Here is a 54,792-nt window from a genome sequence, read left to right on the forward strand (position 1 = left end):
AACGCCCGGTTACATTCCGAACCCGGAAGCTAAGCCTCATAGCGCCGATGGTACTGCAGGGGGGACCCTGTGGGAGAGTAGGACGCCGCCGAACTTCTTTTAATAGCCGTGGCTCCTGGATTAAATTCCAGGAGCCACGGCTTTTTTGTTTTCCGGGGGGCCGGAGCGGTCGGCACCCCTCCGCACCGACGTGCCACAACTGAGGGTAAGGTCAGGGGGCATCATTGGCTCTTTCCCACAGGAGGCCCCCGGGTGGAGGTCCAGGAGACCCGGGTCCAGACGGACCGGGTCCTCACCATCCCGAACATCCTCAGCATGGCGCGCCTCGCCGGCGTACCTCTCTTCCTGTGGTTGATCCTCAGGCCCGAGTTCGGCGGGCCCAACAGCGACGGCTGGGCGCTGCTGGTCCTGGCGCTCAGCGGCGTCAGCGACTACCTCGACGGCAAGCTCGCACGCCGCTGGAACCAGATCAGCAAGCTCGGCCGGCTGCTCGACCCCGCGGCCGATCGGCTCTATATCCTCTCGACGCTGGTCGGCCTGACCTGGCGGGAGATTCTCCCGCTCTGGCTGACCGCGGCGCTGCTGCTGCGCGAGCTGGTCCTGCTGGTGATGGTCGGGATCCTCAGGCGCCACGGCTATCCGCCGCCCCAGGTGAACTTCCTGGGCAAGGCCGCCACCTTCAACCTGATGTACGCCTTTCCACTACTGCTGCTGAGCGACGCAAGTGGCTGGATCGCCACACCCGCTGCTATTTTCGGATGGGCGTTCGCCGGATGGGGTACAACGCTCTACTGGTGGGCAGGGATCCTATATGTGGTTCAGGTCCGCCGACTTGTCAAGGCGGACAACCCGGCCGATTGAGCTCGCCGATTCGGTGGCTGTAGAGGCTCCATGGGCCCGCATCCGACATGTGCGGGTCCATTCAGGTGGGCTGGTCGGCTAAATCGTCGTCTATTGAGGAGGACGCTTCCGACATGAAGGCCGTCGTGATGGCCGGCGGTGAGGGCACACGCCTTCGCCCCATGACCTCGAGCATGCCCAAGCCGCTCCTTCCCGTGGCCAACCGGCCGATCATGGAGCACGTGCTTCGGCTGCTGAAGAGGCATGGGCTCACCGAGACCGTAGTAACAGTGCAGTTCCTGGCGTCTCTCGTCAAGAACTACTTCGGCGACGGCGAAGAGCTTGGGATGGAGCTCACCTATGCCAACGAAGAGAAACCACTCGGTACAGCAGGCAGCGTGAAGAACGCCGAGGAAGCGCTGAAGGACGACGCCTTCCTCGTCATCTCAGGTGATGCTCTGACGGACTTCGACCTCACCGATCTGATTGCCTTCCACAAGGAAAAGGGCGCGCTTGTCACCGTCTGTCTGACGCGCGTACCCAATCCGCTGGAATTCGGCATCACCATCGTCGACGAAGAAGGAAAGGTCGAGCGCTTCCTCGAGAAGCCGACCTGGGGGCAGGTCTTCTCCGACACGGTGAACACGGGCATCTACGTCATGGAGCCCGAAGTCTTCGACTACGTCGAGGCCGATGTGCCGGTCGACTGGTCCGGTGATGTCTTCCCGCAGCTCATGAAGGAAGGCAAGCCCGTCTACGGCTACGTCGCCGAGGGCTACTGGGAGGACGTCGGCACGCACGAGAGCTACGTCAAGGCGCAGGCCGACGTTCTCGAGGGCAAGGTGGACGTCGAACTCGACGGCTTCGAGATCTCTCCCGGGGTCTGGGTGGCGGAAGGGGCCGAGGTACACCCCGACGCCGTACTGCGCGGGCCGCTGTATGTCGGTGACTACGCCAAGATCGAAGCGGACGTCGAGATCCGCGAGCACACCGTCGTGGGCTCCAACGTCGTGGTGAAGAGCGGCGCGTTCCTGCACAAGGCCGTCGTGCACGACAACGTCTACATCGGACAGCACAGCAACCTGCGGGGCTGCGTCGTCGGAAAGAACACCGACATCATGCGCGCGGCCCGTATCGAGGACGGCGCGGTCATCGGCGACGAGTGCCTCGTCGGTGAAGAATCGATCATTCAGGGCAACGTCCGGGTCTACCCCTTCAAGACCATCGAGGCCGGCGCCTTCGTCAACACCTCGGTCATCTGGGAGTCCCGTGGTCAGGCGCACCTCTTCGGGGCGCGTGGGGTCTCCGGAATCCTGAACGTGGAGATCACGCCCGAGCTTGCCGTGCGCCTCGCCGGCGCGTACGCGACGACCCTGAAGAAGGGTTCCACCGTCACCACCGCGCGTGACCACTCCCGAGGCGCGCGAGCGCTGAAACGGGCGGTCATTTCGGCGTTGCAGGCCAGCGCCATGGACGTACGAGATCTGGAGAATGTGCCGCTGCCCGTCGCGCGGCAGCAGACGGCCAGAGGAAGCGCCGGCGGAATCATGATCCGGACGACGCCCGGGGTGCCGGACTCCGTCGACATCATGTTCTTCGACGGGCAGGGTGCGGACCTCTCGCAGGGCAGCCAGCGGAAGCTGGACCGGGTCTACGCGCGCCAGGAGTACCGGCGGGCCTTCCCCGGGGAGATCGGTGACCTGCACTTCCCCTCCAGCGTCTACGACTCGTACACGGGGTCGTTGCTGCGGAACGTCGACACCACCGGCGTCGCCGAGTCGGGGCTCAAGGTCGTCGTCGACGCGTCCAACGGTAGTGCCGGGCTGGTGCTGCCGAGCCTCCTCGGCAAGCTCGGGGTGGACGCGCTGACCATCAACCCGGGGCTCGACGAGTCGCGGCCCACGGAGACCGCCGACACTCGCAGGGCCGGGCTCGTCCGGCTCGGGGAGATCGTCGCGTCCGCCAGGGCCGCCTTCGGCGTCCGGTTCGACCCGGTCGGTGAGCGGCTGTCGCTCGTCGACGAGAAGGGACGGATCGTCGAGGACGACCGGGCGCTGCTGGTCATGCTCGACCTGGTGGCCGCCGAGCGGCGCAGCGGGCGGGTGGCGCTGCCGGTGACGACGACGCGTATCGCCGAGCAGGTCGCCGCGTACCACGGGACGCAGGTGGACTGGACGACCACGTCGCCCGACGACCTGACGAGGGTGGGCCGGGCCGACTCGACCATCTTCGGCGGTGACGGGCGGGGCGGCTTCATCGTCCCCGAGTTCAGCGGCGTCTTCGACGGCACCGCCGCGTTCGTGCGGCTCATCGGGCTTGTCGCGCGTACGCAGCTCACCCTGAGCCAGATCGACGCGCGTATCCCGCGGGCGCATGTGCTGCGGCGCGACCTCGCCACTCCGTGGGCGGTCAAGGGTCTCGTCATGCGGCGCGTGGTGGAGGCGGCCGGCGAGCGGTCCGTGGACACCACCGACGGTGTGCGGGTCGTGGAGACCGACGGGCGGTGGGTGCTCGTGCTGCCCGATCCGGCCGAGGCCGTCACCCATCTGTGGGCCGAGGGCCCCGACGACGCGTCCGCCCAGGCGCTGCTCGACGAGTGGTCCACGGTGGTGGACAGCGCGGGTCGCTGACCTTTCCGAGCGCCGGGGGGGGGGCCCCCCCCGGGGGGGGGGGGCCGCCGGGGGGGGGGGGGCGGCGGCGGGGGGGCGCGCGGGGGGGCGGGGGGGGGCGGCCCCCCCGCGCCCCCCCCCCCCCCCCCCCCCCCCCCCCCCCCCCCCCCCCCCCCCCCCCCCCCGCGCCGGTGGGGCCATTCGGAGGTAGCGCCCCCGACGTGCGACGATGTGCGGCATGCCGCAGCAGCCCCCCATTCGGAGCACCCCCTCGCGCCCCCGGCGCCCGGACGCCTCCATGTCGCTGCTCACCACGGTCATGGACCACAGCCTGGACGAGGGGTACGCGGAGGCGGCCGCCCGTAAGAAGGCCAGCGGGGACAGCGGTGTCCCGCGTCCGCTGCGGGCCAAGCTCGGGCTCGCGGCCGGGCTCGTGCTCGCCGCGCTGGTGGTGACCGTGGGGGCCGCGCAGGCGCGCATAGAGGCGCCGGTGCTTGCGAAGGAGCGCGAGGAGCTCATCGACCGCGTCGAAGAGGCGACGGCGGGAGCCGACCGGCTCGAGGACGACGTGGACGAGCTCCGCGACGACGTCGGCGAGCGGCAGCGGGCCGCGCTGAAGCAGCACGGCGGCAGCCAGGGCGAGTTGCTGGGACTTCTCTCCGGAGCGACGGAAGCCCAGGGGCCCGGCGTGAAGCTCGTCGTGGACGACAAGAAGCAGGCCGACCAGGGCGGCGGCGGGCCGCGCGAGAGCTCCGGTTTCTCCGACACCGGACGGGTGCGCGACCGCGACATGCAGCGGGTCGTCAACGGCCTGTGGCAGTCGGGCGCCGAGGCGATCTCGATCAACGACCAGCGGCTCACCGCGCTGTCGGCGATCAGGGCCGCGGGTGACGCGATACTGGTCGACAACAGACCGCTGGTGCCGCCGTATACGGTGCTCGCGGTGGGCGACGGGAAACGCATGAGCACCCGTTTCCAGAACAGCCGCGACGGTCAGTACCTGCATGCTCTGCAGGAGAACTTCGGCATCCGGACCAGCATCTCCGTGTCGGAGGAGCTCCGGTTGCCGGCTGCGCCGAGCACGACCGTACGTACAGCAGAGCCGAAAGCAGGAAAGGGCACATCGTGATCGCCGTACTGGGCCTCGTCGTGGGAGTCGTGGCCGGATTGTTGGTTCGGCCCGAGGTTCCGGCGGTGGTCGAGCCGTACCTCCCGATCGCCGTGGTCGCGGCTCTCGACGCCGTGTTCGGAGGGCTGCGGGCGATGCTCGACGGCATCTTCGACGACAAGGTGTTCGTGGTGTCGTTCCTGTCGAACGTGGTGGTGGCCGCGCTCATCGTCTTCCTGGGCGACAAGTTGGGCGTCGGTGCCCAGCTGTCCACCGGCGTCGTCGTGGTCCTCGGCATCCGGATCTTCTCCAACGCCGCGGCGATCCGCCGGCACGTCTTCAGGGCGTGACGCCGATGAGTGCCGACGAGAGGCCCGAGTACAACCGGCGCGAGGAACTCCCCGCCGAGGTCCCCAGCGTGCCCGAGAAGCCCGCGCCCGCCGAGCCCGAGGGGAAGCCGCAGCTCACCGGCCGTCAGCGGCTGGCACAGGGCCTGTGGCCGCCGCGGGTGACGCGGCCCCAACTCATCGTCGCCCTGCTGCTGTTCGTGCTGGGGCTCGGTCTGGCCATCCAGGTGCGGTCCAACAACGACAGCAGCGCGCTGCGCGGCGCGAGGCAAGAAGATCTCGTACGCATCCTCGATGAACTGGATGACCGTACCGAGCGTCTGGAAGAAGAGAAGCGACGCCTCGAGGAACAGCGGACCGGACTGGAGAACAGTTCGGACCAAGCCGAGGAGGCGCGCAAGCAGACGGTCGAGCGGGAGCGGCAACTCGGCATCCTGGCAGGCACGGTGGCGGCCCAGGGGCCCGGCATCACGCTGACCATCGAGGACAGGAAAGGGGCGATCGAGGCGGACATGCTGCTCGACGCCATTCAGGAGCTGCGCGCCGCGGGCGCCGAGGCGATCCAGATCAATGACGTACGTGTCGTGGCGAGCACCTATCTGTCGGACGCCGGCAGCGGTGGCGTACGGGTGGACGGCCGCAAGGTCGGCGAACCGTACCTCTTCAAGGTGATCGGCAAACCGCAGGATCTCGAACCTGCGCTGAACATCCCGGGAGGCGTGGTGCAGACTCTGGAGAAGGAGCAGGCCACGGTCACCGTGGAACGCTCGGAGAAGATCATCGTTAACGCCTTGCGACCTGCGAAGCGGCCTGACTACGCTCGGTCGTCCCCCCAGTGAGGGGCGGACGCATGAGGGCCGTCGGGCGAGGGCATGAGGTTGCGGGGGGTCGGCGCACCGGAAGCGTGGTGCGTGGTGGAAACTGTTTGGTGGCCACGGACGTTGTGAGGATGTCTGGCTCACCGATGAATGCCGGTGTGTGCAATCAGGGTTCGTCCTGCCCCACGGGCGGGTCTGTTTCGGTCAAGGGGAATCGCCCGTGAAGTTGTTTGCGAAGTTGTTCGGCAAGAGCGCACGTGAGGACAGCGGCAATCCGGCCACTGCCCGGCACCGTGCCCCGCGCCATGGAGACGCCGAGGAGCAGGGCGCAGGGCGCCCGATGTTCCGCGACCAGGTCGCTGGTCCAGGCGGTGACATTTCGGGCGGACAGGGCGCGTCATCTGTTGACCCTGCCGGTCCCGGCCGCATAGGTTTCGGAGAACCTTCAACCTCAGGTGCGGGTGGAGGGTACACCTCCGACCCGTACGCATCGAATGCCCCTGCGGGGCAGCCACGGCAGGAGGACCCGTCCATGGCGCTGGTGTGTACGAGGTGCGGTAACCGAAACGCCGAGGCGAGCCGGTTCTGCTCCAACTGCGGTGCGCCGCTGCGGGCCGGGGCCGCTCCGGAGCGTGCTTCGGAGACGACCTCGACGATCTCCATCTCGGGCCTCGAGGCCTACGACGCCGAGGCGACGGGCACCAACCCGTCTCCCGCGCTCTCCCCGGAGGCGCAGGCGGCCGTCGACGCGCTGCCGCTCGGCTCGGCGCTCCTCGTGGTGCGCCGGGGTCCGAACTCGGGCAGCCGTTTCCTGCTCGACGGCGAGCTGACCACGGCGGGGCGTCACCCGCAGAGCGACATCTTCCTGGACGACGTGACGGTGTCGCGTCGCCACGTGGAGTTCCGTCGTCTCGGGGACGGTTCCTTCACCGTCGCCGACGTGGGCAGCCTCAACGGCACGTACGTCAATCGGGAGCGGATCGACTCGGTCTCGCTGTCGAACGGCGACGAGGTGCAGATCGGCAAGTACCGACTGGTCTTCTACGCGAGCCAGCGGGCCGTCGGCATCTGACTGTCCCCCAGACGCCGTCTGGGGGTATTCCCCAGGGAAGGTCCATGCTTCAAACACCGAGGGGCGGTGCCGGCAGCGGCACCGCCGCCGCGGACCGCCGGCTGATGAGCATCGGTACCGTGCTGAACGAACTGCGTGCCGAATTCCCCGAGGTCACGATCTCCAAGATCCGGTTCCTGGAGTCCGAGGGGCTCATCGAGCCGCAGCGGACCCCTTCCGGCTACCGGAAGTTCAGCCCGGCGGACGTCGAGCGGCTCGGTCACGTCCTGCGGATGCAGCGGGACCACTACCTGCCGCTCAAGGTCATCCGTGAGCACCTCGACGCGCTGGAGCGCGGCGAGCGGCCCCCGCTGCCGTCCCTGGGACGTCAGGGGGACGCCGGCGACGCCCAGGGCCTCGGCGAGGCCGAGGGGCCGACGGCGGCCCGTGTGGGCCGTGACGAGCTGCTGGCCGCCGCCGAGATCGACGAGGGACAGCTCGCCGAGTGGGAGACGTACGGCCTGGTCGCCCCGTTGCCGGACGGCGGGTACGACGCGGAGGCCGTCACGGTCGCCTCGCTCGTGGTCGAACTCGGCAGGTTCGGAATCGAGCCACGGCACCTGCGGGCCATGAAGGCCGCCGCGGAGCGCGAGGCCGGCCTCGTCGACCAGGTGGTCGCACCGCTGCGGCGGCACCGCAATCCGCAGACCAGGGCCCATGCCGAGGCCCGTACGAAAGAGCTGGCGGGCCTGACGGGGCGGCTGCATTCGGCGCTCGTGCAGACGGCGCTCGGCATCAGATTGCCCTGACTCGCCCGGTCCCGTCCGGTACTCGGCGGGTGCCCGACTACCCAAACCTGCCAGCCACGTCCTAGGGTTGCTGTGTGAACGAGCTCGACGTCGTAGGTGTCCGGGTCGAAATGCCCTCCAACCAGCCGATCGTGCTCCTGCGTGAAGTGGGAGGCGACCGGTACCTCCCCATCTGGATCGGACCAGGTGAGGCGACCGCCATCGCCTTCGCGCAGCAGGGCATGGCACCCGCACGGCCGCTGACCCACGACCTGTTCAAGGACGTGCTGGAAGCGGTGGGCCAGGAGCTCTCCGAAGTGCGCATCACGGACCTGCGGGAAGGGGTCTTCTACGCCGAGCTGGTCTTCGCCAGCGGCGTCGAGGTGAGCGCGCGCCCGTCCGACGCCATAGCGCTTGCGCTGCGCACCGGCACGCCGATCTTCGGGAGCGACGGCGTCCTGGACGACGCCGGCATCGCCATCCCGGACGAGCAGGAGGACGAGGTGGAGAAGTTCCGCGAGTTCCTCGACCAGATCTCGCCCGAGGACTTCGGCACCAACAGCCAGTGAGCCGCTTCCGGCGGCCCGCGTCGGACCATTCGGCTAGCCTTTCCCCGCGGTGAGGTACGGGAAACCACTCTCAGGGTGATTATCACTCGGCGTGCCGAGTGTGGCGATCGTTGACGAGCCCCTGGCGACTGCCTACCGTCGAGAAGGCAGGTCAAGGAGGGAGGTCGGCGTGAGAAGCAGCGGCGACGGTACGGCGATGGGCGGTCCGTACCCGCTCCACGGCGGCGCGGCCGGTCACTCTCCGACTCGACCGATGGCGGTCCAGGGGAGCGGGGACGCGACGTCCGAGCATTCCGAACAGGTCGGCTACCGCGGTCCCACCGCGTGCGCGGCCGCGGGCATCACCTACCGGCAGCTCGACTACTGGGCCCGTACGGGCCTGGTCGAGCCCAGTGTGCGGGCCGCGGGCGGCTCCGGGACGCAGCGGCTCTACAGCTTCCGTGACGTCGTCGTCCTCAAGATCGTGAAGCGGTTCCTCGACACCGGGGTCTCGCTGCAGAACATCCGTACGACGGTCCAGCACCTGCGGGAGCGCGGGTTCCGCGACCTCGAGCGGATGACGCTGATGAGCGACGGCGCCACGGTCTACGAGTGCACGACGTCCAGCGAGGTCCACGAGCTGCTCCAGGGCGGCCAGGGCGTCTTCGGGATCGCCGTGGGGGTCGTCTGGCGCGACGTCGAGGCCGCGCTGTCCCAGCTGCACGGCGAGCGTGTCGACACCGGCGAGACGCTCATCGGGCACAACCCGGCCGACGAGCTGGCCAGAAGGCGCAACAAGGCGGTCTGAGGCCGCGTTGTCAGTGGCGTAGGGCAGCATCAGAGGTGTGAGAAGCGCCCCGACCATCCTGCATCTGGACATGGATGCCTTCTACGCGTCCGCGGAGCAGGCCGCGAAGCCCAGTCTGCGTGGAAAAGCCGTGGTCGTGGGCGGGCTCGGGCCGCGGGGTGTGGTGGCCACCGCTTCCTATGAAGCGCGGCGGTTCGGTGTGCACTCGGCGATGCCCATGGGGCAGGCGCGCAGGCTCGCGCCGAACGCCGCGTATCTCGTGCCGCGCTTCGGGTTGTACCGGGAGATCAGCGAGCAGGTGATGGGGCTCCTGCGGGAGCTGTCGCCGCTGGTGGAGCCGCTCAGCCTGGACGAGGCCTTCGTGGACCTGGAGGCCGGCGGGGTCGCCGACGACGAGGCGTCGGCCAGGGCCGTCGGAGAGCGGTTGCGGGCGGACATCAAGGCCGTGACGGGGCTCGCCGGGTCGGTGGGGCTCGCCGTCTCCAAGATGCTGGCGAAGATCGCCTCGGAGGAGGCCAAGCCGAACGGACTCGTGCTGATCACCCCGGGCACGGAGCGCGCCCTTCTGGGGCCGATGTCCGTGCGGACGTTGCCCGGAGTGGGGCCTGCTACCGGTGATCATTTGCGGCGGGCCGGGATCACGACGGTCGAGGAGCTCGCGGAGGCGGGTGAGGACGAGCTCGTACGGCTGCTGGGGAAGGCCCATGGGGGCTCGCTGTACGCGATGGCGCTCGCGCACGACGAGCGGCCCGTGGTGGCCGAGCGGGAGTCGAAGTCGGTCAGTGTCGAGGACACGTACGACGTGGACATCCACGACCGGGTGCGGGTCAGGACGGAGGTCGGGCGGCTCGCCGAGCGGTGTGTGCAGCGGCTGCGGGCGGCCGGGCACTCGGGGCGGACCATCGTGCTCAAGGTGCGGCGGTTCGACTTCTCGACGCTGACGCGGTCGGAGACGCTGCGCGGGCCCACGGACGACCCCGGAGTGGTGCGGGAGGCCGCGGCGCGGTTGCTGGAGTCCGTGGACACCACGGGGGGCGTGCGGCTCCTCGGAGTGGGCGTCACGGGCCTCGCGGACTATACGCAGGAGGATCTCTTCGCGCAGGCGCAGGCGGCCGAGGCGGCCCTGGCCGGTGACGAAGGGGCGAGGGAGGAGGGCGGTGTGGTCGCGGCAGGGGAGGTCGCCTCAGGTGATCCGGAGGGGGAGCGGGGCGAGGAGCCGGAGGTGCCGGTCGAGCGGAGGTGGGCGGCCGGGCACGATGTGCGGCACGCCGAGTACGGGCACGGCTGGGTGCAGGGGAGCGGCCTGGGCCGGGTGACGGTGCGCTTCGAGACGCCGGATTCGCCGCCGGGGCGGGTGCGGACGTTCCGGACGGACGACCCGGATCTGGTGTCCGCTGAACCGTTGCCGCTGGTTTCGGGTCCGATGGGTCAGGGGGCTTCCGTGCCGGCGATCCGGCCGAAGTCCTGGTCGGGAGGGGGTGGGGACGGCGGGGACTTCGGTGGTGTCGTGTCCAGGCCGTAGTGGTGGTACAGCTGGAGTTCCTGCTCGGGGGAGAGGTGGCGGCCCACTCCGAAGTCCGGGGCGTCCTTGATCAGGGCGCGTTCGAACGGGATGCGGAGGGTTCCGTCCTCGGCCAGTTCGCTCGGCTCCAGCGGGACGAAGGCGTCGCGGCTGAACAGGCCGGTGCGTATGGCGGCCCACTCCGGGGCGCCGGTGGCGTCGTCGAGGTAGACCTCGTCGATCGTGCCGATCTTGGTTCCGTTCCGGTCGAACGCCTTGCGGCCGATCAGGTTGCGCGGATCGATATCGGTCTGCACGGGCCCTCCAGCTGGTCGCGGCTCGTCGGAAACGGGCGTAACTCATCTTTAATCATTCGTAGTCACTACGAAAGAGCACTTCGGGGCAGGTGGCCACTCGAGGGAACGGCCGGGGTCCTCGCTGGTAGGCTGGCGCTTGGCTGCTGACCCCGTGCGGGAGAGCTCTCCGGAAGGCACTTCCCGGAGGCGCCGAAGGAGCAAATCCTCCCCGGAATCTCTCAGGCACCCGTACCGCACGGACGAGGTCACTCTGGAAAGCAGGGCGGGCGTCGGGCGGGCACGTTCGGAACCCTTCCTCACCGACGGTGAAAGCAGATCTGTCGACAGGCGGGCCTGTGAAGCTCTCAGGTTGAGATGACAGAGGGGGAGGCCGTCCGGGTACCCGCGCCGTGGTACCCCTCGCAGGTCGTGCAGACCAGGAGGCCTCCGCAATGACTGCCACCCATCGCATCCCGCTCTCGGAGCTTGAGCAGGGCATCCTCTTCGAGCAGCGGCACATCGGGCCCGATGCGGAAGCGTGCGCCAAGATGCTCGCCCAGGTCGGGTACGGCTCGCTCGACGAGCTGACGGCCGCCGCGGTGCCGGATGTGATCAAGAACGCCGAGGCGCTGGACCTGCCCGGCGCGCGCTCGGAGGCCGAGGTGCTCGCCGAGCTGCGCTCCCTCGCCGACCGGAACCGGGTTCTCGACTCCATGATCGGACTCGGGTACTACGGCACCTTCACGCCGCCGGTGATCCTGCGGAACGTGATGGAGAACCCGGCCTGGTACACGGCCTACACGCCGTACCAGCCGGAGATCTCGCAGGGCCGGCTCGAGGCGCTGCTCAACTTCCAGACCATGGTCGCCGAGCTGACCGGCCTGCCCACCTCCGGGGCCTCGCTCCTCGACGAGGGCACGGCGGCCGCCGAGGCCATGGCCCTGTCGCGCCGCATGGGCAAGGTCAAGAACGGCGTGTTCGTCGTCGACGCCGACGCCCTGCCGCAGACCATCGCCGTCATACAGACCCGCGCCGAGCCCACCGGCGTCGAGGTCGTCGTCGCCGACCTGAGCGAGGGCCTGCCGGCCGAGGTCGCCGAGCGCGGCGTCGTCGGCGTACTCATCCAGTACCCGGGCGCCTCCGGTGCCGTACGCGACATCAAGCCGCTCGTCGACCAGGCGCACGAGCTCGGTGCCGTCGTCACCGTCGCCGCCGACCTGCTCGCCCTGACGCTGCTCACCTCGCCCGGCGAGCTCGGCGCCGACATCGCCGTCGGCACGACGCAGCGCTTCGGTGTGCCGATGGGCTTCGGCGGGCCGCACGCCGGTTACATGGCGGTCCGCGAGAAGTTCGCGCGCAGCCTGCCGGGGCGGCTCGTCGGTGTCTCCGTCGACGCCGACGGCAACAAGGCCTACCGGCTCGCGCTGCAGACCCGTGAGCAGCACATCCGCCGCGAGAAGGCCACCAGCAACATCTGTACCGCTCAGGTGCTGCTCGCCGTCATGGCCGGAATGTACGCCGTTTACCACGGGCCCGACGGCCTGAAGGCCATCGCGCGGCGCACCCACCGGTACGCGACGCTGCTCGCCGCCGGTCTCACCGGGGGCGGTTACGAGGTCGTCCACGGCGCCTACTTCGACACGCTCACGGTGCGGGCGCCCGGCAAGGCCGAGCAGCTGGTGGTCACCGCCCGCGAGGCCGGCGTCAACATCCACCTCGTCGACGCCGACCACGTCTCCCTGTCCTGTGACGAGACGACCACGCGCCGGCAGCTCAGCGCGGTCTGGGGCGCCTTCGGTGTCGACGCCGACGTCGAGGCGCTCGACGCCACCGTCACGGACACGCTGCCCCAGGGCCTGCTGCGCGGCGACGACTACCTGACACACCCGGTCTTCCACCAGTACCGCTCCGAGACGTCGATGCTGCGCTACCTGCGCAAGCTCGCCGACCGGGACTACGCGCTCGACCGCGGCATGATCCCGCTGGGCTCCTGCACCATGAAGCTCAACGCGACCACCGAGATGGAGCCTGTCACCTGGCCCGAGTTCGGCCAGCTGCACCCCTTCGCGCCCGCCCAGCAGGCGCAGGGCTACCTCACGCTCATCCGTGAGCTGGAGGAGCGGCTCGCCGAGGTCACCGGGTACGACAAGGTCTCCCTCCAGCCCAACGCCGGTTCGCAGGGTGAGCTGGCCGGACTGCTCGCGGTCCGCGGTTATCACCGGGCCAACGGCGACGAGCAGCGCACCGTCTGCCTCATCCCGTCCTCCGCGCACGGCACGAACGCCGCGAGCGCCGTCATGGCGGGCATGAAGGTCGTCGTCGTGAAGACCGCCGACGACGGCGAGGTCGACATCGCGGACCTGCGCGCCAAGATCGAGAAGCACCGCGACGAGCTCTCCGTGCTGATGATCACGTACCCCTCGACGCACGGCGTCTTCGAGGAGCACGTCGCCGACATCTGCGCGGAGGTGCACGAGGCCGGCGGCCAGGTGTACGTCGACGGGGCCAACCTCAACGCGCTGGTGGGCCTCGCCAAGCCGGGCCACTTCGGCGGCGACGTCTCGCACCTGAACCTGCACAAGACCTTCTGCATCCCGCACGGCGGCGGCGGTCCCGGCGTCGGCCCGGTCGGTGTGCGCGAGCACCTCGCGCCGTACCTGCCCAACCACCCGCTCCAGCCCGCGGCCGGTCCCGAGACCGGTGTCGGTCCGATCTCCGCGGCGCCGTGGGGCTCCGCCGGCATCCTGCCGATCTCCTGGTCGTACGTGCGCCTCATGGGCGGCGAGGGCCTCAAGCGCGCCACCCAGGTCGCGGTGCTCTCCGCCAACTACATCGCCAAGCGCCTCGAGCCGCACTACCCGGTGCTCTACACCGGTCCTGCGGGCCTCGTCGCGCACGAGTGCATCGTCGATCTGCGGCCGCTGAGCAAGGCGACCGGTGTCAGCGTCGACGACATCGCGAAGCGGCTCATCGACTACGGCTTCCACGCGCCGACCATGTCGTTCCCGGTCGCCGGAACGCTGATGATCGAGCCGACGGAGAGCGAGGACCTGGCCGAGATCGACCGGTTCTGCGAGGCGATGATCGCCATCCGCCGGGAGATCGAGAAGGTCGGCTCCGGCGAGTGGGCCGCCGAGGACAACCCGCTGCGGAACGCGCCGCACACCGCCGCCGCGCTGAGCGGTGACTGGGAGCACGGCTACAGCCGCGAGGAGGCCGTCTTCCCGGCCGGCGTGGTCGCCGCGGACAAGTACTGGCCGCCGGTGCGCCGCATCGACCAGGCGTACGGCGACCGGAACCTGGTCTGCTCGTGCCCGCCGCTGGATGCGTACGAGGACTGATGCCCGCGCCCGTGTGAGGCGGGCATGTGGCGGGGCCGGTTCGGAGATTTCTCTCCGGGCCGGCCCCTCGTCTGTTCGGATGTGCGGTGGTGCGCTGCTGCGGATGTGCGTGCGGTGCGGTCGCGCGGATGTGCCGTCGGTGCTCAGGCGGCTGTCATGACCTGGTCGGTGCCCAGCGGTCGGTGCGGGGCGATGATCTGGCCGTCCGGCAGCAGCTCACCGGTGTCCTCGAAGAGCAGGACACCGTTGCACAGCAGGCTCCAGCCCTGCTCCGGGTGGCTCGCCATGAGGAGCGCGGCTTCCCGGTCGGCGGAGTCGGCTGTCGGGCACGCGGGTTGGTGCTGGCACATGGAAGGGTTCTTTCGCTGCGATGAGATGGGTGTGACGTCGGTCCTGTGGCTCGATGCGGTGTTCATGACCGCCCCCCGTTTGTAGTCGGTCCGATCCCAGTGTTGCCCTCCGGGCGTCAATCCGCAGGGATTTTGCCGCAGCGGCTCCTACTGCTTAATGACGTATCACCCGCCCGGACGGTTCAGCCCAACTTCCCTGTCTCTTCGGGTGGTTCGGGGTGGCCTGACCGGGCTAGTCCACCTGGGTGGGCAGCACTGTGCCCCGCGGCCGGGGGCGGCGGGGCACAGGGGGCGGCGGCGGTCCTTTCAGGCGGGTGAGCTCAGCAGCGGTGCCGGTGTCAGGCGGTGGTTGAGCATCGGCAGCAGCTCGGCGACGCGGTGCGGGCGGTGGGCCGCGATGCCGGGCGGGGCGGGTGCCAGCGGCACGAGCAGGTCGGTGGCGGCGAGGGGGCCCTCGGCGCCGTCGTCCGTGCAGTCCCGGTGCAGCCAGAGCGTGAGCATATAGAGCTCCGGCACGGAGAGCAGCCGCGGCTGGCAGGGCATCGGCATGGCTTCGGCCTGTCGCAGGGCGCGCTCCGTGGAAACTATGTAAGGCCCTTCGAAGAAGTGGGAGAACGCCCAGCCGTCCGGAGTGAGCATCGTGTCGGCCGCGGCGACGGCGCGCTCGCCGCAGCGGATGAGGAAGCGCCAGCCGGCGAGGCGGGTGGGCGAGGTGCCCTCGGGGGTGAGGCGGTCCAACACGTGGACCGGCAGCGGGAGTTCGGGGGTCGCGGGTCCCTGTGCGGTACGCAGGGACGGCGTGCGGGCCTCGCGTACGGCGGTGGGGGAACCGAGTGCCGTGAGGACGCTGCGCAGGGCGGGCGCGGGAGCCGGGGGGACATGCAGCGGCATGGTGGGTCGCCTCTCTCATTCGACAGGCACAGTGGAGCGGGGGCAGGTGCGTGACGGCGCTGTCAGCTCTGGGTCAGAGGGGCGGGGGCCGTTGCCGCGAGCGCCAACTCTCTGCCTAGATTGCGCAGTTTATACGAGACGTGTTCGAGCAGTGTTTCATCTAGGCGCTGCGCATATTACGAGCAAGGACTTAATGAGTCGTCCTTTTGAGGCCTTTCTCCCGATTTCGCAGGGGCTCGGCCACCATGACCTCGGATTTCTCCGTCAACGCGGTCGGCCGATTTCTGCCGGTGCTTTTGACCAGGCGCATCGGAAGGGAATCTTCACCCTGCCGCATGCCTGGTGAATGTGCCGGACCCCAACTGTGCCGAGCATACCGGCAGGTGGACCCGCAGGGGGCGTTACCGATCACATTGCCTGGGCATCATCACCCGTACACAGCGGCCGGATCCCGTGGCTGCCCGACCGAGGAGGGACCCTTCGATGGGGGAGAAGGTCGCGGCGGGCACGTTCGACCTGGCTGATCGGCACCACTTCCGCGGCAAGCTCCGCGAGTGTCTCGCGGGGCTGGAGCGTTTGCTGGAGGAGCAGCGATTCGATCGGCCCAAGAATCTGATGGGCATGGAGATCGAGCTGAATCTCGCCGGGCCCGACGGGCTGCCGAGGATGTTGAATGCGCAGGTTCTGGAGCGCATCGCGAGCCGGGATTTCCAGACGGAACTCGGAATGTTCAATCTGGAAGTGAACATTGCCCCGCACCGGCTCGGCGGACGCGTTCTCGACCGGCTCGCCGAAGAGCTGCGCACGGGTCTCAACTATGCCCACAGAAAAGCCAAGGAGCTCGACGCCGGCATTGTCATGATCGGTATTCTGCCGACGCTCGACCGCGCCGACATGGTCTCCGCGAACCTCTCCGACGTCGACCGCTACGCCCTTCTGAACGAGCAGATCGTGGCGGCGCGCGGCGAGCGCTTCGCCCTCGACATCCAGGGCGTGGAGCGGCTGACCTGCACCTCCGCCTCCATCGCGCCCGAAGCGGCGTGCACCTCCGTGCAGTTGCACTTGCAGGTCACACCGGGCCGCTTCGCCGATGTGTGGAACGCGGCGCAGGCGATCGCCGCCGCGCAGATCGCCGTGGGGGCCAACGCGCCGTTCCTGTTCGGCCGTGAGCTCTGGCGCGAGTCGCGCCCGCCGCTGTTCCTGCAGTCCACCGACACCCGGCCGCCCGAACTGCAGGTCCAGGGCGTGCGGCCGCGCACCTGGTTCGGGGAGCGGTGGATCACCGAGCCGCTGGAGCTCTTCGAGGAGAACCTGCGCTACTTCCCCGCGCTGCTGCCCCTGATGGAGGAGGAGGACCCACTGGGCGTCCTCGACGCGGGCGGGGTGCCGCGGCTCGGCGAACTCGTCCTGCACAACGGCACCGTGTACCGCTGGAACCGCCCGGTGTACGGCATCGCGGACGGCGTCCCGCACCTGCGGGTGGAGAACCGCGTACTGCCCGCGGGCCCCACCATCACCGATGTCATCGCCAACGCCGCCTTCTACTACGGGCTCGTGCGGGCGCTCGCCGAGGAGGCACGGCCCGTCTGGTCCCGGCTGCCGTTCGAGGCCGCCGCCGAGAACTTCGACGTCGCGTGCCGGCACGGCATCGACGCGACGCTGCGGTGGCCGCGGCGCGGCAGGCTCGGCGGACTCGTCGAGGTGCCGGCCGTCCGGCTCGTACGCGACGAGTTGCTGCCGCTCGCGGCCGCGGGGCTCGACGCGTGGGGCGTGGAGGCTGCCGACCGGGATCTGTACCTCGGCGTGATCGAGGAGCGGTGCAGGCGGCGGGTCAACGGGGCGTCGTGGCAGACGGCGACGTACCACCGGGCCCTGGAGGCCGGGATGACCAGGGAGAAGGCGCTGGCCGCGACCACCAGGCGGTACTGCGTACTGATGCACGAGGGCGAGCCGGTGCACACGTGGCCCGTGGGTCTCCGGGAGCCGGCGGTGCCGCTGCGGTGACGGGACGGATGGGGCTGGCAGAGCTGACGGGACGGGCAGGGCTGATGGGACTGGAGGGACTCAGCCCTGGCTGCTGCCCGCCTCCATGATCGCCTTGAGGATGACCGCGTGGATCTGCGCCGGGTCGTCCACCTGGTGGCCGGAGCCGCCGGTCGCCGCGGCGATCTGCTGGACCTCGTCCTTGTCCGCCTCGGGACCGACGGCGATGGCGATGATCGGCACCGGCTCCTTGGGCTCGGCGAGGTCTTCGAGCTGCGCGATGAGGGAGCTGCGCGAGATGCTGCCGGGGTCCTGGTTGGCGCCGTCGGTCAGGATGACGAGGGCGTTGAACTTGCCGCTCGCGTACGTCGACCGGGCTTTCTTGTAGGCGGCGAGCGTCGTGTCGTACAGGCCGGTGGCACCGCCCGGCACGGGCTGCAGAGCGCCGAAGGCCGCGGACAGCTTGTCGCGGTGGGTGGCGCTGCCCTTGTGGTCGCCGAGGCGCCGGGTCGGCTGCAGCTCGCGGTAGTCGCGGGTGCCGTCGAGGCGGGTGGCGAACTCCCACAGGCCGATCTCGTCCTCGTCGGTGAAGCCCGCGAGGGCTTGCAGCAGTGAGGCCTTGGTGACCTCCATACGGGACTGGTCGCGGCCGGGGACGAGCTGCCGCATGGACTCCGAGGCGTCGACGACGGTGCTGAGACGGGCGCTCTGCACCGTGATCGTCCACATGCCCAGGGTCTCCTGGAGCTGCTTGTCCGAGGGCGGATCCGTGGCCTCGCCCGCGTAGGGCTGCGGGGTGCGGCCGCCGGCGGCGGCGACCAGCTTCTCCGACGGCCGGTCGGGGTCGGTCCTGAAGCCGTGCTCCGTCAGGATCCGGCGGCCGTCGTCGTCGCTGAACATCGTCATGAAGCGCAGGGCGGCGCGGCTGGTGTCGGTGGACATCCGGTCGTCCTCGACGAGCGTGTACGGATAGTCGAGCCGGGGCGAACCGTCCTCGGGGTAGAACAGATCGAGGCTGGCCTCCGCACCCGCCGAGGCGTTGTGCGCGTACGCGGCCTGTTCGGAGAGGATCACGGCCTGGTTGCGGCGCGGATTGCCCTGTTCGGCGCCGGAGCCGTCGCGGGCCAGGGTGTCCAGGAGCCGGCCGTCGCTGTCGGTCGTGCGGGTGGCCAGGGCTTTCGCCAGGGCGGCCGCCCGGGTGTCGCCGTCCTCGCCGCCCTGCTTCTTCGCGGAGGCGCCCAGCTTGGCCAGGGCGAGCAGGCCGGTCGCGCTGCGTGCGGGGTCGGCGGCGCCCAGGCGCAGGTCGTCGCCCTTCATGGCGGCCGCGGTCAACTGCGGCCAGTCGTACGTCTTCTTGGGCCAGCCCAGCGACTCGCGGCGGACGGGACCATGCCGATGCCGACGGGTGAGGAGGCTATGTTGCCCGCAGGGGAGATCTTGGCCTGTCTGGCGCCGAGACCGACGCGCTGCACCCACAGGTCGGAGTCCGGCACCCACACGTCGTACGCCGACTTGTTCCTGCCCGCGCGGAGTTCGGCCGCGACCTTGTACGAGTCGCGGGCGGTGACCCGCACGTCGATGCAGTGCCCGTCCGAGGTGATCTCCTTCTCCCGGGCGTCGTCGGCCGCCTCGCGCAGGGCGGGGGCCACATCGGGGGCGGCGACGACATCGAGGCGTACCGCGTCGTCGCCGCAGGTGCCGCCGAAGGAGAGCAGTCCGCCGCTGACCGCGGCCGCCGCGCCGCCCGCGACCACGAGGACGAGCGCCGTGGTGATGGCGATCGTGCGGCCGCGCGCCCGCGGCCGGGGGTCGGCCGCTGCCGTTCCGCGCTCATCGGGCAAGCTGTGACGTCCCATGGCGGTGGTGCCCCTCCTTGAACGGTGAAGCAAGGAAAGAGGGGGCTGTACGCCCACAACCGGCGTCCGTCCCCCTCGGCCTGTCGCGCACGATCTTCGTAAGTCTTTTCGAGACCCTAGCGGGACGAGGATGGGGATGAGGCGGGATTACTCAACTGGAGGCGTAAGTGCAAGCGGAGCCGGGGCCGATGGCCAGTTCTTTTCCGGCGGACGGACCTTCGCGGCGGACCCTGCGGGACGAGACGCTGCTCGTTCTGGCCGTCTCGCTCGGGGCCAGCGGTGTGTCCGCGCTGATCAGCTTTGTGGGGTCGGTCACCAGACCGGGCGGCCTCAAGGACCAGGCGGCCACGCTGAACGCGTCGGAGGCACCGGGCCGGCCGTGGCTTGATCTCGCGTGGCAGCTGTTCGGAATCACGACCGCGTTGGTGCCGGTCGCCCTGGTCGCGCACTTCCTGCTGCGGGAGAGGGCGGGGCTGCGGACGCTCGGGTTCGACCGGACGCGGCCGTGGCCGGACCTGGGGCGCGGCACCGCGATCGCCGCGGTGATCGGCAGCACGGGGATCGCCTTTTATCTGGCGGCCCGTGGGCTCGGCTTCAATCTGACCGTGGTGCCCGAGGCGCTGCCCGACGTGTGGTGGAAGTATCCCGTCCTCGTGCTGTCCGCGGTGCAGAACGCGGTACTCGAGGAAGTCATCGTCGTCGGGTACCTGCTGCGCAGAATGGGGCAGTTGGGGTGGACGCCGATGGCCGCGTTGGTCGGCAGTTCGGTGCTGCGCGGCTCGTACCACCTGTATCAGGGCATCGGCGGGTTCATCGGGAACATGGTGATGGGAGTGGTCTTCGTGCTGCTCTATCGCAGGTGGGGCCGGGTCGGGCCGCTGGTCGTTGCGCACTCCCTGCTCGACATCGGGGCGTTCGTGGGGTACGCGCTGCTCGCGGGGAAGGTGGGGTGGCTGCCTACGGCTTCGTAGGCAGCGCCCGGGTCGGTGGTGGGGGGGGGTGCTGGTGCGGTGGCCTGCCTCAGGGCCTCAGGCGAAGAGCTCGCCCTCGATGACCGTGACCGCGTGGCCGGTCAGGAGGGTGCGGTCGCCGCGGAGCCGGGTGCGGACCAGGCCGGTGCGGGCCGAGGCCTGCAGGCCGGTCAGGTCGATGCGGCCGAGCCGCTCGGACCAGAAGGGGGCGAGAGCGGTGTGGGCGCTGCCCGTCACCGGGTCCTCGTCGATGCCGACGCGCGGGAAGAATCCGCGCGAGACGAAGTCGTAGCCGCCGGAGGGGTCCTCGGCCCGGGCGGTGGCGATGATGCCGCGCTCGGAGTGACGGATGAGGGCCTTGTGGTCCGGGGTGAGCGACCTGACCGTCTTCTCGTCGGCGAGCTCGACCAGCAGGTCGCCGGTGTTCCGGCCCGTGTCGTACGCGGCGAGCGGCTCGGCGCCCAGGGCCTCGGCGACCCCGTCGGGGACGTCGGTCGCGGTGAGCGGGGCGGTCGGGAAGTCGAGGGTGAGCGTGCCGTCCTCGTGCGCGGTCGAGGTGAGGACGCCGCTGCGGGTGGCGAAGCGGACGGTGCCCGAGGCGGTGCCGGTGGTGTGCAGGACGTGGGCCGTGGCCAAAGTGGCATGGCCGCAGAGGTCGACCTCGGTGGCGGGCGTGAACCAGCGGAGCGCCCAGTCGGCGTCGCCGCCCGCCGGGAGCGGGTGGGCGAAGGCGGTCTCGGCGTGGTTGACCTCCCTGGCCACGTGCTGCAGCCAGGTGTCGTCGGGGAAGGCGTCCAGGAGCAGGACCCCGGCCGGGTTGCCGGCGAAGGGGCGGTCGGTGAAGGCGTCGACGATGCGGATGCGGTGAGGAGTCGGCATGGGGACAACGGTAGAGGGCCGCTGAGTAGCTTTGGTAAGGCCAATCCGGGGCGGGTGGACTGGTTTTGTGGACTGGTCCACTTCCGGGTGGGGCGCCGTGCCGTTTGACCTTGACACGGTGACAAGGTCTTCACTGCGGTCGAGGAGGTGGTCCCGATGACCATGCCGAAAGAGAACACGGATGCGGGTACGAATACGGGTGCGGGTGCGGATACGCACACGGACGCGGCGCGAGCTCTCCGGGGGCTGGAGAACAGCAGCCCGTCGGTGCGGCTGCAGGCGGCGCTGGCGGTCGGCACGAGCCCGGACCCGCGGTTCGTCGACCGGCTCATCGAACGGTGTGCGGTAGAGCCCGAGTTCTACGTACGGGAAATGCTGACGTGGGCGCTCACGCGGCACCCGTCGGACCTGACGGTCCCCGGGCTGATCGACGAACTCCGTTCGGTGGGCACGCAGGCCCGGAGCCAGGCGCTGCACACGTTGTCCAAGGTCGCGGACCGGCGCGCGTGGCCGGCGATCACCCGGGCGCTGCTGACCGACGCCGACGACGAGGTGGCCCGGAGCGCCTGGCGAGCGGCGGTCGTCCTCGTGCCCGAAGGGGAAGCGGCGGAGCTGGCCGAGGTGCTGGCGACGCAGTTCGGGCGCGGTGGCCGTGAGACGCGGTTGAGCCTCAGCCGGGCGCTGATCGCGCTCGGTGAGGTCATCGTGCCGACGCTGCGCGCCGCGGCGAAGGACCCCGACCCTCGCGTACGCCAGCACGCGATCGCGACGGAGCGGTTGTTGCGCGACCCGGATGCCGGGTTCGAGTTCGCGGTCGAGGAGGCGAAGCGCGTCGTGGCCCTCGGCGTGAGCGGTCAGGAGGAGTCTTAATCCGTGCTGACAGGAGGAGTCTCCCATGTTGATCGGTGATGTGGCGCGACGGTCCGGGGTCAGTGCCCGCATGCTCAGGCACTACGACACGCTCGGTCTGGTGCGGCCGACGGGGCGTACCGGTGCCGGCTATCGGGAGTACTCCGAGGACGACATCCGGCGGATCTTCCATATCGAGAGCCTGCGGTCGCTGGGGCTGTCGCTGCGTGAGGTCGGGCGCGCGCTCGACGATCCCGGCTTCACGCCCGCGGAACTCGTCGACGACCTCGTCCGCCAGACGCGGGAACGCATCGCCGCCGAGATGGAGTTGCTGACGCGGCTGCGGCGGATCGGGGCCGCGGAACCCGACGACTGGGAGGACGTCCTCCAAGTCACCGCCCTGCTTCAGGGGTTGGGTTCGAAAAGCGCGGGGGCTCGCCAGCGCGCGGCCTTGTCCTCGGTCGAGGAGGCGCCGGTGCCGGTGGAAGCGCTGGTCGAGGCGGTGCTGAACGAGACGGATCCGTATGTCGCCGGGGCTCTTCGGTGGGCTCTGGCGCAGTCGGCCGGGGACGGAGGCGGGGACGGAGGTGGGGGCGGAGGCCGGGGTGAAGGTGATGGGGAGGAGAGCGGTGGTGGACTGGCTCTGCTGGCGGAGGGGCTCGGCTCGCCGGCGGCCGAGGTGCGCAGGCGCGCCGTCCAGACCGTTGCCGCGCTGGGTGACGGCGAGGCGGTGACCGCGCTGCTGCGGGACGCCCTCGGCCACCCGGACCTCGCGGTCCGCGGGCGTGCGGCGCTCGCGCTCGGGGCTCGCGGAGAGGCCGACGCGATCCCGACGCTCATCGACATGATCGTCGGTGAGGTGAGAGGCGTTGGCGGGGTGAAGGGCAGCGGTGAGGCGGAGGGTGTTGGCGGGGTGAAGGGCGGCGGTGAGGTGAACGGCGTCGGTGAGGTGGAGGGCGTTGGCGGGACGAAGGGCGTTGGCGAAATGAATGGCGTCGGCGAAATGAATGGCGTCGGTGAGGTGAACGGCGTCGGTGAGGTGGAGGGCCTTGGCGGGGCGAAGGGCGTTGGCGAGATGAACGGCGGCGGTGAGATGGAGGGCGTTGGCGAGGTGAACGGCGTCGGCGAGGTGAGCGGCGTTGGCGCGGTGAACGACGTCGACGCGGCCGACGCGTTGGCCGCGCTGGCGAGCGACCCCGCGCTGGCGGACCGCATCGCCGCCGGGCTCGTCGCGCGCGTAACCCATGGCGCCGTGGATCCGGCCGCCCGTCGACGGCTGACACAGGCGCTCGCGGACATCCCGGGCGCCACGACGTCGCGTGCTCTGGAGCACCTGTCCGGTGACGAGGACCGTGCGGTCGCGTTCACTGCCCGGTACCTCCTCACACGGCGGGGGGAGCGGTGAGCTGCCCGTCCATGCGGTTGATGAGGCTGTACCGGATCACTCGCTGACCGTTCGGGACCAGCTGGGCGTCACGACTTGTCGGTGGGGGCACCGATCCAGCGGTGATACGCGCCCATGTCGACGTTGCTGCCACACACGATGGTGGCTACGTGCCGGCCGGCGAAGCGGTCACGGTCTTCGAGGATCGCCGCGACGCCGAGCGCGGCCGACGGCTCGACGACGAGGCCGGCGTGGTCGAGGAGCATCCGCATACCGGCGATGATCGACGCCTCCCGGACCAGGACGGCATCGTCGGCGACCAGAAGAAGGTCGTCCAGGACGGCCGGGATGGGAAACCGGCCGGCGACGCCGTCAGCGATGGTGTCGGCCGAGTCGGTGGTGACGACGCGCCGTTGGTGCCACGAGCGTGTCATCGCCGGTGCGCCCGACGGCTGGACACAGATCACCTCGACACCGGGCGCCAGGGCCTTCACCACATGCCCCACACCGGTGGCCAGCGCCCCGCCGCCGAGAGCGATCAGGACGGCGTCGAACGACGGCACGGCATCCACCAATTCCAAGCCGATGGTTGCCGCGCCCTCGCAGGTCTCGATGTCCAGACTGTCCTCGACCAGCCGGATGCCCTCGTGGCGCGCGATGGCCGCGGCCCGCTCGCGCGCCAGCTCGTGGTCGCCGTCCACCAGTTCGAGCCTGGCGTCCAGTGCGCGGATGCGGTCGAGCTTGGCCCGCGTGGCGAAGCGGGATGCTACGACGGTGACGTCGAGTTCCCGGCCACGCCCGGACCAGGCGAGCGCCTGTCCGAGGTTGCCCGCGCTCGCGCACACCACGGCTCGCGAGCCGTCGTCGGCGAGCCGGCCCGCGACCACCTCGGTGCCGCGGGCCTTGAAGCTGCGGACCGGATTCGCCGTTTCGAGCTTGATGCTCACCGTGCATCCGAGGTGGGGCTCCAGCGCCTCGCAGCGATACAGCGGAGTGTCGAGAAACATCGGGTCGATCACCCGGCGAGCGGCTCGGATCCGGGCGGTGTCGAGGCGCGTCTCCTGCACGGCACAGCAGCGTAGCGCCGCCGGCTGACGAAGGCGGCGCAAATGAGGAGGGTTGCCAGGCGATCGCTCCCGATATATCGTTGAGGCATCGCGACAGGTTCGCGACTGATCAAAGGCAAGTGATGTATCGAGAAGTGACGAGAAGTGACAAGGAGTGATCGCCATGCGTTCCCATGGTTTTGAACACGAGCACGGGCGCGGACACGGACACAGCCACGGGCATGGCCGCCGCGGCGGTCCCGAGGGCCGCGAGGGCCGCGAAGGGTTCGGCGGCTTCGGGGGCTTCGAAGGGCGGCGCGGCGCGTTCGGCCCGTTCGGTCCCGGCTTCGGTGGGCCCGGTGGCCCTTGGGGCGGTGGCCGTGGCGGGCGTGGCGGTCCGCGTGGCAGGGCCCGGCGCGGTGACGTACGCGCGTCGATCCTGGCCCTCCTGAAGGACCGGCCCATGCACGGCTACGAGATGATCCAGGAGATCGCCGAGCGCAGCGGCGGGGCGTGGAAGCCGAGCCCCGGTTCGGTCTACCCGACCCTGCAGCTGCTGGAGGACGAGGGCCTGATCAGCAGTGCGAGCGAGGGCGGCAAGAAGCTCTTCTCGCTCACCGACGACGGCCGCGAGGCCGCCGGTGAGGGCCCCGAGGCGCCTTGGGAAGAGGCCGGACGCGGGGTCGACTGGGAGACGCTGAACGAGATCCGGCAGGCCGGGTTCGGTCTGATGGAGGCGTTCGGCCAGGTCTGGAAGACCGGCAGCAAGGAGCAGCGCGACAAGGCGCTCACGGTCATCAACGACGCCCGCAAGAAGATGTACCTGATCCTCGCCGATGAGGACTGAGGTGATGGGGGCCGCCGGCCCCCGTCACAGATGAGGCGCCCCGCACGCATGGTGTGGGGCGCCTCGTTCGTTGTGCGGCGTGCCTCGTTCGTCGTGCGGCGTGCGCATGGGCTGGCCGGTCGGTTGTCGCGTCAGGTCACCAGGCCGTCCAGCTTGCGCAGCGACTCGTTGAGAGCGGCGGTCGCCGAGTCCTTCAGCTTCCCCGCCATCAGGGACACCGCGGCGCCGGTGAACTCCCCTTCTATGCGGACCACCGTCGCGGACCCCTCGGGAGCGAGGGAGTAACGGGTGCCCACGTGGACGCCCATCGGGCCCTTGCCCGCGATGGCCAGGGTGCGGGCGGTCTCCAGCTCCTCGATGGTCCAGTTGACCTCGGCGGGGAAGCCCATCAGCTTCATGTTCTCCAGGAAGGTGCCGCCCACTTCCAGGGTGGTGGGGCCGCCCTGCGGGAAGCTCGTGTGCGTGGTGTTCCATTCGCCGTACGAGGAGAAGTCGGTGAGCCGGGCCCAGACCTTCTCGACGGGCGCCTCCATCCGTGCCTCCGCGCTGACTTCGGCCATGCGGCCACCTCTTCCCGTCGGGCGCTGCGACGGCCGCAGCTGCGGTGTCGCGGAACGTAGCCGCCGGGGTCGGAACATTCAATACTGATGAACCGTCAGGTACGGTCGGGCTGTGCCCCTTATGGGGGAGTGGGGTACTGTTCCCGTGCCCTGTGACAGACGCAGGCAGCGCGCTTTGGAGGTGAGACCCATTACCGCAGTGGCAGGTCGGGTGCTCCCCCTTCGCGACCGCGCGGTTCACCCGGCATAGGTGACCCGAGGGAGCCCCATCGGGATCCCGAAAGGTTTTCAGCAGTATGTCGATCTCAAGTGTGTCGATCTCAACTTTCTCCGCATCACACCGTTCCTCCGTCGTCGACGCCTTGCGCGTCGCGGGCTGCGTCTTCGCCGAGGACGAGGCGGAGTTGATTCTTTCCACCGCGCGCACCCCCGCCGAAGTGGCCGATATGGTCGAGCGTCGCGTCGGCGGGCTGCCGCTCGAACACGTGCTGGGCTGGGCCGAGTTCCGCGGTCTGCGCGTCGCCGTGGACCCGGGTGTCTTCGTGCCGCGCCGCCGCACCGAGTTCCTCGTCGGGCAGGCCGCCGCGCTCGCCGGGCGCGAAGCCGTCGTCGTCGATCTGTGCTGCGGGTCGGGGGCGCTCGGGGCCGCGCTCGCCGCGGACCTCGACCGGGTGGAACTGCACGCCGCCGACATCGACCCGGCGGCGGTCCGCTGCGCCCGCCGCAACGTCACTGCCGTCGGAGGCGAGGTCTACGAAGGCGACCTCTACGACGCGCTGCCCGGCACGCTCCGCGGCCGCGTCGGCCTCCTCCTCGCCAACGTCCCCTATGTACCTACCGAAGAGGTCGGCCTGCTGCCCGCCGAGGCCCGCGTCCACGAGGCGCGGGTGGCGCTCGACGGCGGCGCCGACGGGCTCGACGTGCTGCGCCGGGTGACCGAGGCCGCGCCCGGGTGGCTGGCGCCGGGCGGTCACCTGCTCTTCGAGACGAGCGAGAGGCAGGTGACCTCGGCTGTCGCCGCCGTCGAGCGGGCGGGCCTGGCGGCGCGGGTGGTCAGCGACGAGACGATGTACGCCACGGTCGTGATCGGGACGTGGGAGGGGCGGGAAGGTGGGAGGGCAGGGGGCGTCGGGGTGGTGTGACGGCTGAGGGGTGAGCCGGACCTCTGGCCGGCCTCACCCCACCTGTCGTATCTCCGCCGCGTCAAACAGGTCCGACGCCCTGGGGAAGGGACCCTCGTCGTGGCAGTGCCACGCCTCCCAGAACAGGTCGGCGGGCAGCGCGTCGTCAGGTGCGTACACCCGGTACACGTACTGCCTGCCGTCGACGGCCGGCAGGGCGACCATCCAACTCCTGCTCTCCATATCTGTGGGACTGCTCAAGCCCTCTCATGGTTGCGCGCCCGGCAGTGAGCAAGGCGGCGCGCGCGTCTCCGCGCGGGCCGGGCGGATCTCATCCGTAAGGAGGACAACCAACGCATGCTTCCCCAACCTGTGTCGGACGCCAAGATGCTTCCCGCCGCCGATGCATATGCCCCTGGGGGTTGATGTGGTGGGAGATGTGCAAAGCCGTACCCCGCCGGGCGCCGAGCCCGGCCCGACCCGAGCAGAACTCGACTCCGGACTCAGCGCGGAACTGGCGTCGGTGATCGCCGGTGCGCGCCGCCGGGCCGTCCGCGACGGGGATCGGCAGATAGACACCGCGCACCTGCTGCACTCCCTCCTGGAGACCGACCCCGAGGTGCGATCCGTCTTCGAGAGCGGTGCGCAGGCCGTGCGGGTGCTCGGCTACCTCGTGCAGCGCAGCATCGGCTACGGCTTGCAGTGGCAGGGCACCGTCGAGGACTCCGGAGCCGTGCCGGTGGTGACGCCGGTGAAGGAGACCGGCTGGTCGCCGGCCGCCACCACCGCGATGGACGTGGCCCTGGAACGCGCCGCGCGGCGCGGGGACGCGCGGGCCCTCGGCATCGACCTGCTCGCGGGCCTGGTCACCGACGCGGACTGCCGGGCGGTCGAGGTTCTCGGGCGGGCGCATGTCGACGTCCCGGCGCTGCTGCGACGCATCGAGGCGGGGTGCAGGCAGCACGCGGGCGGTGGTCACGGGTATGTCGCGGGGCACGGAGACGCCGCAGGCCATGGATACGTGGCGGGTCATGGATATGTCGCGGGTCGTGGTTACGGCACCGGGCATGGTGACGAAGCCGGGCATGGATACGGCGCCGGTCACGGCAGCGCCGGAGGGCAGGGCCCCGACTGCTGAGCACGGGTCCCCCGAAGGGATCCCCCAGCCGGCGCCGGGAAGGCCCTGGGTAGCGGCACTGCGTCCGCCGATTGAGACAGGGGTCTGAAGGGGTGACGCTCCTGACGTCGCCTGCCATGATGTGCCGGTGCAAGCGTCTGAGGGGATACAGGAGAGCCGGGCGGGCCGTGGAGCTCCGGGAAACCGGGGGGACAAGGCCGGCCCGGGGAACAGCGGCAGGAGCGTCGGGCTGGGCCTCGCCCTGATCTCGGCGATCGCCTTCGGCGGTTCCGGCGTCGCGGCGAAACCGCTCATCGAAGCGGGGCTCGACCCGCTGCACGTGGTGTGGCTGCGGGTGGCGGGAGCCGCCCTCGTGATGCTGCCCGTCGCCTGGCGCCACCGTGGACTGCTGCGGAGCAGGCCCGCGCTGCTCGCCGGATTCGGTCTCCTCGCCGTCGCGGGCGTCCAGGCCTGCTACTTCGCCGCGCTCTCCCGCATCCCCGTGGGCGTCGCGCTGCTGATCGAGTATCTCGCGCCCGCGCTCGTGCTCGGCTGGGTCCGCTTCGTGCAGCGGCGGCCGGTGACACGGGCCGCCGCGCTCGGTGTGGTCCTCGCCGTGGGCGGCCTCGCCTGCGTCGTCGAGGTGTGGGCGGGGCTGAGCTTCGACGCCGTCGGACTCCTTCTCGCGCTCGGCGCCGCCTGCTGCCAGGTCGGCTACTTCGTCCTGTCCGACCAGGGCAGCGACGCGGGCGACGACGCCCCCGACCCGCTCGGCGTCATCGCGTACGGCCTGCTCGTGGGCACCGCCGTGCTGACCGTCGTCGCGCGGCCGTGGGGCATGGACTGGTCGGTGCTCGCGGGCGACGCGGACCTGGACGGCTCGGCCGTGCCTGCGTGGGCGCTGCTCGCCTGGATCGTGCTCATCGCGACGGTCGTCGCCTACGTCACCGGCGTCCTGTCCGTGCGCAGGCTCTCGCCCCAGGTGGCGGGCGTCGTGGCCTGCCTCGAAGCGGTCATCGCGACCGCCCTGGCCTGGGTCGTCCTGGGCGAACACCTCTCGGCGCCGCAGGTCGTCGGAGGCGCGGTCGTGCTCGTGGGCGCGTTCATCGCCCAGTCGTCGGCGCCGGCCGAGTCCGCCGCGCCGACGGAGATCCCGGCATCCGAAACGCAGTTGTCGCACAGCGGGCGCCGGTCCTAGGGTGCGGATCATGCATTCACGCGCACTCGTTCTTCCGCCCCCCGCCGCTTAGCGCGGGGCACTGACGGATCACGCCCGAGCCAGTGGCCGGGCGCGGAACGGTGCTGCCCGCAGACGGAGCCAGTCATCCCTCTCTGCTGCGGAGAACTCACGTGTCGAACATGTCGAGCACGAGCACGAGCACGACCACAAATACGAGTACGGGTACGTGTACGGGTACGAGTACGTCCAGTGCGGCTGTTCTTTCGGACGCCGTCGGGGCACATGCTGTGGCGGGTCTGCCCGTCGGGCGAGGCCTCTTCTATCTGATCGTCGCCGGGACGGCCTGGGGCACCGCGGGTGCCGCCGCCGCGCTGGTCTTCGATGCCAGTGACATGGGGCCGGTCGGCCTCTCCTTCTGGCGGTGCGTGGGCGGCTTCGTGCTGCTGTTCGCCGCCCGTCTGGTGCGGCCACGCCGGGCGCGGCGGGTAAGGAGGGTACGGCGGATCGTCGTGACGGGCGTGGCCCTCGCGGTGTTCCAGACCGCCTACTTCGCCTCCGTCGAGGCGACCGGCCTCGCGGTCGGCACCGTCGTCACCATGGGCTCGGGGCCCGTCCTCATCGCGCTCGGCGCGCGGCTGACCCTGAACGAGCGGCTCGGGCGCGGCGGTGTGGTCGCCGTCGCGGGCGCCCTCGGAGGCCTTGCGGTACTCGTCCTCGGCGGTGACGGCGGTGGTGGCGCGACCGTGCGGCCCGCGGGGGTCGGCTGGGGGCTCGTCTCCGCGGCCGCGTATGCCGTCATGACGCTGCTCACGCGCCGGTGGGGCCGGGGCGGCGGCGCCGACTCGGCCGACACCACGGTCTGGGCGTTCGCCGTCGTCTCGGTCTGCCTCCTGCCGCTCGCCGCGGTGGAGGGCCTGGTGCCGCACACCGCCGAACCCGCGCGCGTGGGTATGTGCCTGCTCTACATCGCCGCCGTGCCGACAGCGGTCGCGTACGGGCTGTACTTCGCCGGGGCGGCCGTCGTACGGTCCGCCACCGTCTCCGTGATCATGCTGCTCGAACCGGTGGGCGCCGCGGTCATCGCGGTCGTACTGCTCGGTGAGGCGCTGACGGTGGCGACCGTGCTCGGCACGGCGTTGATGCTGGCCGCGGTGACGGGCCTCGCGGTCACGGAGGCGCGGGGCGTGGCGGCGGAACGGCGTGAACTGGCGCCGGTATAGCCGGTTCCGCCACCGCCCCACCCCGTTCCGTCCGGCGGATCAGGTCTCGCGGCGGCGTGCCTGGTGCGCGCGGGCGGCCGCGTCGCCCGGCCCCCGCCGCTCGGCGAGGCCCGCGGCGATGCGGTCCTGCACCTCGGCCGGCTTGTGGCTCGCGTACTTGAACTTCGCCCGTACGTCCGTCACTTCGAGGCAGAGCGCGCGGATGCCGGAGAGCATGCGGCCGTACGGTGCCTCGCCCACCGCCGCCCGTGCGGAACCGCCCTCCGGCTGGAAGTGGCCGACCTGCCGGTTCAGGATGTCGGCCTTCTCCTCGGGGTCGTCGACGACGCGGGCGGTGCAGCGGAGCTGGACGGCGGCGTAGAAGCTGGTCGGCACGCCGTGCTCGGCCGGGGTGTCCGGGGCGGCCTGCCAGGGCCCCGGCACGTACACGTAGTCGTCGACCACGCTCAGCAGCACCACGGGGTCGGCCTCCAGGGCGTGCCACAGAGGGTTGGGGCGCGCCAGGTGGGTGAGGACCCGGCCGTACGCGCCGGGCGTCCCGTGCGTGCCGGGTGCGTGAGGTGAGGCGCGCTCGGCTTCGTACACGAAGTGGACCGGCTGGACATGAGGCGGCTCGCCCGGCAGGCCGTTCACGGCGAGCTGCCCGAAGTCGTGGGTGGCGAGCCACTCTTGCCACTCGGTGTCGGTACGGGCGGCATCCCAGGGGTGGATCAGCATCACAGGCCGGCCAGGTAGCCGGGGACCTCGATGCCGGGTGCGAGGTCGGCGGAGGGGATCAGGGCGTCGTAACCCTTCCGGAGCGGGACGACGCCCGCCCAGTGGGGCAGGTCCATGTCCTCCGGCTCGTCGTTCGGGCCGCCGGTGCGCGCCTTCGCCGACACCTCGTTCAGGTCGAGGCGCAGGACGGCGGTCGCCGCGAGCTCCTTGGCGTTGGCGGGCCGCGAGTCGGCGGTGCGGCCCGGTACGACGTGGTCGACCAACGCGTCCAGTGCGACGCGCTTCTCCTCCGGGTCGGTGACCTGGCGGGCGGTGCCGTGGACCACGACGGAGCGGTAGTTGATCGAGTGGTGGAAGGCCGAGCGGGCCAGGACCAGGCCGTCGACGTGGGTGACGGTCAGGCACACCTCCAGACCCGGGTCCTCCTCCCTGGTCTCCTCCGTGGCCTTCTCCGGGGAGGCGCCCGCCATGCGCAGCGGCCGGGACCCCGTCGAACCGTGCACGTACAGGCGGTCGCCCACCCTTCCGTAGAGCGTCGGCAGCACGACGGGGGCGCCGTCGCGGACGAATCCGAGATGGCAGACGTAGGCCTCGTCGAGTATCGCGTGCACCGACTCGTGGTCGTACGAAGCGCGCTCACGGGAGCGGGTGGGAATCGTGCGGTCGGTCGGTGTGTAGGCGGCGCTGTCCGGCGAGGCGGTGTCGGTGGTGCTCGGCGTCGTCTGCATGGCTCTCCCTGTACTGCTCTGCTCTGTAACTGCTGTGCTCGGTGACTGCTCTGCTCTGCGGCTTGCGAAAGCTATTGCACTAGCGCATAATCTGCTTTGTGCTAGGAGAGTATCGGATCGAAGGCCGGCGCGCAGCTGACATTGCGGCCAGCGTGGAGCGGGCCGTGGGTGACGGCGGCCTCGAACCGGGACAACTGCTGCCTCCCATGCGGGAGTTGGCGGCCCGCCTCGGGGTGAACCCCAATACCGTGGCGGCCGCCTATCGCACGCTGCGTGAACGTGGCGTCATCGAGACGGCGGGCCGGCGCGGCAGTCGCGTCCGCCCGAAACCCGCGACCACCGCACGCGAGCTGATCCGGGTGGACGCGCCGCCCGGCGTACGGAACGTCTCCAAGGGCAACCCGGACCCCAAGCTCCTGCCGGCGCTCTCCGAGGCCTTCGCGGCGGCCGCGGCGCAGAACGACGAGCGGCCCGTCCTCTACGGAGAGGGTGCCGTCGACCCGGAACTCGAACGCCACGCGCGCGTGGCCTTCGATGCCGACGGCGTTCCCCGGGGTCCCCTCGCCGTCACCTCCGGGTCGCTCGACGCCATCGAGCGCGTGCTCGCCGCCCACCTGAAGCCCGGCGACGGGGTCGCCCTGGAGGACCCGGGCTGGGGCAGCCTGCTGGACCTCGTCTCCGCCCTGGGGCTGCGCGCGGTTCCGGTGGGCGTGGACGACGAGGGGCCGCTGCCCGCCGACGTGGAGCGGGCGCTGGCGTCCGGAGCGCGGGCGGCCGTCGTGACGGACCGCGCGCAGAACCCCACAGGTGCGGCTGTCACCGCTCCACGCGCGCGTGCCCTGCGCCAGGTGTTCGCCGCGCACCCGGACGTGCTGCTCATCGAGGACGACCACGGCCACGGCATCGTCGACCTGCCGCTGCACCCGCTGGCCGGGGCGACCCGCAGCTGGGCGCTGACCCGCTCCACCGCCAAGGCGTACGGCCCCGACCTGCGGCTCGCCGTGCTCACCGGCGACCCCGTCACCGTCGACCGGCTCCAGGGGCGCCAGCGGCTCGGGCCCGGCTGGGTGAGCCGGCTGCTGCAACGCGCCGTCGCGCAGCTCTGGGCAGCCGACGCGGTCGACGCGCGCGTGGTCGCCGCGTCCTACGACCGGCGGCGGGACGCGCTGATCGCGGCGCTCGCCGAGCGGGGCGTGACCGCGTACGGGCGCAGCGGCATGAACGCGTGGGTGCCCGTGCCCGACGAGACCGGGGCGGTCGCGCGGCTGCTGCACGCGGGGTGGGCGGTGGCCCCGGGGGCGAGGTTCCGGCTGAACACGCCGCCCGCGGTGCGGATCACCGTGTCGGGGCTCGATGACGAGGACATCGTGGCGGTGGCGGACGCCGTCGCCGCCGCCACCGGGCCTGCTCCCGCGCGGCGTTACGACTGACGGGGCGGACGCGCTTCGGGGGGCGTCGCGGTGCGTGGCCTGGAGAGGATGACCGACTTGGACCGGGCGCGCGGCCTGGACTGCGTGAGTGCGGCGCCCGCCAGGACGATCATCGCGCCGACGGGCGTCGACCAGCTCAGGGACTCGCCGAGCACCGCGACGCCCGCGGCCGTCGCGATGACCGGGATGAAGTACGTGACCATCTGGGCCGTCGTCGGGCCGACCTCGGCGACCAGCGCGTACTGCAGCAGGAAGGCGAGCCCGGTGCCGAGGGCACCGAGTGCCACGACGGCGAGCAGTGGCACGACGGGGAAGTGGGTCGGCAGCGAGGTGAACATCGGGGTCACTATGGCCAGTTCGGCCGTCGCGACGAGCAACTGCGCGCCGGACAGGGAGAGGTTCGAGTGCCCGGACCCGGCAAGCGTCCGGCGCACGTAGATCCAGCCGATCGGATAGCTGAGCGAGGCGAGCAGCGCCATCGCGGTGCCGCCGAGGTCGAGGCCGCTGAAGCCCTGCCACGCGCCGAGCACGGTGAGCACTCCGAAGAAGCCGATGCCGAGGCCCGCGACGCGGCGCCGGGTCGGCCGGTCCTCGGAGAGCGCGACCAGGGAGAGGGCCATGCCCCACAGCGGTGACGTCGCGTTGCAGATCCCGGCGAGTGTCGACGGGATCGTCAGCTCCGCGTACGCGAAGAGCGAGAACGGCAGGGCGTTGAGCAGGAAGGCCGCCACCGTCAGATGGAGCCAGGTCCGCGCCCCGCGCGGCAGCCGCTCCCGCTTCACCACGAGCACGGCGGCGATCACCGCCGTACCGAACACGAGCCTGCCCAGGGTGACTTGGAACGGGGCGTACCCGTCCGTGCCCACCTTGATCAGCAGGAAGCTGAAGCCCCAGATCAGCGACAGGATGCCGAAGCGGATGCGCCAGTCGAGGGCGGGGCGCGCGAGCCGGGCGGAGGAGGCCGGGGCGTCGGCGGTAGATGCCTGGGCGGTAGGCGTGAGGGCGGTGGCTGACCGGGACGGCGGGGGCGCGGTGCTCATGCGTCTCACGATGGACCCCGGCGATCTCGTAGCACAAGCGAGATTTCGTGCGCTGTATCGCGTAGCATCGCTTACATGTTGAACCTGGAGCGTCTGCGTACGCTCGATGCCCTCGCCCGGCACGGCTCCGTGAGCGGAGCGGCCGCGGGCCTGCACGTCACGACCTCGGCGGTCTCGCAGCAGATGACGAAGCTGGAGCGCGAGGTGGGCCAGCAGCTCCTCGCCAAGAACGGCAGGGGCGTGCGGCTGACCGACGCCGGGCGGCTGCTCGCCGAGCACGCCGCGCGGATCCTCTCGCAGGTCGAGCTCGCCCAGGCCGACCTGGAGGAACAGCGCGGCAAGGCGGTCGGCGAGCTGCGGATCGCCGCGTTCCCCACGGCCGTGCGCGGCCTGCTGCCCGCGACGCTGACCGCGCTCCGCGCCGAGCATCCCGGGCTGCGGGTGGGCTGCCAGGAGATGGAACCGACGCCGGCCGTCGCGGCCGTGGTGCGCGGTGACATCGACATGGCGGTCGTCCTCGACTGGTACAACAAACCGTTGCCGATCCCGGACGGCCTGGTCAAGGTCCCCCTCCTCGATGACCCCGCCGACATCGCGATGCCCGCGGCGCATCCCCTCGCGGACCGCGCCGAAGTGGACCTGGAGGAGTTCGCGACCGACGAGTGGATCACCTGGGCGGAGGGCGAGTTCTGCCATGAGTGGCTGATGTTCACGCTGCGCGGCAAGGGCGTCGAGCCGCGCATCGCACACCGCGCCGAGGAGCACCACACCCAGCTCGCGCTGGTCGCGGCCGGCCTCGGCGTGTGCGTGGCTCCACAGCTGGGCCGCGACCCGATGCCTGCGGGGGTGCGGACGGTTCCGGTACGGCAGCGCGTGCGGCGGCACGTGTACGTGGTGTGGCGAGCGGACGCGGACCGCCGCCCGTCGATCAGGGCGGCGGCGGAGGCGTTGCGGGTGGCGGGGGCGGGGCTTCGGTAGGGGCACTCCCGATCCGGCCGGTTCAGCGCGTCTCCGCCCGCCCCGGCGCGCCCAGCTTGCGGAAGTCCCAGGACGCGATGGCGTCCGGCGTCAGGCGTGCCCAGGCGTGGCGGCCGTCGTGCGGCATTTCGGGCAGGCCGAAGAGCTTCTGGGCGAACATCCGCTCGGGGGCGGCGAGTTCCGGACACGGTTCGCCCGTGCGCGGGGACTCGCCGACGAACTCGACGGTGCCCGACAGCTCCACGCCGCGCAGCTCCCCGTACTCCTCCCCGGCGTCGACCACCACGGCGATCCGCGGGTCTCTGCGCAGGTCGGTCCAGCGCTTGCTGCGAACGACCGAGTACAGCCACAGTGACGTGCCGTCCCAGGCGAACCAGAGCGTGCTGGCGTGCGGGGCGCCGTCCCGGGAAACGGTCGCCACCCGGCACGTGCGCTCCGTGGCGAGAAACGCGTCGAGCTCGTCCGGCGTCATCATGATCCTGCGGCCCCGGCGCTGCGTGACGGCCATGTGTCCTCCAACCCGCGGCGCACCACCACCGCCTGATGCTGCATCAGAAACGAGAGGAGGCCAAGAATGAGGGCTCTTCCTTCGTGGCGCAATGGCCGTTAGCCTCGCCCGGCCGGTGTCCCGGACGTCCGCGACAAGGGGAAGCCATGCCGTCGTACGAACAGCTCAGGGAACTCCTCGACCCCGCCACCACCGTCCTGCTGACCGTCGAGTGCCAGCAGGGCGTCGTCGGCACCGAGAGTGCCCTGCCCGAACTCGCCACCGAAGCACGGAAGTCGGGCGCCCTCGCCAACGTCGCCCGGCTGGTGTCCGCGGCCCACCAGAGCGGGGTCCAGGTCCTGCACGCGGTCGCCGAACGGCGGCCCGACGGGCGCGGGGCCAACCACAACGCGCGTCTCTTCCGGGCCGCCGAGCGGCTGCCCGTACAGCAGATCTCGGGCACCGCGGCCGTGCGGATCGCGCCGCCGATCGAGGTGGCCGACGAGGACTTCGTCGTACGCCGCCTGCACGGTCTGTCACCCATCGCGGGCACCGACGTGGACCCCCTGCTGCGCAACCTCGGCTGCCGCACCCTGCTGATCACCGGCGTCTCGGCCAACGTCGCGATACCGAACGCCGTCTTCGACGCCGTCAACCTCGGCTACACCGCCGTCGTGCCCGCCGACGCCGTCGCCGGCGTCCCCTCCGACTACACGCCCGCCATGGTCCGCCACACCCTCGCGCTGGTCGCCACCGTCACGACCACGCAGGATGTGCTCGGCGCCTGGAAGCGGCCGGGCCGCGCGGGTTAGAGCAGCTTGATCGAGCCGTCCGCCACGCTGATCTCCGCCGCCGGCAGGGGCTTGGGCGCGGGGCCGCCCCGCACGCTGCCGTCGGCGATGTCGAACTTGCTGCCGTGGCACGGGCAGTTGACGGTGCCGCCCTCGACGCTCGTCACCGGACACTGTTTGTGGGTGCAACGGTTGGAGAACGCCTTGAACTCGCCCTCGGTGGGCTGGGTGACCACGAGCTGCTCGTCCTTGAAGATCTTGCCGCCGCCCACGGGGATGTCCGACGTCTTGGCCAGCACGGCCCCGCCCCCGCCCACCGGCTCCTGCGCACCCGCCGCGTCGGAGGAGTCTTTGTCGTCACCGGCCCCGCAGGCGGTGAGGGCGGCGGCGATGCCCGCGGCGCCGATCGTGGCCACGACCGTGCGGCGGCAGGGTGCGGACACGGTCTCTTCGGAAGCCGTCATGTCCCGAGGCGAAATCGTCATGCCCGGTGGTACGGACCGGCCGCCCACCGCGTTCAAACGCTCAGGGATTTCCCGTGCGCAATGAGGTGTTCGTTCAGGAAATTGAGTTCGAGCCGCAGCAGGTTCGTCGCCACCTCCTCCTGGGAGACCAGGTGGCTCGCGCCGGGCAGCGGCAGCACGGTGTGCGGGCGGCCCGCGGCGAGCAGCGCGGAGGAGAAGCGCAGCATGTGCACGGGCAGGACGTTGTCGTCCGCGAGTCCGTGCACCAGCATCAGCGGCCGTTCCAAGCGGTGCGCGTGCGCGACCAGCGAGCAGCGCTCGTACTGCTCGGGCAGGACGTCGGGGTGGCCGAGATAGCGCTCCTTCCAGTGCGTGTCGTACAGCCGCAGGTCCGTCGGCGCGGCGCCCGCCGCCGCGGCGCGGAAGACGTCGGGCCGGTGCAGCACCGCGCCCGCCGCGAGGTAGCCGCCGAAGGACCAGCCGCGGATGCCCACCCGCTCGAGATCGAGGTCGGGGAACCGCTCGGCGGCGGCGTGCAGCGCGTCCACCTGGTCGTCGAGCACCGGTGTCAACTGGTCGCCGTGAATGGCCTTCTCCCAGTCGTCGCCGCGACCGGGTGTGCCGCGGCCGTCCGTGATCAGCACCGCGTAGCCCTGCTCCGCGAACCACTGCGCCACGACCGTCCACCACGCGCGCGCGTGGACCACGAGTTGCAGTCCGGGCCCTGCGTACGGGGAGAGCAGGACCGGCAGCTTCCCGGCACCCGGCTCGTGCCAGGAGGGGAGAAACAGCGCACTCCGTAGTTCTCGCTTCCCGAGGGTGAGATGGCGGGGCCGTGGCGTCACCACCGGCTCCTCGGCGAGCACCGCGATCCGCCCGACCGGCTCGCCCCCGCGCAGCACGGTCACCGTGTGCCCCTCGGGTGTCATGCTGTCGAGGACCACGGTGTCGCCGCCGACGGCCGCGGTGTGCACTCCGGGCCCCTGACTGATCTGCCGCAGGGTGCCGGTACGGCGCTCGGGGTCGGGCTCGTCGTCCTGGTGGTCGAATGACCAGACGTGCACCTCGGTGGGCTCGTACGAGGCGGTGAACCAGACCCGGTCGCCCACCCCGCCCAGGACCTCGCGCACCTGGAGGTCGCGCGGCGTCCTGGTGTTGCCGACTCGTAGACCCCTGGTGCCGCCGCGCACGTTCCAGTGCGCCACGACCCGGCCGCTCGCCAGGCGCAGCGGAGCGCCCGGCATCAACTCCAGCCAGGCGTGGTCGCGCCGGTGCCCGGCCATCACCGCGTCGCCCGTCTCCGGATCAACCTCCAGCACGTACAGGGAACGCTGATCGCGGGTCTGCAGCGTCACCAGGGGGCCGTGGGCGTCCCAGCACACCGTGGGGACGTACTCGAAGGCGCTGTCCGTCCACTCCCCGTCAGGGTGGTACTCCGACGCGCGTTCCGGAGTGCGCACCGCGACCCGCCTCCCGTCCAGGCCCAGGACGTGCAGCGAAGTCTCGGCGTTGGCGGTCCCCGCCGCCGGATAACGCACCGCGCGGGGCGGCAGCTCGGGTCGTGCCGGGTCGGACAGCCACCAGCGCCGCACCCGCGAGGTGTCCACGCGCGCGACGATCAGCGCGTCGCTCTCCGGAGACCACCAGAAACCGCGCTGCCTCCCCATCGACTCGGCCGCCACATGATCGGCGAGACCGTACGTGACCTCCTCGCCCTCGGGCTCCGCGAGCGCCCGGTCGCCGGTGCCGTCGACGCCGACGACGCGCAGGGCGCCCCCGGTGACGTACGCGATGACGGTCCCGTCGGGCGACGGGCGCGGGTCGACCACCGGGCCCGCCGTGCGGATCCGGCGCGGTGTGCCGCCGTCCGTCTCCACCACCCAGAGCGCGCCGCCCAGCGCGACGGCGGCCACGCGCGCGTGGTGGTCGGTCGCGAAAGCCACCACTCCTTGTGACGTTTCCCGCGCCCGCTCCCTGCGTATGCGTTCCGCCTCGGGCACCGGTCCCGTCTCGCCCAGCGCCGACGGGTCGACCAGCATGCGCTCGGCCCCGTCCTCGTACACCCAGAGCCTGCCCACCGGATCGTCACCCGCGGTGGACCGCACGAACAGCACCCGTTCGCCGTCCGGCGAGACCGTGAAGCCGCGTGGCACACCCAGCGAGAAGCGGCGCGTGCGGGCGAACTGCCGGGGAAGATCAGGGGAGTCCATGCGGGGCACTGTAGACAGTGGGCCATGTGATCGAACAGCGTGGGACCGGCAGTAACCTGGGGCAATGCTCAGCGAAGTCACCGCGGTCCGCTACGTCACGCCCCTACGGGAGGGTGGCTCGCTGCCCGGGGTCGTCGAGGCCGACGACCACGGCACGTACGGGACGTACGTCATCAAGTTCACCGGCGCGGGACAGGGGCGCAAGACGCTCGTCGCCGAGGTGATCTGCGGTGAGCTCGCCCGCAGGCTCGGTCTGCGGATGCCGCGGCTCGTCGGGGTACGCCTCGATCCGGTCCTCGGCCTCGGCGAGCCCGACGAACGGGTGCAGGCACTGCTCAAGGCGAGCGGCGGGCTCAACCTCGGCATGGAGTTCCTGTCCGGCGCCCTCGGCTTCGACCCGCTCGCCCACGACGTGGATGCGGCGGAGGCGGGCCGCGTCGTCTGGTTCGACGCCCTGATCAACAACGTGGACCGGTCCTGGCGCAATCCGAACCTGCTCCTGTGGCACGGCGACCTGTGGCTCATCGACCACGGGGCGAGCATGATCTGGCACCACAACTGGCGCACCGCGCAGACCGCCGCCGCCAAGCCCTACGACGCCTCGGACCACGTCCTCGCCCCCTACGGGCCCGACGTGACGGCGGCCGCCGCCGAGCTCGCCCCCCTCGTCACCGAGGAGCTGCTCACCGAAGTCGTGGCCGAGGTGCCCGAGGAGTGGCTCGCGGACGAGCCGGGCTTCGACAGCGCGGACGACGTGCGGCGGGCCTACGTGGCCGCACTGCTGCCGCGGGCCGCGACCATCCACGAGCGCATCACCATGCCGGTGACCGAGCCGAAGGACGCCACCCAGTGACCGAGCAGACGGCGCCCGTGCGGAACGTCTTCGAGTACGCGCTGGTGCGCGTCGTGCCACGCATCGAGCGCGGCGAGCAGTTCAACGCGGGCGTCGTGGTCTACTGCCGCGCCAAGTCCTTCGTGGCCGCCCGCACCCACCTCGACGAGGCCAAGCTCCTCGCCCTGGACCCGGCGGCGGACGTGGCCGGCATCCGGGCGTCGCTCGGCGCCGTCGAGCGGATCTGCCGGGGCGGCGCGGCCGCGGGGCAGGCCGAGCGCGACGAACCGGGACGCCGCTTCCGCTGGCTGATCGCGCCCCGCTCCACGGTGGTCCAGCCGGGGCCCGTGCACACGGGCCTGACGGCGGACCCCGAGGCCGAGGTGAACCGTCTCCTCGACCTGTTGGTGCGGTGAATCGCCACCCCTGGTGAGGTAAAGCGCCATCGCTCTCCTGCGTGCCGTTGACACCCGGTGCCAGGCCTTCTAGCGTCTCGTCCAGCTGAAGGTACTAAGCGGTCGCTCACTGTCGGGGCGTACCGTGGAGCCGGCATCCCGTAGAGCCGCATCCCAAGGGCGAGGAGAACCACCATGTCCACCACTGAGCAGCGCGTCGCCGTCGTGACCGGTGCAGCGCGAGGCATCGGCGCGGCGACCGCCGTACGGCTCGCGGCCGAGGGCCGCGCCGTGGCCGTCATCGACCTCGACGAGGCCGCCTGCAAGGACACCGTCGCGCAGATCACCGCGGCCGGTGGCAAGGCGCTCGCCGTCGGCTGCGACGTGTCCGACGAGGCCCAGGTCGAGGCCGCCGTCGCCCGCATCGCCGAGGAACTCGGTGCGCCGACGATCCTCGTGAACAACGCCGGTGTGCTCCGCGACAACCTCCTCTTCAAGATGAGCGCGAGCGACTGGGACACGGTCATGAACGTGCACCTGCGCGGCGCCTTCCTGATGTCGAAGGCCTGCCAGAAGCACATGGTGGACGCGGGCTTCGGCCGCATCGTCAACCTCTCCTCGTCCTCCGCGCTCGGCAACCGCGGCCAGGTCAACTACGCCGCCGCCAAGGCCGGCCTGCAGGGCTTCACCAAGACCCTCGCCAAGGAGCTCGGCAAGTTCGGCGTCACCGCCAACTCCGTCGCCCCCGGCTTCATCGTCACCGAGATGACGAAGGCCACCGCGGACCGCGTAGGCATGGGCTTCGAGGAGTTCCAGGCCGCCGCCGCCACCCAGATCCCGGTCCAGCGCGTCGGCCGCCCCGAGGACATCGCCAACGCCATCGCCTTCTTCACGGGTGACGCCGCGGGCTTCGTCTCCGGACAGGTCATGTACGTCGCCGGCGGCCCGCTCAACTGACCCGGAAGCTGGAAGGCGGAGATCATGGCTGTGCAGGACAGCGGGAAGGCCGCGCTCGTCACGGGCGCGAGCCGCGGCATCGGATACGGCATCGCGGAGGCGCTGGTCGCCCGCGGCGACCGGGTCTGCATCACGGGACGCAATGAGGACGCCCTCAAGGAGGCCGTCGAGAAGCTCGGCTCCGACCGGGTCATCGGCGTCGCGGGCAAGGCCCACGACGAGGCGCACCAGGCGGTCGCCGTCGAGCGCGCGATGGAGGCGTTCGGCCGCGTCGACTTCCTGATCAACAACGCGGGCACGAACCCGGTCTTCGGACCGATCGCCGAGCTCGACCTGAACGTGGCGCGCAAGGTGTTCGAGACCAACGTCATCTCGGCGCTCGGCTTCGCCCAGCAGACGTGGAAGGCCTGGCAGAGCGAGAACGGCGGCGCGATCGTGAACATCGCCTCCGTCGCCGGCGTCTCCGCCTCGCCGTTCATCGGCGCGTACGGGATGAGCAAGGCCGCCATGGTCAACCTCACCCTGCAGCTGGCGCACGAGTTCGCACCGAAGGTGCGCGTGAACTCCATCGCGCCCGCGGTCGTCAAGACCAAGTTCGCCCAGGCGCTGTACGAGGGCCGCGAGGCGGAGGCGGCCGCCTCCTACCCGCTCGGCCGGCTGGGCGTGCCGGAGGACATCGGGGGCGCCGCCGCGTTCCTCACCTCCGGCCAGTCCGACTGGATCACGGGTCAGACACTCGTGGTCGACGGCGGCATCTTCCTCAATGCGGGCGTCGGCTGACGAAGGCCGCGTATCCCGCGAGAGCGCCGCGTACCCACCGAGTACGCCGCGTACGCCGCTTCGAGTGACGTACACGCGCTTCAAGTGCCCTGTCGGCGCCGAGACTTGGCCCGGCGGGGCACTGCGATATTGTCTCCCGACCCCATGGCATGGCCGATCGAGGAGCGTGCGCGTGTTCAGTGAAGTCCCCCCTGCCAAGCGGACCCGGGGTCTGCGCCCGGTGGCGGCGATCGCGTCCATATCCCTGCTCGCCGGTTGTGGGGTGCTTTCGTCCGAAGGGTCGGACGACGAGGAGCAGATCACCGTCGGCACGATGAGCGCGCCGAGCACCCTGGACCCGGCGAAGGCCTGGGACAGCTCCTGGGAGCTCTACAGGAACGTCTTCCAGACGCTGCTCAGCTTCCCCTCGGGAGCCACCGAGCCCGAGCCGGACGCCGCGGAGTCCTGCGAGTTCAGCGACGCCTCCAACACGGTCTTCAGCTGTGAGCTGCGCGAGGGCCTGAAGTTCTCCGACGGCGACGAGCTGGACGCGGCGGCGGTGAAGTACTCCTTCGACCGCATGCGCACCATCGGCGTCAAGGGCGGGCCCACCGGACTGCTCGGCTCGCTCGACAAGGTCGAGACCAAGGGCGACCGGACCGTCATCTTCCGGCTCAAGAAGGCGGACGCGACCTTCCCGTTCGTCCTCGCGACACCGGCCATGTCGATCGTCGACCCCGCCGAGTACCCGGCGGACAAGCTCCGCGAGGGCAACGAGATCTCCGGCTCCGGGCCGTACACCCTGGAGTCGTACGCCCCGAACGAGAAGGCCGAGCTGGTCAAGAACGACCACTACAAGGGCGCCGCCGACGTCAAGAACGACGCCGTGACCGTCCGCTACTTCAAGAAGTCGTCGGCCATGGTCGACGCCCTCAAGAACAAGCAGATCGACGTGACGTTCCGAGGCCTGGCCTCCGAGGACATCGTCGCCATGCAGGGCAAGGGCAGGCGTGAGCAGGACATCGAGCTCGTGGAGGGCTCGGGCACCGAGATCCGCTACCTGGTGTTCAACACCAAGGACCCATGGGCGCGGAAGCTCCCCGTCCGGCAGGCCTTCGCGCAGGTCGTCGACCGCGGGGCCATCGCCCACAAGATCTACAAGGACACCGTCGAACCGCTGTACTCGATGGTCCCCAGGGGCCTCACCGGCCACGCCACCGGGTTCTTCGACGACTACGGGAACCCCAGCGCGGCCAAGGCCAGGAAGATCCTCACCGACGCCGGAATCCACCAGCCGGTGCCGCTCACCCTCTGGTACACCACCGACCGCTACGGTTCGGCGACCGAGCCGGAGTTCGCCGAGCTCAAGCGGCAGCTCGAAGCCTCGGGCCTCTTCAAGATCACGCTCAAGAGCCGCCCCTGGACCGAGTTCCAGGAGGGGTACAGCAAGGGCGAGTACCCGGTCTTCGGACGCGGCTGGTTCCCCGACTTCCCCGACGCGGACAATTTCATCGCGCCGTTCGTCGGCCCCAAGAACGTGCTCAACACGCCTTACCTGTCCAAGGAGATCACCGACGAGCTGCTGCCGCGCCAGCGCAGGGAGGACGACCGGGGCGCGGTGATCGACGACTTCGAGCGGGCCCAGGAGATCCTCGTCGACGACGTCAGGCTGCTGCCGCTGTGGCAGGGCAAGCAGTACATCATGTCCAGCGAGGAGATCGCGGGCGGCGAGCGCGCCCTGGACCCCTCGGCGATCATGATGATGTGGGAGCTGCAGCGCAAGACCAGCTGGTAGCGGAGCCGGGAGGGACGGCCGCCGGGCGACCGGGCCGGTCGATTGTCAGTGGTCGCCGGTAGGTTCTGTGGTGAGAAGTGACCGCACACCGGAGGTTGTTGACGTGACCGACATCGCCATGCTGCCCGCGTCCTGGCGCGGAGTCCTCGGCGAGGAGCTCCAGAAGCCCTACTTCAAAGAGCTCACCGAGTTCGTCGAGCAGGAGCGGGCGAAGGGCCCCGTCTACCCTCCGCGTGAGGAGGTCTTCGCCGCGCTCGACGCGACGCCGTACGACAAGGTCAAGGTCCTGGTCCTCGGCCAGGACCCGTACCACGGCGAGGGCCAGGGACACGGCCTGTGCTTCTCCGTGCGCCCCGGCGTGAAGACCCCGCCCTCGCTGCGGAACATCTACAAGGAGATGAAGGAGGAGCTCGGCCACCCCGTGCCCGACAACGGCTATCTGATGCCGTGGGCCCAGCAGGGCGTCCTCCTGCTGAACGCGGTCCTGACGGTCCGCGCCGGAGAGGCCAACTCCCACAAGGGCAAGGGCTGGGAGAAGTTCACGGACGCGGTGATCCGGGCGGTGGCCGACCGCCCCGACCCCGCCGTCTTCGTCCTCTGGGGGAACTACGCCCAGAAGAAGCTGCCGCTCATCGACGAGGAGCGGCACATCGTCGTGAAGGGCGCGCACCCCTCGCCGCTGTCCGCGAAGAGGTTCTTCGGCTCCCGCCCCTTCACGCAGATAAACGAAGCGGTCGCGGCCCAGGGGCACGAGCCCATCGACTGGCGGATCCCGGACCTCGGCTGACGTCAGCCCTCGACGGCGTAGTCGAAGGAGTACGGGGTGGTGGGCTGCCCGCCCCGCGCGGTGAACGAACCGGCTCCGGTGAGCCCCGCCAGCTCACCGGTGCCCGAGCCGGGCAGCACGGTGAAGGAACACGCGATGACGCCGTCCGCACCGAAAGCACCACGCTGCTCGAGCACGAACGAACCCGCGCGGCCGTCGAGCGTCCCGTCGATCAACTCGTACCCGACGAAGGCGCCGACCGTGTCGCTCGTGTACGCGATGGTGTACTCGCAGGAGGTGCCCTTGGCCTCGACGGCGCCGGTGTAGTCGTTGGTGACGGCGGCGTGTGCGATGCGTGTGCCGCCCTCCGCGCCGGCGACGGGCCGCTCGTCCCAGCCCGCGAAGGTGAAGGTGCCGGTGACTGTGCTGGTGCCCGTTCCGGCGACTGTGCTGGTGGGGTGCTCGGTCATGGTTCTCCTCGACGTCAGGGGGCCTCCTGCCGTCGGGCCCCGCGAGAAGGACTCTGACAGTCGTACCTGACACCTTCTGTCAGGTACTGAGCTGGATCCGTCCTGAGGAGGATGCGATCGCATGCGTGCCGACCGGCTCCTGGCCCTGCTCCTGCTGCTCCAGAACCGTGGACGCATGACGGCACCCGAGCTCGCGGAGGAGCTGGAGGTCTCGGTCAGGACCGTCTACCGGGACGCGGAGGCACTCGCCGCCTCCGGAGTGCCCGTCTACGCGGAGCGCGGCCCCGCGGGCGGCTTCCGGCTCCTCGACGGCTACCGCACCCGGCTGACGGGGCTCACCGACGACGAAGCCGATTCACTGGCCCTGGCCGGTATGCCGGGGGCCGCCGCCGAGCTCGGCCTGGGTGCGGAACTGGCCACCGCGCAGCTCAAGTTGGCGGCGGCGCTGCCCTCCGGCCTTGGGGAGCGGTCGCGGCGCATCCAGGAGCGCTTCCACCTCGACGCGGCCGCCTGGTTCCGCACCGCGGAACCGGCGCCGCTGCTCGCCGTGGTCGCCGACGCCGTGTGGCGGCAACGAGTCCTGCGAGCCCACTACCGGCGCTGGGGAGGCGAGGTCCGTCGCGAGCTGCACCCTTTGGGCCTGGTCCTCAAGGCGGGCAACTGGTACCTGGCGGCGGCGGTCGACGGCGATGTGCGTACGTACAGGGTGTCGCGGTTCCTGACGGCGACGGTGACCCAGGTGCCGTGCGAGCGCCCCGGTGACTTCGACCTCGCGGCGTACTGGGAGGCGTCGTCGCGCGGCCTCGAGGCGCGGGTGCTGCGGGGCACGGCGCGGCTGAGGGTTTCCCCGGCGGGGCGACGGCTGCTGCCCGCCATGTTCGGGGCGGCGGGGACGCGGGCCGTGGAGGGCGCGGGCGCGGCGGACGCGGACGGGTGGACCGAGGTCGATCTCGACGTGGAGGCGCTGCCGGTGGCGGTCGGCGACATCCTCCGGCTGGGCCTGGAGGCGGAGGTGCTCGGCCCGCCGGAGCTCCGCGCCGAGGTGGCGAGGAGCGTCACCGGGCTGGCCCAGCGGTACGCGTGAGCACCCCGCGTCCGAACGTGCCTGACCGCGATTGTCAGTGGCGGCCGCTAGCGTCGTGAGGGATGGGGGCGATGGCCGGCACGACCACGGAGGACCCGGTGACGGAGCAGCAGGAGCACACGGCGGAGGACGCGATGATGACGCGGATCGGGCAAGCGGTCATGCTGCATCACGGCGGCGACCGTGAGGAGGCGCAGGACCGCTTCCTCGGCCTCTGGGGGGAGATCGGCGAGGCCGGTGACCCGCTGCACCGCTGCACACTCGCGCACTACATGGCCGACACGCAGGCCGACCCTTCGGACGAACTGGCCTGGGACCTGCGGGCGTTGTCGGCGGCGCACGAACTCACCGACGAGCACCTGAGCGAACACCACCAGTCGCTCGCGGTGCGCGGCTTCTATCCCTCCCTGCACCTGAACCTCGCCGCGGACTACGTGAAGCTGGGCCGCCCCGAAGCGGCCCGCAGCCACCTGCGCCGGGCGCGCGGCGCGGTGGGCGCACTGGAGGACGACGGCTACGGCAGAGGAATCAAGGAGGCCATCAGCCGCCTGGAAGGTGAGGTGGGGGAGGGGAGCGAGGAGGAGTAGGTAGGGGAGGGGTGCGCGTACGGGGTAAAGCTGCGCAGCGGCGGCGACGGGGGTGTCGCCGCTGCGCTGGGGGCTAGATGGGGGGGTGGGGGGCACGTGGGGCGGAAACGCCCCCCGCCTCCCAAGAAGTCAACGGCCATAGGTGTTACGGCAGATGACCGCTTGCGGGCTGCCCGGCGCCCACTTGCCGTATGCCTCGCCGAGGGCGCAGACGTCCGTGCCCGGCGCTGCGGGGGCCGTGGCAGGGGCGGGGCGGGTGGCTCCCGCGTCGGGCCGGGGCGGGGCAGGCCTGCGTACGGGTGCGGTGGGCGGGGGTGCGGGGGCCGGGCGGTCGGAGTTGGGGGGTGGGGGTGGTGGACTCGCCGCGGATTCGGTCTTGCGAGGGGAGGGGCGCCGGGGCGGACCCATGCGCTCCAGTGCTTCGCGGGCGGGGGCCTGCACGATGTGCGGTCGGTTCTTCCCGTCGGTGCGGGGCGCGGGCGGCGGGGCGGTGGCCGCGGCGGGGCCGGGCTTTGGGGGCCGCTCGACGCTCACGCAGCCGGAGACGGCGGTCGAGACGGCCACGGAGAGGAGGAGTGCGGCGGCGGCGGTGGTCGTCGGTCGGGGCACCCGCACGACTCTGGTGCGCCGGGGGCGCGTTGGGGCAGAAACCGGCGAGGTTGCCCCACACGGGTGACGGAGTGACGGAGTGATGGGGCGATGGAGTCTTGCCTCATCCGTCCAGCATCCCTCGCAACAGCTCGCCCACACTCCTCCGCAGTTCCTCCAGCGTCGGCGTAGCGGCATGGTAGGAGCCCGCCACGCACGAGAACATCAGGCCGTCGCACCACGCCACCAGGGAGAGTGTGTGCCGTTCGGGGTCGGTGGAGCCGACAGTGCGGAACAGGGACTCCAGGGGCTCCCTGAACTGGGCGCCCGCCGCGTCGTAGTAGGCGCGCAGCTCCGGCCTGCGGGTGGCTTCGAGGGCCAATTCGTAACGGGATACGAGGAGTTGGCGGTGGTTGCCGGTCAGGTACCGGTGCAGGGCCAGGGCGAGGCCCGCGGCGAGGTCTTCGCGGCCGGCTGTCGAGCCCAGCAGTTCGGCGGGGGTCAACACCTCCGCCTCACGTTCGGCCTGGCGCCGTACCGCCGCCTCCAGGAGGGCGAGCCGCGTGCGCGCGTGGTTGGACGTGGAGCCCTGCGGCAGCCCGGCCGCCTCGTCGACGGCCCGGTGGGTGAGTCCGCGCATGCCGCGTTCGGCGAGCAGGGCGAGGGCGGTGTCGGCGATGAGCGTGGTGCGGGAGGCTCCCGGGCTGCGTACGGACATGGCGGGAACCCTACCTCCTTCACTACGGGTGTAGTACGGTCGTGCCGTCACCCACTACACCTGTAGTCCAGGGCTCGCAGGGATGGGTGGCGCGCGCACGCGGCGGCCGCGTGCGGGCACCGCAGAGGAGGAGCCATGAAGCAGCAGCAGCCCCGCGCAGTCGTCATCGGCGGCGGCATCGGCGGACTCGCCGCGGCCATCGGCCTGCACGAGTCCGGATGGAGCGTCACCGTCCTCGAACGCGCCGCCTCCCTGGAGCCCGTCGGCGCCGGCATCGGCCTCGCCCCCAACGGACAGCGCGCCCTGGACATCCTGGGCCTCGGCGACCGGGTCCGCGCCCTCGCCGCCTGGCAGGGCGACGGCGGCATACGCGCCCGGAGCGGCCGCTGGCTGGTGCGCACGAGCGCGGCCGAGGCCGAGGCGGCGTACGGCGGATCGCTGGTCATGCTGCACCGCGCCACCCTCGTCGACCTCCTGGTGTCCGCACTGCCCGGGGAGGCGCTGCGCACCGGCACGCGAGCCCGCCTCGCGGATCCCGGCGCCGCCAATCGCCCGGCCGTCGTCATCACCGACGACGGCGACATCGAGGCGGACCTCGTTGTCGGGGCCGACGGCATCAACTCCGCCGTGCGCACGGCCCTCTTCCCCGCGCACCCCCAGCCCGTGTACGCGGGGTTCACCGCCTGGCGGTTGGTCGTCCCCGCGCCCGACGAGCCCTTCGTGCCGCACGAGACGTGGGGCCGCGGCGGCGTATGGGGCACGCATCCGCTGCGGGACGGCCGCGTGTACGCGTACGCCACCGCACGGCTGCCCGAAGGCGGCCGGGCGCACGACACCGAGAAGGCCGAGCTGGAGCGCCGCTTCGCCGACTGGCACGACCCGATCCCCGGCCTGATCGCCGCCGCCAGGAGCGAGGACATCCTGCGCAACGACGTCCGGCATCTGACGACGCCGCTCGCCGCGTACCACCGCGGCCGCGTCGCCCTCGTCGGTGACGCCGCGCACGCGATGGCGCCGAGCCTCGGCCAGGGCGGCAACCAGGCCATCGAGGACGCCGTCGTCCTCGCCCACCACATGACGCCCGGCGCCGAACCCACCGCTGACCCCATCGCCGACCCCACCCCCGGTCTCGCCGCCTACAGCGCGGCCCGCGTCCCCCGCACCACGGAGATCGTCCGGCGCGCCGCACGAGCCGCCCGCCTCACGCACCTCGACAGCGCCCCGCTCGTCGCCGTGCGCGACACCCTCGTCTCGACGGCGACGCGGCTCGGCCCGAACTTCATCGTGCGCGGCTTCTCCTCCATCGCCGACTGGCGGCCTCCGCAGGCCCCGTATGCTGCGGGAACGACGACCGGAGCGCCCGAGCGGAGCACGGAGGCGACGGTTCGCGAGCCAGCACAGCGGTAGGCCAGTGGTAGTGGTCGGTAGGGAGACATCGGTGAAGATCGGCTGCATTGGACTGGGCGACATCGCGCAGAAGGCGTATCTGCCGGTCCTCACCACCCAGCCTGGGGTCGAACTGCACCTGCAGACGCGCACGCCCGCGACCCTCGCCCGGGTCGCAGGCGTCCACCACATCCCGGAATCCCGCTGCCACACGGACCTGGACGCCCTGCTCGCCCAGGACCTCGACGCCGCCTTCGTGCACGCGCCGACCGCCGTGCACCCGGAGATCGTCGCCCGCCTCCTCGAAGCGGGTGTGCCGACCTACGTCGACAAGCCCATCGCGTACGAACTCGCCGACTCCGAGCGCCTCGTGCGGCTCGCCGAGGAGCGCGGGGTGAGCCTCGCCGTCGGCTTCAACCGCCGTTACGCGCCCGGATACGCGCAGTGCACCGAGCACCCGCGCGAGGTGATCCTGCTGCAGAAGAACCGCGTGGGACTGCCCGAGGACCCGCGCACGCTCGTGCTCGACGACTTCATCCACGTCCTGGACACGCTGCGCTTCCTCGCGCCCGGGCCGATCGACGACGTCACGGTGCGCACCCGCGTCGAGGACGGGCTCATGCACCACGTGGTGGTGCAGCTGGCCGGCGACGGCTTCATCGCGATCGGCATGATGAACCGGCTCAGCGGCTCCTCCGAGGAGATCCTCGAAGTCTCCGGACAGGACACCAAACGGCAGGTGCTCAACCTCGCCGAGATCGTCGACCACAAGGGCCGGCCCAGCGTGCGGCGGCGCGGCGACTGGGTCCCCGTGGCTCGCCAGCGCGGCATCGAGCAGGTGGTGCTCGCCTTCCTCGACGCCGTGCGCGCGGGCAAGGTACTCAGCGCCCGGGACGCACTGGCGACTCATGAACTGTGCGAGCGCGTGGTCCGTGCCGCTCTGGAGCAGGCCGGCTGAAGGACCGCACCCGGGTGTGGATCCTCCGGGCCGCGCCCAGCGCCGCGAGCGCGATGAGCACGACGAGCGCGGCGTGCACCGGCCAGTCGCCCCACCTGACGTACGCCGTCTCACCCTTGGCCAGCGGTACGTCGTACACCGCCGCGGCGCTCGCCGAGGTGCCGAGCGGGCTGCCGACGCGTGAACCGTCCGGGGCGTGGACCGCGGAGACGCCGGTGAGCGTGGCGTGCACCATCGGGCGGCCCGTCTCGGCGGCCCGCACCGCCGCGAGCGACGCGTGCTGGTCGGGCGCCCAACTGGACTGGAACGACGAGGTGGCGGACTGGGCGAGCAGCAGTTGCGCGCCGTCACGGGTGAGCCGGCGGCTCATGTCGGGGAAGGCCGACTCGAAGCAGACGAGGGGGCCGAGGCGGAGACCGCGGTCGGCGGCGCGTCCGGTGCCGGAGCGGGAACCGGGGCCGCGGTCGGTGCCGGGGCGGGAGTCGGGGCCGCGGTCGGTGCCGGATTGGGAGTCGGGGTCGGTGCCGGATTGGGAGTCGGGGGCGCGTCCGCCGGCGTGTCCGGTGCGTTCGCCGCGCCCGGTGTCCATCACCACCTGCCGGTCGCCGCGCCTGCGGTCCTCGCCCGCGGCCTTGCCGACCGACGTCGCCCACCCGAGCAGGGAGCGCGCCGGAATGTACTCGCCGAACGGCACCAGCCGCATCTTGTCGTAGCGGTCGCCGGTCGGCCCGTCCGGGCCCACCAGGACGGAGCTCTTGAATATGCCGGGCCGGTCGGAGCGGCGCGCGTCGACGTTCACCATGATGTCCGCGCCGACCTCGCGGGAGAGCGCGGTGATCCGACGCGCGACGTCCGGCCGGTCGGCCAGGTCGTAGCCGACACTGCTCTCGCCCCACACGACGAGGTCCAGGTCCCGGCCGACCAGCGTCCGGGTCAGCGCCTCCTCGCGGGCCAGACGCTCGTCGGCGCTGGCGATGCCATCTTCGATGACGCCCGGCTGGACGACGGCGACACGGACGTGACCGGCGGGTTCGGGGCGGGGTGCCCACGCCCAGGCGGCGGTGGTGGCGGTGGCGACGGCGAGGATGCCGGCGACGGCGGGAACGACGGGCACGGCGGGGACAGTACGGGGAGCGAGGGCGCCCGGGGCGCCGGATGCAGTGGACCGACGTACGCCAGGCGCCCGGGACACCGACGTACGCGCGGCCGTGGCAACGGCGGCGACGGCCAAGAGCGCGACCCCCGTGTTCAGGGCCACGACGAACGCGCTGACCAGCCACACCCCGCCCACCGAGGCGAGCCGCAGCGCGGGCGTCACCTGCCACTGGCTGGAGCCGAGCAGGCCCCACGGCCCGCCCAAGCCCTCCCAGGACCTGACCAGTTCGACCATCAGCCAGCCCGAGGGCAGCACGACGAGCGCGGCCGCGGCACGCCCGGCCGCCGGCACACCCCCGAGGAACCGGCGCACGAGCCAGCCCCAGGGCGCCCACAGCAGACCGAGCAGCGCGGCGATGACGACCGTGAAGACGTGCAGGCTCGGCAGCAGCCAGTGGTGCACGGCGACCATGAAGCCGAGGCCGCCGAGCCAGCCGTCGAGCGCGGCCCGCCGGGCGGTCGGTGCCGACCTGGCCAGCAGCATCCACGGCACGAGCGCGACGTACGCGAACCACCACAGCGACGGCGCGGGGAACGCCAGCGCGGGCAGCGCCCCGGCCGTGACGGCGAGGCCGCCGCGCCACCAGCGCGACGCGAGCATCCGCACGGCCGGCCGCCTGTGCCGCTCCCACCGGCCGTCGCCGAACTGGTCCATGCAGTGCCTCCCTCGCCCCCGACGCCCGGTCGTACTTATGCGGTCTTGTTCAGTGTGCGCGTCAAAGACGATCTAGGACAGCGGGCCGGGCTGTGGACCGGAAGTGGGCCGGGCAGCGGACCGGGCCAGGACGCGCTCCTCCTAGCGCTTCTGCTGTTCCGCCTCGCGCATGACCCGGCGCCACTTCTCCGTGACGACCACTTGGCGCAACCGCCATCCACCGTGCGTACGAAGGAGCGCGAAGCCGTAACGCCCGCCGCAGACGAAGTCCGGGGCGGTGGACGGCTCCGAGGGCGGTGCCGAGCCGGTGCGCTCCGCGAACCGCATGGGGTTCACGTAGTCGGCCTGTACGTGGGCCGTGTCGCCGATGTCCTGGTCCAGCGTCCCGAACTCCAGCTTGCGGTTGGTGATCAGATGCTGGCGCACGGGGAACATCCGCATCGTCTCCGTCAGCCACGCGGCGATCTCGTCGGCTCCCCCTTCGATGCCGCCCGCGGAGCGGTAGTCGGCGCGCCCGTCCGGGGCGAACAGCTGTCGGTAGGCGTCCCAGTCGCCGTCGTCAACGGCCACCGCGTACTCGGTGATGAGGGCATCGACGGCCAACCGGTCGATCACGGCGGCGAGTTCCACGCGCTGCGTCATCGGCTCAGTGTTGGGCACAGGAGGTGCCCAGCCAAGGGGGCGTGCAGGAAGGCGTACGGGGAAGGTGGACAGGCGGAGGGGTGGGGAGGCGAGCCGGCGTGGGAAACGTGGACGCGTCCATGGCGGGGGAGCCGGGACCGCGGGGCGTGCTGATCGATGTCGGCGGAGTCCTGGTCCGTGAGTACCTGCCCGCCGCGGCGACTGCGTGGGGCGCACGGCTCGGCATCTCCGCGCAGGCCTTCCTGACGGCGCTCTACGAAGGCAACGACTCCGGAGTCCTCATCGGCCTCATCCCTGAGGATGAGTGGTGGCGCACGGTCGGGCGGCGGTTGGGGCTCGATGCGGATGGGATCGCGGAGGTACGGCGGGACCTGGCGGCGCGGGAGACGTGGGACGAGGCGCTTGTGGCGAGACTTCGGGGTCTGCGGGGGAGTCGCGGGCTAAGGGCGCAGCCAGGGCCGCGTGGGCCGCGTGCGACAGGGACTGTGGTGACGGCCGTCGTCAGCAACACCTGGCCGGGCCTGCGGGCCCGCATGACCGCGGCGGGACTCCTGGACATCGCCGACCACCTGGTCCTGTCCTGCGAGGTGGGCTGCGCCAAGCCGGACCCCCGCATCTACGAGATCGCGCTCCGGCGCACAGGCGCGGAGCCCGCACGGACGCTGTTCATCGACGACGTGGCGGAGAACGTCGAGGCGGCGCGGTCGCTGGGAATGGCGGGCCACGTCCACACGGTCCACACCGGGACACCCGCCACGCTGCGGCGGATCGACGAGTTCTTGGCGGTACGCGACTGACGGCCTACGCGAACGGCGGCCTATGTGAACGGCTGACTACGCCGGCTACGCCTGACTACGCGGCCTTCACCATCTCCTCGCGGACCGCCGCGGCCCACTCCGTCACCAACTGCTCGTACTCCCGCCGCTGTTCGGCGGAGAGCCGGCCGCCGGCGCGCAGCCACAGGCCACGGATCCGCTCGTTCAGTTCGACGGATGACCGCGCGGAACCATGGGATGGAGGGGTTAAGGGCATGGCGTCAGCCTAAGGGATGGCTACGACATTCGGAACTGTCAGCTACCGCACACCTGCGCCATGTGATCGTCGCACCGTCGGCCGCCGAGAACCGGACCCGAAACCTCCCTATGTCACGAATCGAACACTTCACCTGCACGTCTCCCTCACGAAGCCGCATGATGCGCAGACACAGCACAACCGCAGGGGGGACCCATGAGCAACACCACACCGCCGCCGCCACCGCCCGCGTTCCCGCCGCATCCACCGGCCAAGAAGCGCAACACCAACGCGGTCATCATCGGCTCGGCCGCCGCCGTCATCGCGGCCGTCGTCGCCACCGGCATCGTCGTCGTCAACAGCCGCGACGACGACAAGAAGCCGGAAACGACCACCGCCGCAGGGTCCGCGACGACCGATGACGTGGTCACGGGCGAGGAGGAACCGGCCGAGGACGAACCGGCCGAGGAGCCGGAACCGGAGAGCACCGAACCGGAGGTTGCCGGCCTCAACGAGACCGCGGCCTACGGCAACGGCGTCGAGGTCAGTCTGTCGAAGTTCGCGCGGGGGACGTCCAGCGAGTACGGCTCTCCGGAGAACACGCCGTACGTCAAGTTCGCCGTGCGGGTGAAGAACGACGGGAAGTCGACGATCGACACGTCGGGGTTCACGACCAGTTGCTCGTACGGTGAGGCCGGGCAGTCGTCCGAATCCATCTTCGATTCGGACGGGGGGCTGAACGGCGGTCCCGATACGCGGCTCCTGGCCGGGCGGTCCATCACGGTGACGTGGGCCTGCGAGCTGCCGAAGGCGGAGGACACGATCCAGATCGAGGTTTCGCCGGACATGGAGACGGAGAAGGCGATCTTCACGGGCAAGG

General features: G+C 71.1%; 53 protein-coding genes, 1 rRNA gene, 2 pseudogenes and 1 riboswitch (1 of these 57 only partly in view). Of the genes and pseudogenes, 36 read left to right on the top strand and 20 right to left on the bottom strand.

Features of this window, described 5'->3' with window-relative positions:
• From rrf to ACI2L3_RS32740, 11 genes are all read left to right on the top strand, one after another.
• Positions 1-94 (top strand): 5S ribosomal RNA (rrf, locus tag ACI2L3_RS32690); the annotation flags it as partial.
• Positions 95-252: 158 nt separating this feature from the next.
• On the top strand, positions 253-861 hold the full coding sequence (locus ACI2L3_RS32695) for a CDP-alcohol phosphatidyltransferase family protein (RefSeq protein ID WP_362995195.1): 609 nt from the start codon (positions 253-255) through the stop codon (positions 859-861).
• A 113-nt stretch (positions 862-974) separates the two neighbouring features.
• Positions 975-3,470 (top strand): sugar phosphate nucleotidyltransferase, encoded by a 2,496-nt coding sequence (locus ACI2L3_RS32700; RefSeq protein WP_404756026.1) that lies wholly within the window; start codon positions 975-977, stop codon positions 3,468-3,470.
• A gap of 208 nt (positions 3,471-3,678) precedes the next feature.
• Positions 3,679-4,578 carry a DUF881 domain-containing protein gene (locus ACI2L3_RS32705; RefSeq protein WP_404756027.1) on the top strand — a complete coding sequence of 300 codons (900 nt, stop codon included), beginning with the start codon at positions 3,679-3,681 and terminating at the stop codon, positions 4,576-4,578.
• Complete coding sequence (locus ACI2L3_RS32710) at positions 4,575-4,907, top strand: small basic family protein (protein ID WP_003988855.1); 333 nt, start codon at positions 4,575-4,577, stop codon at positions 4,905-4,907. The genes ACI2L3_RS32705 and ACI2L3_RS32710 overlap by 4 nt, the downstream gene beginning before the upstream one ends.
• Positions 4,908-4,912: 5 nt before the next feature.
• Positions 4,913-5,743, top strand: a complete 831-nt coding sequence (locus ACI2L3_RS32715; RefSeq protein ID WP_404756028.1) for a DUF881 domain-containing protein — start codon at positions 4,913-4,915, stop codon at positions 5,741-5,743.
• 199 nt (positions 5,744-5,942) lie between these two features.
• The gene (locus ACI2L3_RS32720; protein WP_404756029.1) at positions 5,943-6,794 is read left to right on the top strand and encodes an FHA domain-containing protein; all 852 of its coding nucleotides are present in this window, start codon (positions 5,943-5,945) and stop codon (positions 6,792-6,794) included.
• Between the two features lie 44 nt (positions 6,795-6,838).
• Positions 6,839-7,582 carry a MerR family transcriptional regulator gene (locus ACI2L3_RS32725; RefSeq protein WP_404756030.1) on the top strand — a complete coding sequence of 248 codons (744 nt, stop codon included), beginning with the start codon at positions 6,839-6,841 and terminating at the stop codon, positions 7,580-7,582.
• A gap of 74 nt (positions 7,583-7,656) precedes the next feature.
• Positions 7,657-8,130, top strand: coding sequence for a bifunctional nuclease family protein (locus ACI2L3_RS32730; RefSeq protein WP_063795355.1), 474 nt, complete (start codon positions 7,657-7,659; stop codon positions 8,128-8,130).
• 169 nt (positions 8,131-8,299) lie between these two features.
• Positions 8,300-8,917, top strand: a complete 618-nt coding sequence (locus ACI2L3_RS32735) for a MerR family transcriptional regulator (protein WP_404756031.1) — start codon at positions 8,300-8,302, stop codon at positions 8,915-8,917.
• 37 nt (positions 8,918-8,954) lie between these two features.
• Positions 8,955-10,439 carry a DNA polymerase IV gene (locus ACI2L3_RS32740; RefSeq protein WP_404756032.1) on the top strand — a complete coding sequence of 495 codons (1,485 nt, stop codon included), beginning with the start codon at positions 8,955-8,957 and terminating at the stop codon, positions 10,437-10,439.
• Here ACI2L3_RS32740 and ACI2L3_RS32745 read toward each other — a convergent pair.
• Complete coding sequence (locus ACI2L3_RS32745; RefSeq protein ID WP_404756033.1) at positions 10,346-10,735, bottom strand: PRC-barrel domain-containing protein; 390 nt, start codon at positions 10,733-10,735, stop codon at positions 10,346-10,348. The two genes, ACI2L3_RS32740 and ACI2L3_RS32745, sit on opposite strands and share 94 nt — an antisense overlap.
• A 144-nt stretch (positions 10,736-10,879) precedes the next feature.
• Positions 10,880-10,979, top strand: a riboswitch (glycine riboswitch).
• A 187-nt stretch (positions 10,980-11,166) separates the two neighbouring features.
• Here ACI2L3_RS32745 and gcvP point away from each other — a divergent pair.
• The gene (gene gcvP, locus ACI2L3_RS32750; RefSeq protein ID WP_404756034.1) at positions 11,167-14,055 is read left to right on the top strand and encodes an aminomethyl-transferring glycine dehydrogenase; all 2,889 of its coding nucleotides are present in this window, start codon (positions 11,167-11,169) and stop codon (positions 14,053-14,055) included.
• A 143-nt stretch (positions 14,056-14,198) separates the two neighbouring features.
• Here the strand turns inward: gcvP and ACI2L3_RS32755 are convergent, their stop codons facing one another.
• Entirely contained in the window at positions 14,199-14,405 is a 207-nt protein-coding gene (locus tag ACI2L3_RS32755) for a DUF5999 family protein (RefSeq protein ID WP_362995214.1), read from the bottom strand.
• 306 nt (positions 14,406-14,711) lie between these two features.
• Positions 14,712-15,296, bottom strand: a complete 585-nt coding sequence (locus ACI2L3_RS32760; RefSeq protein ID WP_404756035.1) for a hypothetical protein — start codon at positions 15,294-15,296, stop codon at positions 14,712-14,714.
• 483 nt (positions 15,297-15,779) lie between these two features.
• Here ACI2L3_RS32760 and ACI2L3_RS32765 point away from each other — a divergent pair, with 483 nt between their 5' ends.
• The gene (locus tag ACI2L3_RS32765; protein ID WP_404756036.1) at positions 15,780-17,300 is read left to right on the top strand and encodes a glutamate--cysteine ligase; all 1,521 of its coding nucleotides are present in this window, start codon (positions 15,780-15,782) and stop codon (positions 17,298-17,300) included.
• 60 nt (positions 17,301-17,360) lie between these two features.
• Here the strand turns inward: ACI2L3_RS32765 and ACI2L3_RS32770 are convergent.
• Positions 17,361-19,135: pseudogene (locus ACI2L3_RS32770) on the bottom strand (substrate-binding and VWA domain-containing protein).
• A 167-nt stretch (positions 19,136-19,302) separates the two neighbouring features.
• Between ACI2L3_RS32770 and ACI2L3_RS32775 the strand changes: the two are divergent.
• A complete protein-coding gene (locus ACI2L3_RS32775) occupies positions 19,303-20,106 on the top strand; it encodes a CPBP family intramembrane glutamic endopeptidase (RefSeq protein ID WP_404756037.1) in 804 nt (267 codons plus the stop codon).
• A 57-nt stretch (positions 20,107-20,163) separates the two neighbouring features.
• Here ACI2L3_RS32775 and ACI2L3_RS32780 read toward each other — a convergent pair whose 3' ends face one another.
• Positions 20,164-20,985 carry a PhzF family phenazine biosynthesis protein gene (locus ACI2L3_RS32780; protein WP_404756038.1) on the bottom strand — a complete coding sequence of 274 codons (822 nt, stop codon included), beginning with the start codon at positions 20,983-20,985 and terminating at the stop codon, positions 20,164-20,166.
• Positions 20,986-21,141: 156 nt separating this feature from the next.
• Between ACI2L3_RS32780 and ACI2L3_RS32785 the strand changes: the two genes are divergently transcribed.
• Positions 21,142-21,855: a HEAT repeat domain-containing protein gene (locus ACI2L3_RS32785; RefSeq protein ID WP_404756039.1), complete on the top strand. Its 714-nt coding sequence runs from the start codon at positions 21,142-21,144 to the stop codon at positions 21,853-21,855.
• 25 nt (positions 21,856-21,880) lie between these two features.
• The gene (locus ACI2L3_RS32790) at positions 21,881-23,239 is read left to right on the top strand and encodes a MerR family transcriptional regulator (protein ID WP_404756040.1); all 1,359 of its coding nucleotides are present in this window, start codon (positions 21,881-21,883) and stop codon (positions 23,237-23,239) included.
• 68 nt (positions 23,240-23,307) lie between these two features.
• Here ACI2L3_RS32790 and ACI2L3_RS32795 read toward each other — a convergent pair whose 3' ends face one another.
• Positions 23,308-24,285: a threonine/serine dehydratase gene (locus ACI2L3_RS32795; RefSeq protein ID WP_404756041.1), complete on the bottom strand. Its 978-nt coding sequence runs from the start codon at positions 24,283-24,285 to the stop codon at positions 23,308-23,310.
• Positions 24,286-24,448: 163 nt separating this feature from the next.
• On the opposite strand from ACI2L3_RS32795, the gene ACI2L3_RS32800 reads away from it, so the two are divergent.
• Positions 24,449-25,111: a PadR family transcriptional regulator gene (locus tag ACI2L3_RS32800; protein WP_404756042.1), complete on the top strand. Its 663-nt coding sequence runs from the start codon at positions 24,449-24,451 to the stop codon at positions 25,109-25,111.
• Between the two features lie 131 nt (positions 25,112-25,242).
• Here the strand turns inward: ACI2L3_RS32800 and ACI2L3_RS32805 are convergent, their stop codons facing one another.
• Positions 25,243-25,671, bottom strand: coding sequence for an SRPBCC family protein (locus ACI2L3_RS32805; protein WP_404756043.1), 429 nt, complete (start codon positions 25,669-25,671; stop codon positions 25,243-25,245).
• Positions 25,672-25,967: 296 nt separating this feature from the next.
• Between ACI2L3_RS32805 and ACI2L3_RS32810 the strand changes: the two genes are divergently transcribed.
• Positions 25,968-26,813: a putative protein N(5)-glutamine methyltransferase gene (locus ACI2L3_RS32810; protein WP_404756044.1), complete on the top strand. Its 846-nt coding sequence runs from the start codon at positions 25,968-25,970 to the stop codon at positions 26,811-26,813.
• Positions 26,814-26,846: 33 nt separating this feature from the next.
• On the opposite strand, the gene ACI2L3_RS32815 is transcribed toward ACI2L3_RS32810, so the two are convergent.
• Positions 26,847-27,035, bottom strand: a complete 189-nt coding sequence (locus tag ACI2L3_RS32815) for a hypothetical protein (protein ID WP_404756143.1) — start codon at positions 27,033-27,035, stop codon at positions 26,847-26,849.
• Positions 27,036-27,231: 196 nt separating this feature from the next.
• Here ACI2L3_RS32815 and ACI2L3_RS32820 point away from each other — a divergent pair.
• The 3 genes and pseudogenes from ACI2L3_RS32820 to ACI2L3_RS32830 form a co-directional block, all read left to right on the top strand.
• Positions 27,232-27,735 (top strand): annotated as a pseudogene (locus ACI2L3_RS32820) (Clp protease N-terminal domain-containing protein); the annotation flags it as partial.
• Between the two features lie 424 nt (positions 27,736-28,159).
• Positions 28,160-29,107 carry an EamA family transporter gene (locus ACI2L3_RS32825; protein WP_404756144.1) on the top strand — a complete coding sequence of 316 codons (948 nt, stop codon included), beginning with the start codon at positions 28,160-28,162 and terminating at the stop codon, positions 29,105-29,107.
• A 269-nt stretch (positions 29,108-29,376) separates the two neighbouring features.
• Positions 29,377-30,309: a DMT family transporter gene (locus ACI2L3_RS32830; protein WP_404756045.1), complete on the top strand. Its 933-nt coding sequence runs from the start codon at positions 29,377-29,379 to the stop codon at positions 30,307-30,309.
• A 39-nt stretch (positions 30,310-30,348) separates the two neighbouring features.
• Here ACI2L3_RS32830 and ACI2L3_RS32835 read toward each other — a convergent pair whose 3' ends face one another.
• Both ACI2L3_RS32835 and ACI2L3_RS32840 read right to left on the bottom strand, forming a co-directional pair.
• Positions 30,349-31,026, bottom strand: coding sequence for an FMN-binding negative transcriptional regulator (locus ACI2L3_RS32835; protein ID WP_404756046.1), 678 nt, complete (start codon positions 31,024-31,026; stop codon positions 30,349-30,351).
• A complete protein-coding gene (locus ACI2L3_RS32840; RefSeq protein ID WP_404756047.1) occupies positions 31,026-31,754 on the bottom strand; it encodes a pyridoxamine 5'-phosphate oxidase family protein in 729 nt (242 codons plus the stop codon). Before ACI2L3_RS32840 ends, ACI2L3_RS32835 begins: the two co-directional genes overlap by 1 nt.
• Positions 31,755-31,852: 98 nt before the next feature.
• Between ACI2L3_RS32840 and ACI2L3_RS32845 the strand changes: the two genes are divergently transcribed.
• Complete coding sequence (locus ACI2L3_RS32845) at positions 31,853-33,184, top strand: aminotransferase class I/II-fold pyridoxal phosphate-dependent enzyme (protein ID WP_404756048.1); 1,332 nt, start codon at positions 31,853-31,855, stop codon at positions 33,182-33,184.
• Here ACI2L3_RS32845 and ACI2L3_RS32850 read toward each other — a convergent pair.
• Positions 33,175-34,224 carry a DMT family transporter gene (locus ACI2L3_RS32850; RefSeq protein ID WP_404756049.1) on the bottom strand — a complete coding sequence of 350 codons (1,050 nt, stop codon included), beginning with the start codon at positions 34,222-34,224 and terminating at the stop codon, positions 33,175-33,177. The two genes, ACI2L3_RS32845 and ACI2L3_RS32850, sit on opposite strands and share 10 nt — an antisense overlap.
• 75 nt (positions 34,225-34,299) lie before the next feature.
• Here ACI2L3_RS32850 and ACI2L3_RS32855 point away from each other — a divergent pair, with 75 nt between their 5' ends.
• On the top strand, positions 34,300-35,202 hold the full coding sequence (locus ACI2L3_RS32855; RefSeq protein WP_404756050.1) for a LysR family transcriptional regulator: 903 nt from the start codon (positions 34,300-34,302) through the stop codon (positions 35,200-35,202).
• A gap of 22 nt (positions 35,203-35,224) precedes the next feature.
• Here the strand turns inward: ACI2L3_RS32855 and ACI2L3_RS32860 are convergent, their stop codons facing one another.
• Positions 35,225-35,710 (bottom strand): pyridoxamine 5'-phosphate oxidase family protein, encoded by a 486-nt coding sequence (locus tag ACI2L3_RS32860; RefSeq protein WP_404756051.1) that lies wholly within the window; start codon positions 35,708-35,710, stop codon positions 35,225-35,227.
• A gap of 146 nt (positions 35,711-35,856) precedes the next feature.
• Here ACI2L3_RS32860 and ACI2L3_RS32865 point away from each other — a divergent pair, with 146 nt between their 5' ends.
• Entirely contained in the window at positions 35,857-36,501 is a 645-nt protein-coding gene (locus ACI2L3_RS32865; protein WP_404756052.1) for a cysteine hydrolase, read from the top strand.
• Here the strand turns inward: ACI2L3_RS32865 and ACI2L3_RS32870 are convergent.
• Together ACI2L3_RS32870 and ACI2L3_RS32875 are read right to left on the bottom strand one after the other, a co-directional pair.
• Positions 36,498-36,944: a Rieske (2Fe-2S) protein gene (locus tag ACI2L3_RS32870; RefSeq protein WP_404756053.1), complete on the bottom strand. Its 447-nt coding sequence runs from the start codon at positions 36,942-36,944 to the stop codon at positions 36,498-36,500. The two genes, ACI2L3_RS32865 and ACI2L3_RS32870, sit on opposite strands and share 4 nt — an antisense overlap.
• Positions 36,945-36,997: 53 nt before the next feature.
• Entirely contained in the window at positions 36,998-39,154 is a 2,157-nt protein-coding gene (locus ACI2L3_RS32875) for a prolyl oligopeptidase family serine peptidase (RefSeq protein ID WP_404756054.1), read from the bottom strand.
• 64 nt (positions 39,155-39,218) lie between these two features.
• Between ACI2L3_RS32875 and ACI2L3_RS32880 the strand changes: the two genes are divergently transcribed.
• The 6 genes from ACI2L3_RS32880 to ung all read left to right on the top strand — a co-directional run bounded on the left by ACI2L3_RS32880 (position 39,219) and on the right by ung (position 44,679).
• A complete protein-coding gene (locus ACI2L3_RS32880) occupies positions 39,219-40,007 on the top strand; it encodes a HipA family kinase (RefSeq protein WP_404756055.1) in 789 nt (262 codons plus the stop codon).
• On the top strand, positions 40,004-40,402 hold the full coding sequence (locus ACI2L3_RS32885) for a DUF3037 domain-containing protein (RefSeq protein WP_404756056.1): 399 nt from the start codon (positions 40,004-40,006) through the stop codon (positions 40,400-40,402). The genes ACI2L3_RS32880 and ACI2L3_RS32885 overlap by 4 nt, the downstream gene beginning before the upstream one ends.
• A 174-nt stretch (positions 40,403-40,576) precedes the next feature.
• Complete coding sequence (gene fabG / locus ACI2L3_RS32890; protein WP_404756057.1) at positions 40,577-41,338, top strand: 3-oxoacyl-ACP reductase FabG; 762 nt, start codon at positions 40,577-40,579, stop codon at positions 41,336-41,338.
• A gap of 24 nt (positions 41,339-41,362) precedes the next feature.
• The gene (locus ACI2L3_RS32895; protein WP_404756058.1) at positions 41,363-42,118 is read left to right on the top strand and encodes an SDR family oxidoreductase; all 756 of its coding nucleotides are present in this window, start codon (positions 41,363-41,365) and stop codon (positions 42,116-42,118) included.
• Between the two features lie 166 nt (positions 42,119-42,284).
• Entirely contained in the window at positions 42,285-43,892 is a 1,608-nt protein-coding gene (locus ACI2L3_RS32900) for an ABC transporter substrate-binding protein (protein ID WP_404756059.1), read from the top strand.
• A gap of 103 nt (positions 43,893-43,995) precedes the next feature.
• The gene (ung, locus tag ACI2L3_RS32905; protein ID WP_404756060.1) at positions 43,996-44,679 is read left to right on the top strand and encodes a uracil-DNA glycosylase; all 684 of its coding nucleotides are present in this window, start codon (positions 43,996-43,998) and stop codon (positions 44,677-44,679) included.
• Between the two features lie 2 nt (positions 44,680-44,681).
• Here the strand turns inward: ung and ACI2L3_RS32910 are convergent, their stop codons facing one another.
• A complete protein-coding gene (locus ACI2L3_RS32910) occupies positions 44,682-45,128 on the bottom strand; it encodes a DUF3224 domain-containing protein (protein ID WP_404756061.1) in 447 nt (148 codons plus the stop codon).
• A 121-nt stretch (positions 45,129-45,249) separates the two neighbouring features.
• On the opposite strand from ACI2L3_RS32910, the gene ACI2L3_RS32915 reads away from it, so the two are divergent.
• Positions 45,250-46,212, top strand: coding sequence for a helix-turn-helix transcriptional regulator (locus ACI2L3_RS32915; RefSeq protein ID WP_404756062.1), 963 nt, complete (start codon positions 45,250-45,252; stop codon positions 46,210-46,212).
• Between the two features lie 71 nt (positions 46,213-46,283).
• Complete coding sequence (locus tag ACI2L3_RS32920) at positions 46,284-46,799, top strand: hypothetical protein (protein ID WP_404756063.1); 516 nt, start codon at positions 46,284-46,286, stop codon at positions 46,797-46,799.
• Positions 46,800-46,928: 129 nt separating this feature from the next.
• Here the strand turns inward: ACI2L3_RS32920 and ACI2L3_RS32925 are convergent, their stop codons facing one another.
• Both ACI2L3_RS32925 and ACI2L3_RS32930 read right to left on the bottom strand, forming a co-directional pair.
• A complete protein-coding gene (locus ACI2L3_RS32925) occupies positions 46,929-47,408 on the bottom strand; it encodes a hypothetical protein (protein WP_404756064.1) in 480 nt (159 codons plus the stop codon).
• Between the two features lie 103 nt (positions 47,409-47,511).
• Positions 47,512-48,105, bottom strand: coding sequence for a TetR/AcrR family transcriptional regulator (locus ACI2L3_RS32930; protein ID WP_404756065.1), 594 nt, complete (start codon positions 48,103-48,105; stop codon positions 47,512-47,514).
• Between the two features lie 135 nt (positions 48,106-48,240).
• On the opposite strand from ACI2L3_RS32930, the gene ACI2L3_RS32935 reads away from it, so the two are divergent.
• Positions 48,241-49,512 (top strand): FAD-dependent monooxygenase, encoded by a 1,272-nt coding sequence (locus ACI2L3_RS32935; RefSeq protein WP_404756066.1) that lies wholly within the window; start codon positions 48,241-48,243, stop codon positions 49,510-49,512.
• 31 nt (positions 49,513-49,543) lie between these two features.
• Positions 49,544-50,449: a Gfo/Idh/MocA family protein gene (locus ACI2L3_RS32940; protein ID WP_404756067.1), complete on the top strand. Its 906-nt coding sequence runs from the start codon at positions 49,544-49,546 to the stop codon at positions 50,447-50,449.
• Here the strand turns inward: ACI2L3_RS32940 and lnt are convergent.
• Positions 50,373-52,259: an apolipoprotein N-acyltransferase gene (gene lnt / locus ACI2L3_RS32945; protein WP_404756068.1), complete on the bottom strand. Its 1,887-nt coding sequence runs from the start codon at positions 52,257-52,259 to the stop codon at positions 50,373-50,375. The genes ACI2L3_RS32940 and lnt overlap by 77 nt on opposite strands.
• A 141-nt stretch (positions 52,260-52,400) precedes the next feature.
• A complete protein-coding gene (locus tag ACI2L3_RS32950; protein WP_404756069.1) occupies positions 52,401-52,901 on the bottom strand; it encodes a nuclear transport factor 2 family protein in 501 nt (166 codons plus the stop codon).
• 98 nt (positions 52,902-52,999) lie between these two features.
• On the opposite strand from ACI2L3_RS32950, the gene ACI2L3_RS32955 reads away from it, so the two are divergent.
• The gene (locus ACI2L3_RS32955) at positions 53,000-53,698 is read left to right on the top strand and encodes an HAD family hydrolase (protein WP_404756070.1); all 699 of its coding nucleotides are present in this window, start codon (positions 53,000-53,002) and stop codon (positions 53,696-53,698) included.
• Between the two features lie 55 nt (positions 53,699-53,753).
• Here ACI2L3_RS32955 and ACI2L3_RS32960 read toward each other — a convergent pair whose 3' ends face one another.
• The gene (locus ACI2L3_RS32960; protein ID WP_404756071.1) at positions 53,754-53,933 is read right to left on the bottom strand and encodes a hypothetical protein; all 180 of its coding nucleotides are present in this window, start codon (positions 53,931-53,933) and stop codon (positions 53,754-53,756) included.
• Positions 53,934-54,128: 195 nt separating this feature from the next.
• Here ACI2L3_RS32960 and ACI2L3_RS32965 point away from each other — a divergent pair, with 195 nt between their 5' ends.
• Positions 54,129-54,792: the 5' portion of a hypothetical protein gene (locus tag ACI2L3_RS32965; RefSeq protein WP_404756072.1), read on the top strand. The gene runs 8 nt beyond the window's last position; the window shows 664 of its 672 coding nt (coding positions 1-664); the start codon lies at positions 54,129-54,131; its stop codon lies beyond the right edge, outside the window.

Source organism: Streptomyces sp. NPDC029674, from assembly GCF_044903205.1.
GTDB lineage: Bacteria > Actinomycetota > Actinomycetes > Streptomycetales > Streptomycetaceae > Streptomyces.

What these genes read in the sequence shown, in the direction of transcription:
- ACI2L3_RS32700 (WP_404756026.1), top strand. Translation starts at nt 975, where the DNA reads ATGAAGGCCGTCGTGATGGCCGGCGGTGAGGGCACACGCCTTCGCCCC.
- ACI2L3_RS32705 (WP_404756027.1), top strand. Translation starts at nt 3,679, where the DNA reads ATGTGCGGCATGCCGCAGCAGCCCCCCATTCGGAGCACCCCCTCGCGC.
- ACI2L3_RS32715 (WP_404756028.1), top strand. Translation starts at nt 4,913, where the DNA reads ATGAGTGCCGACGAGAGGCCCGAGTACAACCGGCGCGAGGAACTCCCC.
- ACI2L3_RS32725 (WP_404756030.1), top strand. Translation starts at nt 6,839, where the DNA reads ATGCTTCAAACACCGAGGGGCGGTGCCGGCAGCGGCACCGCCGCCGCG.
- gcvP (WP_404756034.1), top strand. Translation starts at nt 11,167, where the DNA reads ATGACTGCCACCCATCGCATCCCGCTCTCGGAGCTTGAGCAGGGCATC.
- ACI2L3_RS32755 (WP_362995214.1), bottom strand. Translation starts at nt 14,405, where the DNA reads ATGTGCCAGCACCAACCCGCGTGCCCGACAGCCGACTCCGCCGACCGG.
- ACI2L3_RS32760 (WP_404756035.1), bottom strand. Translation starts at nt 15,296, where the DNA reads ATGCCGCTGCATGTCCCCCCGGCTCCCGCGCCCGCCCTGCGCAGCGTC.
- ACI2L3_RS32765 (WP_404756036.1), top strand. Translation starts at nt 15,780, where the DNA reads ATGGGGGAGAAGGTCGCGGCGGGCACGTTCGACCTGGCTGATCGGCAC.
- ACI2L3_RS32780 (WP_404756038.1), bottom strand. Translation starts at nt 20,985, where the DNA reads ATGCCGACTCCTCACCGCATCCGCATCGTCGACGCCTTCACCGACCGC.
- ACI2L3_RS32785 (WP_404756039.1), top strand. Translation starts at nt 21,142, where the DNA reads ATGACCATGCCGAAAGAGAACACGGATGCGGGTACGAATACGGGTGCG.
- ACI2L3_RS32790 (WP_404756040.1), top strand. Translation starts at nt 21,881, where the DNA reads ATGTTGATCGGTGATGTGGCGCGACGGTCCGGGGTCAGTGCCCGCATG.
- ACI2L3_RS32800 (WP_404756042.1), top strand. Translation starts at nt 24,449, where the DNA reads ATGCGTTCCCATGGTTTTGAACACGAGCACGGGCGCGGACACGGACAC.
- ACI2L3_RS32805 (WP_404756043.1), bottom strand. Translation starts at nt 25,671, where the DNA reads ATGGCCGAAGTCAGCGCGGAGGCACGGATGGAGGCGCCCGTCGAGAAG.
- ACI2L3_RS32810 (WP_404756044.1), top strand. Translation starts at nt 25,968, where the DNA reads ATGTCGATCTCAAGTGTGTCGATCTCAACTTTCTCCGCATCACACCGT.
- ACI2L3_RS32815 (WP_404756143.1), bottom strand. Translation starts at nt 27,035, where the DNA reads ATGGAGAGCAGGAGTTGGATGGTCGCCCTGCCGGCCGTCGACGGCAGG.
- ACI2L3_RS32835 (WP_404756046.1), bottom strand. Translation starts at nt 31,026, where the DNA reads ATGCTGATCCACCCCTGGGATGCCGCCCGTACCGACACCGAGTGGCAA.
- ACI2L3_RS32840 (WP_404756047.1), bottom strand. Translation starts at nt 31,754, where the DNA reads ATGCAGACGACGCCGAGCACCACCGACACCGCCTCGCCGGACAGCGCC.
- ACI2L3_RS32850 (WP_404756049.1), bottom strand. Translation starts at nt 34,224, where the DNA reads ATGAGCACCGCGCCCCCGCCGTCCCGGTCAGCCACCGCCCTCACGCCT.
- ACI2L3_RS32855 (WP_404756050.1), top strand. Translation starts at nt 34,300, where the DNA reads ATGTTGAACCTGGAGCGTCTGCGTACGCTCGATGCCCTCGCCCGGCAC.
- ACI2L3_RS32860 (WP_404756051.1), bottom strand. Translation starts at nt 35,710, where the DNA reads ATGGCCGTCACGCAGCGCCGGGGCCGCAGGATCATGATGACGCCGGAC.
- ACI2L3_RS32865 (WP_404756052.1), top strand. Translation starts at nt 35,857, where the DNA reads ATGCCGTCGTACGAACAGCTCAGGGAACTCCTCGACCCCGCCACCACC.
- ACI2L3_RS32870 (WP_404756053.1), bottom strand. Translation starts at nt 36,944, where the DNA reads ATGACGGCTTCCGAAGAGACCGTGTCCGCACCCTGCCGCCGCACGGTC.
- ACI2L3_RS32875 (WP_404756054.1), bottom strand. Translation starts at nt 39,154, where the DNA reads ATGGACTCCCCTGATCTTCCCCGGCAGTTCGCCCGCACGCGCCGCTTC.
- ACI2L3_RS32880 (WP_404756055.1), top strand. Translation starts at nt 39,219, where the DNA reads ATGCTCAGCGAAGTCACCGCGGTCCGCTACGTCACGCCCCTACGGGAG.
- fabG (WP_404756057.1), top strand. Translation starts at nt 40,577, where the DNA reads ATGTCCACCACTGAGCAGCGCGTCGCCGTCGTGACCGGTGCAGCGCGA.
- ACI2L3_RS32895 (WP_404756058.1), top strand. Translation starts at nt 41,363, where the DNA reads ATGGCTGTGCAGGACAGCGGGAAGGCCGCGCTCGTCACGGGCGCGAGC.
- ACI2L3_RS32910 (WP_404756061.1), bottom strand. Translation starts at nt 45,128, where the DNA reads ATGACCGAGCACCCCACCAGCACAGTCGCCGGAACGGGCACCAGCACA.
- ACI2L3_RS32915 (WP_404756062.1), top strand. Translation starts at nt 45,250, where the DNA reads ATGCGTGCCGACCGGCTCCTGGCCCTGCTCCTGCTGCTCCAGAACCGT.
- ACI2L3_RS32920 (WP_404756063.1), top strand. Translation starts at nt 46,284, where the DNA reads ATGGCCGGCACGACCACGGAGGACCCGGTGACGGAGCAGCAGGAGCAC.
- ACI2L3_RS32930 (WP_404756065.1), bottom strand. Translation starts at nt 48,105, where the DNA reads ATGTCCGTACGCAGCCCGGGAGCCTCCCGCACCACGCTCATCGCCGAC.
- ACI2L3_RS32935 (WP_404756066.1), top strand. Translation starts at nt 48,241, where the DNA reads ATGAAGCAGCAGCAGCCCCGCGCAGTCGTCATCGGCGGCGGCATCGGC.
- lnt (WP_404756068.1), bottom strand. Translation starts at nt 52,259, where the DNA reads ATGGACCAGTTCGGCGACGGCCGGTGGGAGCGGCACAGGCGGCCGGCC.
- ACI2L3_RS32950 (WP_404756069.1), bottom strand. Translation starts at nt 52,901, where the DNA reads ATGACGCAGCGCGTGGAACTCGCCGCCGTGATCGACCGGTTGGCCGTC.
- ACI2L3_RS32960 (WP_404756071.1), bottom strand. Translation starts at nt 53,933, where the DNA reads ATGCCCTTAACCCCTCCATCCCATGGTTCCGCGCGGTCATCCGTCGAA.